Below are 50,209 nucleotides of genomic sequence, written 5' to 3'. Positions count from 1 at the left end.
CTCGGCCAGCGCCCACACGAATTACTTGGTCAACTTTTTAAAGAGCGTTTGAGCTGCTGCTCAATCAAGGTGGCGTATTCTACATCGTTTCGCCGCCTTGTCAACCGTTTATTTTCAGTGATTTGCTTTCTTTCGAAAGCCACCAAATCCAACCGGCTTACTGCTTAATCGAGGCGCGCATTCTACACCGAACCGCCACCTTGTCAACCACTTTATGAAGAATTTGTTAAACCATTTTCTTCAACACTTTCAAGTGGTTACTTCCAGTTCGTTCCGCTTGTCAGCGGCTTGTCCCTCAGAAGTGGTGCGCATTCTACAGCCCTCAGGAATTCTGTCAACGACCTTTCTCGATTTATTTTCAACTCTTCGGTTTCCACCTATCTGACTGCTTAGATTACAACCGAAACGCTCAAAAATCACCCAAAAAACACACAAGGCGACTCTTTCCAATAATAAACCACGGCTAGAGCGAGACCTTAACAGCTTTAGCCGCTTCGCCCGCCGTTTTACGAGCTTCCTCTATAGAGGTACCAAGCGCCAAAGCCACCCCCATTCGCCGGCGACCTTGCAGTTCGGGCTTGCCGAACAGCCGAAGCTGGGTATCAGGCTTTGCCAGCGCGTCATCCAACCCTTCATACACGACGTCAGCAGAATCCCCTTCCGGAAGAATGACGGCAGACGCACTCGGTCCATTCTGTCGAATCCCAGGAATCGGCAGACCAAGAATGGCCCGCGCATGAATGGCAAATTCAGACAGGTCCTGAGAAATGAGCGTTACCAACCCGGTGTCGTGCGGGCGTGGGGATACCTCTGAAAACCAAACGTCATCGCCACGAACAAATAACTCAACACCATAGATGCCGTATCCACCAAGATCTTCAACCACCGCCCTGGCAATTTCCTTTGATCGCTCAAGCGCGCGATCCTGCATAGGTTGTGGCTGCCAGGACTCCCGATAATCGCCATCCTCCTGACAATGACCGATCGGCGCACAGAAAGTCACTCCACTTTTATGTCTGACCGTAAGCAAAGTGATCTCGTAGTCAAAGTCGACGAAACCCTCAACAATCACCCTTCCCTTACCGGCCCTGCCGCCACTCTGGGCGTATTCCCAGGCCCCGTCCACATCAGCTTCTGCCCGGACCATACTCTGGCCCTTACCCGACGAACTCATCACAGGCTTCACCACCACAGGAAAGCCTATCTCACGTACGGCCTGCAGATACTCCTCACGAGTCCCCGCAAACCGATACGGGGAAGTGGGAAGCCCAAGCTCTTCTGCAGCCAGGCGGCGAATCCCTTCCCGGTTCATCGTGAGATTCACGGCACGCGCTGTCGGTATGACCTGATAGCCCTCGTTCTCCAACTCGACCAATTCCTGAGTCGCAATCGCTTCAATTTCAGGAACGATGAGGTTAGGACGCTCCAGCTCTACGACCTTTCTCAACGCCTCAGGGTCCAGCATATCAACAACGTGTGAACGGTGAGCCACCTGCATAGCCGGAGCATCCGCATATCGATCAACCGCAATCACTTCAACCCCAAACCGCTGGAGCTCTATAACCACTTCTTTACCTAACTCTCCGGAGCCACAAAAAAGCACTCGGAATGCGCTGGCTTTAAGAGGGGTCCCCACCCTCACTCGGGTATCAGAATTCTTTGTCATTTTATAAAGCCACCTTCTGTTCCCTGATTGCTACCTGTTTCAAAACGCTTCTGCGCTCTTCATCCGTCATTTGAGTCCAACGGAGAATTTCATCTCCCGTACGATGACAGCCTATGCAGACATCGTTTTCATCCAACGCGCAAACACTTACACAAGGAGAGCGCACCCGGTCCGCCCTCCTCATTCTGACTCCGGCTCACAAGACCTGAACCCCTGACTGTAACGCGCCGCATTCTGTACATAATGGGCCGCACTCATTTCCAGCATCTTCTTCTGACTCTCATTCAGTTGGCGCTTGATTTTGCCCGGAGCTCCGACAACCATCGACCCATCGGGGATTTCCATCCCTTCCGGGATAAGCGTATTCGCCCCAATCAGGCAGTGCTTTCCGATTCTGGCTCCATTCAGCACCACAGCATTGATACCTATCAATGAGTAGTCACCAACTTCACATCCATGAAGCATCGCCTTATGCCCAACAGTCACTCCCCGCCCAATAGTCATCGGGAACCCGGAATCCGTGTGCAATACGGTGCCATCCTGGACATTGGATTCGGGACCAATCGTAATCAGTTCGTTATCACCACGAATCACTACGTTGTACCAGAGACTGCTTTTTTCCAGCAGCCGGACATTGCCGATAACAGTCGCGTTGTGGGCAACAAACTGATCATCACCAATCAACCTGGGGCGTATACCATCCAACTCGTAATACATGTCACTCTCCTTGAGGGGGTTCGAGAAGATCAATACCGGCATCGTACACGGCGTTAAGAAAGTCGACCAGAACCACCGCTGACAACCCCCAAATCTGATATCGCTCCCAACGGTAGCAAGGCACATAGAAGGTATGATTCAGGAAACTCAGTGCATCTGTGCGTTCTCGCCGGTCTTCCAGAAAATAGGCAATCGGGACCCGGAACACGCTTTCGATTTCATCAGGATTAGGCTCGACCGGGTGATCCTCCGGAACCAAACCAACATAAGGTGTGACCAGGATGCCGTAACGGGACATAACCTGACTCAACGGTGCAACCACTTCAACCTGCTCCGGCGGTAACCCTATCTCCTCGTGGGTTTCCCGAAGCGCTGTCGCAATGAGAGAGGTGTCTTCCGGGTCGCGCTTGCCACCCGGGTACGACACCTGCCCCCGGTGAGTTTTCAGATTGGCAGACCTCAGCGTAAAGATCATCTCAGGGTCTGCTTCATTGTCGGTAACCGGCACCAGGATACCGGCTTCCGGATAATCCAGCGCCAACTGCTTTGGGGCATAGCTGGATAATTTTTCAAACAATAGATCGCGCACGGGTTACTCCGATAGCATCCCGACATTGAATGAGACATGGACCGCCGGGATGGTTAAACTGATGACCAACGCTCTCAGTATACGGGGAAAATAATGAAGTATTGCAGCACATGCGGCCATCCGGTCGAACAGCGAATTCCGGAAGGTGATAACCGCCACCGCTACGTCTGTGTCAGCTGCGAAACCATACACTACCAGAACCCCAAAATTGTGGCGGGGACCGTACCCGTCTGGGAAGGCCGGATTCTGCTTTGTCGCCGGGCCATCGAACCCCGCTATGGCTATTGGACGCTGCCTGCAGGATTTATGGAGAACGCCGAAACCACCGTCGAAGCGGCGGCACGCGAAACCCGGGAAGAAGCGCTGGCAGAAGTGAACATCGACGGCCTTTACTCCATCATCGACGTGCCTCACATCAACCAGGTACATATGTTTTACCGGGCCAGCCTGATCGATGGCCAATTTGGCGCCGGAGAGGAATCTCTGGAATCCAGGCTCTTCGCCCCCAAAGAAATCCCCTGGGATGAAATCTCCTTCCCAACCGTGCGCAAGACCCTTGAACTCTTCCTGGCAGACCTGGAAAGCACTCAGTTCGGCGTACATGTCAGCGACATCCGCCACGCTCTGGGTAAACCGACTCGCCAGTGAAGCCCCGTTACCCGATAGCCTCCAACCGAATGACCTCGTAGGCCGGCTCTTCGTAGGGGTGCGCCTGTTTGAGTGCGTGAAGCGCATCCCGAATCAAAGCATCCTGACAGACCAACTCCACCTTATACTCACGCACGACCTCCAATTGCCCCTGCTGCCCCAGAAAGGGAGTACTGCCTGTCAGCGGCCGAAACTGCCCCTGACCTTCGCATTGCCAGGCACAGGAGTCGTAATCCCCTAATTTCCCTGCTCCGACATCAAATAACGCCTGTTTGGTTTGCTCAAGATGACTCTCCGGCACGAAGTAACAGATTTTATACACAACCACCCCTCCCCTTGATCAACCTTTGCTCACCAATGAAGTTTTCAAAGTTACCCACAGATTCTGTGGATAACTCTGGGGAAAGTTCTGGGGAATCGCCCCCCAGCCCCCATCATTACTGGCCTCAACTCAAATTGCCGACATTTTCACCCGCAATTTTATTTTCTTATGTTTCAATGAGTTGCGAACCAAGATCAAAATACAAACGGAATTCTCGCGAGTTGTTCACAGAACAACCAGAGCCACCACAAAAATGTGCATAAAGTTCTTTAGTCAAGTCCGGAATTGCAGTTTTTCAACATTATTTTTGCATCAGAGCTACTGTCAGCCCGCACTGAGACGTTCTTACACACAATAAAAAACCGGCCCCAATGCTCCGCTGTTGTCAACGAAACCTGAAGGCCGGCTTTTCTGGCAGGTCAATAACGCCTCAGCGAATCAACCAAACCACTTTCTGGCATTACGGAACATACGCAGCCACGGACCATCCTCTTGCCAGCCATCCGGCCGCCAGGAATGCTGAACTGCACGGAACACCCTTTCCGGGTGTGGCATCATGATCGTAACCCGGCCATCCCGAGAGGTGATGCCTGTAATCCCAGACTCAGAGCCGTTAGGGTTGTACGGGTAACGGGTTGTCACCTCGCCACGGTTGTCGACGTATCGCAGAGCGATCAACTCACTCTCTGCCAATGCCTTGGCTGAATTGCCCGGGGCAAACTCAATCCGCCCTTCGCCATGAGCCACCGCAATCGGCATACGGGAACCTGCCATGCCTTCGAGGAAGGCAGACGGCGACGGCGCCACCTCAACCATGACAAATCGTGCTTCAAACTGTTCAGACTGATTGCGTACAAAGCGGGGCCAGCCTTCACTGCCAGGAATCAGCTCATGAAGGTTCGACAACATCTGACAACCGTTACACACGCCAAGAGCCAACGTATCCTGACGATTGAAAAATGCTGCAAACTGATCACGAACCCGGTCGTTAAACAGGATCGACTTCGCCCATCCCTCGCCGGCACCCAGCACATCTCCATACGAGAACCCGCCACAAGCCACCAGGCTCTGGAAGGAATCAAGACTGACCCGGCCAGAAAGCAAGTCACTCATGTGAACATCAGTGGCTTCGAACCCGGCACGGTCAAACGCCGCAGCCATCTCTACCTGGCCGTTAACACCCTGCTCCCTGAGCACAGCAACCCTGGGCCGCTTACCCGTATTGACGAAAGGCGCAGCGATATCTTCATTAACGTCGAACGTCAGCTCAGCGCCCAGCCCCGGATCACCCTCATCCAGCAGGCTGTCGAACTCTTCCTGGGCACAATCGGCGTTATCCCTCAGTGATTGAATGCGATAGCTGGTCTCTGCCCACAACCGCTGCAGGTCTGTGCGAGACTCATCAAGTACCGACTCGCCTGCAAACAACAGCCTGACCCGATCTTTATCATTCAGGGTACCAACCACACTCGTATGGTCACCAAGACCGGCTCCAGAGAACTGCTGCAACACAAAATCGGTATCCGCTCGGCGAACCTGGATAACCGCACCGAGCTCTTCATTGAAAAGCTCCCGGGCAAACTGGGTTTCATCTTCAGCCAGGCCATCGAGCCTGATATCGACGCCGGTTCTTCCGGCGAAGCTCATCTCAGCCAGAGTGACGAACAACCCACCATCCGACCGATCATGATAAGCCAGCAGCTTTCCGTCAGCATTCAACCCCTGGATAACGGCAAAAAATGCCTTGATGTCTTCAGGATCGTCCAGATCGGGCGCAACCGCACCAACCTGGCGATACACCTGAGCCAATGCAGACCCGCCCAGGCGGTTCTGGCCTGCCGCCAGGTCCACAAGGATCAGATCCGTTTCGCCAGCATCCGAGCGCAGCTGAGGGGTCTGGGTGCGGGCAACGTCCGTCACTGGCGCAAAGCCACTGACAATCAGCGACAACGGTGCCGTGACACTCTTCTGCTCACCGTTATCTTCTTCCCACGCCGTTTTCATGGACATAGAGTCCTTACCAACGGGGATGGTGATGCCCAAAGCCGGACAAAGCTCCATACCGACAGCCCGCACCGTCTCGTAAAGATTCTCATCTTCACCAGGGTGCCCGGCCGCCGCCATCCAGTTTGCCGACAACCGGATATCCGACAATTTGGCAATCGGCGCAGCTGCCAGGTTGGTAATAGCTTCTCCAACAGCCATGCGGCCAGAGGCTGGCGCATCAATCACAGCGATCGGAGTCCGCTCGCCCATGGCCATGGCCTCGCCCGCCCGCACATCAAACGAGGCAGCCGTGACAGCCACATCACTGACCGGTACCTGCCAGGGCCCGACCATCTGGTCCCGGGCAACAAGACCTGTAATGGTACGGTCGCCAATGGTGATCAGGAAGTTTTTAGAGCCAACAGAAGGCAGGCGCAGAATCCGGCGAACGGCATCGTGCAGGTCGATCTTCGTCGAATCAAAGATCGGCTTGGTGAAAGATGACCGGGTGACGCTGCGATGCATGCGCGGCGGCTTACCGAACAGGACCTCCATGGGAAGGTCGACAGGCTTATCATTAAAGTAGGAATCGCCTAATTCCAGGTGATGATCTTCGATCGCCTCACCAATAACGGCATACGGGCAACGCTCCCGGCGACACAAGGCATCAAACAGATCAAGGTTTTCCGGCGCCACTGCCATGACGTAACGTTCCTGGGATTCGTTACACCAGATTTCCAGAGGAGACATACCGGGCTCATCACTGGGAATATCCCGCAATTCAAACTTGCCTCCCCGACCGCCATCTTTAACCAGCTCAGGCATGGCATTGGACAAACCACCAGCGCCAACATCGTGGATAAAACAGATCGGGTTGTTGTCGCCCATTTGCCAGCAGCGATCAATCACCTCCTGGCAGCGACGTTCCATTTCCGGGTTGTCCCGCTGAACAGACGCGAAGTCAAGGTTTTCGTGACTGGAGCCGGAATCCATGGAGGACGCTGCGCCGCCCCCAAGACCGATCAACATCGAAGGCCCACCCAGCACAATCAGCTTTGCTCCGACCGGAATATTGCCTTTCTCGACATGCTGTTCACGGATGTTACCCAAGCCACCAGCGATCATGATCGGCTTGTGGTAGCCCCGAACTTCTTCACCCGCTACCCCGGATACCTTTTCCTCAAACGTTCTGAAATAGCCCGCCAGATTAGGCCGACCGAATTCGTTGTTGAAAGCCGCACCACCAATAGGACCTTCAATCATGATATCTAGCGCAGACGCAATCCGGTCCGGCTTGCCATAACCGATTTCCCAAGGTTGCTCGTCACCTGGAATATTCAGGTTCGACACGGTAAAGCCTGCAAGCCCGGCCTTTGGTTTAGACCCTCGCCCGGTTGCGCCTTCATCCCGGATTTCACCACCGGAACCGGTTGCCGCGCCCGAGAACGGAGAAATGGCCGTCGGATGGTTGTGGGTCTCCACCTTCATCAGGATATGAACCGGCTCACGGTTGTAACCGTAGACCCCGGTGTCCGGATCCGGGAAGAAGCGGCCCGCCTCGCTGCCGGCAATCACAGAGGCATTGTCTTTATAGGCAGACAACACGCCCTCACTGTTCATTTCGAAGGTATTGCGAATCATCGCAAACAGCGATTTCTCCTGCCCTTCTCCATCAATATCCCAGGAAGCATTGAAAATCTTATGTCGACAGTGCTCAGAGTTTGCCTGCGCAAACATCATCAACTCAACGTCGGTAGGGTCACGTTCTAGGCCAACGAAAGAGCTAACCAGATAATCGATCTCGTCATCGGCCAGCGCCAGGCCCAGCCGGGCATTGGCTTCCACAAGGGCTTCCCGGCCACCAGCAAGCACCGGAACCCGTCCAAGCGAGCGAGGCTCTTCATGACTGAATAGCAGCTCTGCACCGCCCATCTCATGGAACACTTTCTGGGTCATCCGGTCATGAAGCACTGCTGCGATCTGCTCGCGCTGCTCAAGGCCAAGCTTTTTGCCGGCTCTGACGTAATAGGCGATGCCCCGCTCTATTCTTCGGATCTGTCTTAGTCCGCAGTTGCGGGCAATGTCGGTTGCCTTGCTGGACCAGGGAGAAAGCGTGCCTGGCCGCGGAACCACAAGGAACAGAATGCCATCAGGTTCTTCCACCTGAACGCTTGGACCGTAGGTCAGCAGCCGGTCCAGAATGGCCTGTTCCGAATCGGAAAGGTCCGCATCTAGATCCACAAAGTGCATGAACTCGGCATACACATGTTCTACACCCGGCACCATTTCCTGTATACGGGAATGCAGTTTGCGGGAACGAAAAGGCGAGAGCGCTGGCGCGCCGCGAAGCTCAAGCATGATATCAACCTGTATCGCGCGAATCGGGGGACGTCTGAAAGGCCGCCATGATACTTGAAACCGATCGCAGGTTACAGCGCCAGCTGGACTCTTTCGATAATGTAAAATTGACATTCTTTTGCACAGCAATTGGCCACAATAATTGACCATCTGCTGTTCAGCAGGGATCATTGGATTCAGGCATGGATGGCAATGAGCGTTAACCGCAGGATCCCGGGAGCGGTTTCCCAAAGGTTCCTGAGCATTGGGCTTTTAGTGGAGAGAAGGGATTTGTCACGATTTATCAGCACATTCCGAAGCAACAGTGCGCGTCTGACACTGGTACTGGCCGTTGTTCTCGCCACCGGTTGCACAAGGCCTACCACCCTTCAGGAAATCCGGGATGAAGGCGTTCTTCATGTCATCACCCGGGTCGCACCCTCCATCTATTATCAGGACCAGGACCTGGATACCGGCTACGACTACGAACTCGCCAGACTGTTTGCTGACGAGCTGGGCGTTGAACTACGCGTTCGCGTTGCCGAAGACAATTCAGAAATTCTTTCCGTACTTTCCAGAAACTACGCACACATCGGCCTTGCCGGGCTGACGAAGCGTCCAGACCTTGAGGGCGCCTATTATACCCTTCCGATTGGCGTAACCGCACAGTCCGTCATTGTCTATAACAAAGAGGTGCCCGCTCCCGAATCTCTGGACGATCTGGCTTCCGAAACAATGCACATGCTGGCCGACAGCAATCATGAACATCTGATCGCGGATGCCACTGACGATCAGGCACCGCTGATCGAAAAGCACCCTGGCCTGGATGCGGCCGGACTGCTGGCAAGGGTGGAGAGCGGCGAATTCAGCTACGCGGTCATAGCATCCAATGAACTCGACCTCAATCACGTATTTTTCCCAAAGGTGTATGAAGCCTTCGCTCTGAACGAACCGAGCGATCTTGTCTGGCTTTTCCCCGGCGCTCAGGACGACAGCCTGGTCAACGCAGCCTCGGTCTTCATGGAGCGGGTCAGGAACAACGGAACCATGGCTCAGCTTGCCGAACGTTTCTACGGGCATCTGGACCGACTCACTTACGTCGGAGCCCGAACGTTCATGCACCACGTTGAAAACCGGCTGCCGCGATACCAGTCACTGTTCCGGGATTACGCGGAAGCGTCTGGCATGGACTGGCGGCTACTGGCAGCCATCGGTTATCAGGAATCGCACTGGCGCCCTAACGCCGTGTCCCCCACTGGCGTGCGCGGCTTGATGATGCTGACCCGAACCACCGCCAATTACATCGGCATCAATAACCGACTGGATGCCGAGGAGAGTATAGAGGGTGGCGCACGATATTTCCGGATGGTGCATGGCCGTATTCCAGAGCGGATACCTGAGCCAGACCGCACCTGGTTTGCGCTGGCTTCATACAACGTCGGTTTTGGTCACCTTGAGGATGCAAGGCGCCTCGCTGAGTCAGCCGGCAAAAACCCTGACCGATGGATGGACGTAAAGGAATTCCTGCCCTTACTGGCCCAGAAAGAATGGTATTCAAAAACCCGCTTCGGCTATGCCCGCGGCAACGAGCCGGTAGTTTACGTGCAGAACATACGGCGATACTACGACGTTCTCGTCCGAGTGACGGCGCCAGACTCTCCGGCTCCGTCAGAGCCTGAAAGCGAACTAGCCTGGCTTGAAGACAACCCGGAGGCCTCCGTCGGCGAACCACAAACGGATTTCCGGGCAGAGCTACCTCCCGAGTTACAACTGATCCCACCAACACTCTGACGCCTCAAAAAGCGTCCGGGAGCGACACCAGCGCATACTCTGAGTGTGATGCCGAGAATCCACGTCGCGCCAGAAACCTGGCCTGACGGGCTTTTTCCGGCAGATCTCCATCAAGCCTTCCCAACCCGAAGCGCTTTTCGCGGGCCCGGGCGGCTTTTTGACACCATTCATCCTCGGTCACCAAAGAGAGGCATACTGGCACCTCCTTCACTCCGCGCTGCTGCAACTCGGCCAGAATTCTCAGGGGCCCGTACCCTGCCTCTATCCGCTGGCGCGCGTAGATATCAGCGAACCGATCATCATCCAGCCAGCCCTCACGCTCATAGTCATCAAGTACAGACTCAATCACATCCGTCTCAAGATGCCTCTGCCTCAGCTTGAGCGTGAGCTCATAGCGACTGTGTTCCCGGCGTGCCAAAAGCCGAAGGGCCGCAGAACGAGCCAGGTATTCCGGGTCAGCGTGTTTTTGATCTTTTGCCATACAGGCCCTTTCCGCCACGACTTGCAAAACGATAGACTTAGCATCCCGGGACAATCCCCGGCAGTACATACTACCCGGACCAGACTGAGGCCGGGCCGGAAGGCGGACACTCTGCCGTCACCGCAAACTGGTTGCAATCCCAAGGATACCTTTATATGGCTGCATTCATTCAGAAGTTGTTCAGAAACCGAAAAACCGTCTCCCAAGAGCGCCCGAAGGCAGCCAGAAAACAGGAAAATGACCAGCCCTCGGAAGAGGACAAAAAGCAGCTACAACGACAACAACAAGAAAAACTGCTCAACTCCGACCCATCTCAGCCGGCACTCGCCAAGCTGGCCATAGAGGGTATGACATCGGCACTCCGCCTGGAAGCCGCCAGAAAGCTTCAGCAGGAAGACCTGTTGCAAGAAGTTCTTAAACAGGCCAAAGGCCGTGACAAAGGCGTCTATCAAACCGCCAAACAGTCGTTACAGCAGCTAAAAGATCAGCAAGCCAAAGAAAAAGCGGTTAAAAACCGTATCGCAGAGCTGGTCCGCCAGGCACAGGATCAGGCGAAAAGCGAGGACACCAAACTGTTCGAGGCGCGACTGACTTCCGTTCAGGACAGTTGGCAAACCGTTGAGGAGCAGGCCACCCCCGAACAGACACAACAGTTTCTGGAAGCCGTCCACCAAATCCGCGAGCGCCTGAAACAGTTCAAAGAAGACCAAGCGGAAGAGCAACGCCACCTGGAGCAAAAGTGCCAAAGGGACGAAACACTTGAACTTCTGCAACAGACCCTGGCCCAGCTCAAGTCTGCAGACGCCTCGGGGCTCCCTTCAGAATCCGCCCTCGATGCATTGCAGAAAACCCAAGAGAACCGGTGGCTGGAAGCCACTCGGGAAACCCAGGTCGACAAGCAGGAACAAAAGCGGTACGAGCAGAGCATGCTGGCCTTGCGCAATTATCTGGCCGCCGTCAGGCGACTCAATAACGTTCTGCCCCAGATAACAGAACTGAATGGTGGTTCAACAGACGCCCCTCAGCAATTGGTAAACGCGTTACTGGCCGAAGTCGCGTGGCCAAAGGAATTCCCCTTACCCGAACCACTCTCAGGCCTGCAAGCACTGGCCGGCAAACCCAAACCCCAAACGCCCTCATCTGCCGACCATGAGCAACAGAAAATGAGCACTGAGGCACTGGAGTCGACACTCCCCAAGCTGGAGGCCGCTCTGGAAGCTAGGCAGTTCAAGGAATCCCGCCAACTTCTGAAGGTTGCTCAGGGGCAGTTTCAGGCGCTGGACCAGCGCCACCGAAAAGGCTTCCAGGCCCGAATGCAACTGCTGGCTGGCCAGTTCCGGGAGCTCAGCGACTGGCAAGGCTTCGCCACCGCACCGAAACAACAGTCGCTCTGTGAGCAAATGGAGTATCTTGCCGATCAACCCATAGAGCCCGAGGCCAAGGCTGAGCGGATCAAGGAATTGCAGAACGAATGGCGAGAACTCGGTGGTTCATCGGACCGGTCCCTGTGGAATAGGTTCAAGGCCGCCTCAGACCAGGCCTACGAGCCCTGCAAAGCCTACTTCGAGGCAAAATCCGACCTGAAACAGGCGAACCTCCAGAAACGCGCTGCCATCTGCGAAGAGCTTGAGCACTTTCTACAACACGCCGACTGGACAAACATCGACTGGAAAGGAGCAGAACGGATTCATCAGACCGCCCGCCAGGAATGGAAAGCTGCCTGGCCTGTGGACTTCCGCGACAATCGTCAGATGCAGAAACGATTCGATGACCTGCTGAAACAACTTGAGCGGCCTCTGGATGAAGAACGACTCCGGAACGAAACCGCCAAGCAGTCGATCGTCGAACGCGCCCAGTCTCTGATCAACCATGAACCGCTGCAGGAGGCGATGGACCAGGCCAAAGCGCTTCAGACTGAGTGGAAAACGGTAGGTATTACCCGCCATCGCGAAGACCGCAAGCTCTGGCAAGCCTTTCGTAAAGCCTGTGACCAGATTTTTGAACGCAGAGAGGCCCAGCGCTCGGCCCAGCAACAAGCAAGCAATGAGGCCGACGAGGCCGCCCGCGCAGCTCTTGAAAACTATCAAAGCCTGGGCACAGAGGTTGATGAGGCTACCCTTGAAGAGGCGAAAAGTGCATTAAAGCGCCTCGCCGACAGCCCTTTGTCCCGCCCCGTTCGCGAGGAGGTTCAGAGCCTTCGCCAGCATCTGGCGAGCCTTGGCCAGCGCCGGAAACTGACCGCCAGGCTTGAGAGCTGGAAAAGCCTGATTACCAACCGCGTCTCAGGCTCTCTGTCTTCAGAACAGACACCACCGGCCTGGCAGAAACTCGCTGCAGACGCAGAACCGCTTTCCGGGCGAGACCTGGTCATTCGGGCCGAGATTCTCTCGGGCAAAGAGACCCCGGATGCCGACCAGGGGCGCCGAATGGAGATTCAGGTTCAGCGTCTGGCCGAAGGCCTGGGTGGCGGTGACAACAGCACGCCGGAACAAGAACTGGAAAGGCTGATCGCCATCTGGTGTCTGCATCCGGCTATTGATGACGTGCACACGGAACACGCCGAGCGACTCGCTCAGGCACTCGAAACCCACCTGCATCGGTAGCATCAACTCCTCTGATGTTCCCGAACAAACTCCCTGGCCTGTTTTACGGCGGCCAGGGAGTTCGCTTTCATCTCTTTCAGCTCTTCATCAGCCAGGTAAAACATCATGTCAATGGTGTGCCGATAGTACCTCGCCGGCAATCGATTCAACGCAACGCACATGACGTCGGTCAGGAAATCAGCGGTATCTGACGCTTCCCGGGTTGCATCAATCGCATCCTGTACAAGCCTTTCGTAAAAATTGTCAATGGCATCTCTCAGAGACATGACCGCACCTGCCTGAAGTTTCTGCCGCACCTGTTCTAAAGATAGAAGCCGCATCGGCCCATGTCATGGGAACTGAGCAATTTCGCCAATGGGATTGGCAACGCCAGTCATTCCCCGAGGCTACACTGAGCGGCTATGGTTATCACTCCTTGAAAACAGGCCCGGACAACAATCAGAGGAATCCACATGAGCACCGAGGCGTATATTTTCGACGCGGTCCGCACCCCCCGTGGTCGCGGCAAGAAAGACGGATCGTTACACAGCGTCAAACCCATCACCCTGCTGACAACCGTCCTCAACGCCCTTCAACAACGTAACCAGCTTGACACAGCCCAGGTTGATGACATTGTCATGGGGTGTGTAACCGCCGTAGGCGACCAGGGAGCCGATATCGCCAAGACAGCGGCTCTGGCCGCAGACTGGGACGAAAAAGTCGCTGGCGTTACGCTTAACCGGTTCTGCGCATCAGGCCTTGAAGCCGTCAACCTCGCGGCCATGAAGGTCCGCTCGGGCTGGGAAGACCTCGTGGTGGCCGGGGGTGTCGAGGCGATGTCGCGGGTCCCGATGGGGTCAGACGGTGGTGCCTGGGCAACTGACCCCGAAACCAACCTTCACACTGGTTTTATGCCTCAGGGCATCGGTGCGGACCTGATCGCAACTCTGGAAGGCTTCACCCGGGAAGATGTTGATCGCTTTGCGGTCCAGTCCCAGCAGAAAGCAGCAAACGCCTGGGAAAATGGCTACTTCACCAAGTCAGTTGTTCCGGTAACCGACCAGAACGGCGTGGTCATCCTTGATCGTGATGAGCATGTACGGGGCAATACAACCGTGGAGTCTCTGTCTGGCCTGAAGCCTTCCTTTCAGATGATGGGCGAAATGGGATTTGATGGCGTCGCCCGTGAGAAATATCACTACGTGGAGAAGATCAACCACGTGCATCACGCAGGCAATTCCTCTGGAATTGTTGACGGCGCTACCGCCATGCTGATTGGCAGCGAAGCCAAAGGAAAGGAACTGGGGCTGAAGCCCAGGGCTCGTATTGTCGCGACCGCTGTCACCAGCACCGACCCCACCATCATGCTCACGGGGCCCGCACCTGCAGCCCGCAAGGCGCTGGAAAAGGCCGGCATGACCGCCGGACAAATCGACCTGTTTGAAGTGAATGAAGCCTTTGCCTCTGTCGTAATGCGATTCCAGAAAGAGCTCTCTGTCCCGGATGAAAAGGTTAACGTAAACGGTGGTTCCATTGCCATGGGGCACCCTCTGGGCGCGACCGGGGCCATGATACTGGGCACCCTGCTGGATGAGCTGGAGCGCCGACAGTTGCGCTACGGCCTTGCCACCTTGTGTGTCGGTGGCGGCATGGGCATTGCGACGATCATTGAGCGCGTCTGAACCCACTATCAAGCATAAAGGAATCCACCATGAGTGCCATTGTATACGACCTCGGTTCAGATCAGATCCTGACCCTCACTATCGACATGCCCGGCCAGTCTGCCAACACGATGAACAACGAATTCCGTAGCGCCCTGACAGACACGGTCAACCGGGTCAGAGGCGATCTGGACAACATAAAAGGTATTATTATTGCCTCCGCCAAGAAGACCTTCTTTGCCGGCGGAGACCTGAACGAGCTTCACACCGTCACCCGCGAGCAGGCCCAGGCATTCGAGGACATGGTCAACGACCTGAAAGCCGATATGCGCGCCCTGGAAACCTGTGGCAAGCCAGTCGTTGCAGCCCTCAACGGCACCGCTCTGGGGGGCGGCCTCGAACTCGCGTTGGCATGCCATTATCGGATAGCCCTGGACGATGACCGCACGCAACTGGGATTGCCCGAAGTAACCCTGGGGCTGCTACCGGGAGGCGGTGGTACCCAGCGCTTACCCCGAATGATTGGCCTGGAAGCGGCATTCCCATTTCTGATGGAAGGCAAAAAAATCACCCCGAAGACCGCCCTCAAAGCCGGTATCGTCGACGAACTGGCCAGTTCGGCTACCGATATGATGGCCAAGGCGCGAGCCTTTATTGATGCCAACCCTGCCTGTCGGCAACCGTGGGACCAGAAAGGGTTCAAACTTCCCGGCGGGGCGCCTCACCACCCTGCCATGGCCCAGAAACTGGCCATTGCACCTGCCATGCTGAAACAAAAAACCAAAGGCTGTTACCCGGCGCCTGAACGAATCCTGGCAGCCGCCGTGGAAGGCACTCAGGTAGACTTCGACAACGGCAGCCTTATCGAGACCCGTTACTTTGCCGAGCTGGTTACCGGGCAGGTTGCCAAGAACATGACCGGCACCTTCTGGTTCCAGCTCAACGCCATCAAAGCAGGAGGTAGCCGCCCTGGCGGCGTCGACAAAGAAACATTCCGGAAAGTCGGGGTTCTGGGCGCAGGTATGATGGGTGCGGGTATCGCCTACTCCACGGCCAGCCGCGGAGTAAACGTGGTACTCAAAGACGTCTCAATGGAGAATGCCGAAAAAGGCAAACACTACTCCGAACAGTTACTGGCCAAAAAAGTCAGCCGGGGCCGAATGACCGAAGCACAGCGAGACGAAATCCTGGGCCGGATAACCCCCACCGCATCGGCCGAAGACCTCAGTGGCTGCGACCTGATTATCGAGGCGGTCTTCGAGGACAGCGAACTGAAAGCCAGCGTCACCCGGGAAGCTGAGCTCCGCATGGCCGCAAATGGCATCTTTGCCTCCAATACGTCCACCATCCCCATCACGCAACTGGCTGAGGCTTCCGCCAAACCGGACCACTTTATCGGCCTGCATTTCTTCTCCCCTGTCGACAAGATGCAGCTGGTGGAAATTATTGTCGGTGAGAAAACCTCCGATGAGACGCTGGCCCGGGCTTTTGACTACGTACAACAAATCGGAAAGATTCCCATCGTAGTCAATGACAGCCGTGGATTCTTCACATCCCGGGTGTTTGGAACCTTTGTAAACGAGGGCATCAGCATGCTGGCTGAGGGCATTCACCCCGCCAGCATCGAAAACGCGGGGGTGCTGGCCGGCATGCCCGTAGGCCCTCTGGCCATTTCGGACGAAGTCAGCCTGACCCTGATGCAACACATTCGCGCCCAGAGCAAAAAAGACACCGAAGCTATGGGAGGTGCATGGACCCCTCACCCGGCCGAGGCCGTCATCGACGCTATGGTGAATACCCACAATCGTAAAGGTAAAGCCGCTGGTGCCGGTTTCTATGAGTACCCGGATAAAGGCAAGAAATACCTTTGGCCTGAGCTGGAAAGCCGGTTTGTGGATCAGACCAGGGCCCGCAATGTGCAACTACAGGATCTGAAAGACCGTATCCTGTTCATTCAGGCCATTGAGACGATTCGTTGCCTGGAAGAAGGTGTTCTCAGAACGGTCGAAGACGCCAACATCGGCAGCATCTTCGGCATTGGTTACGCCCCCTGGACTGGCGGCGCCATCCAGTTCGTGAATCAATATGGTGTCCGGGCGTTTGCGGAACGGGCCCGGGAACTGGCCCAGCAGTATGGCGAGCGTTTTACCCCGCCCTCCTTACTGATGCAGAAAGCAGAACGCAACGAAACGTTCGCCTGACTCTGTCGGCCGGAGGTTAATACCTCCGGCCCGCCCCCTTTTATATCCCTCCTATCGGCCCCATCTAAACCTTCAGGCCGACACGTATATGGACATATTGTCACGAAGCGATACGCCTACCCTATGGCAACAGGTGTAGCGGTTGCCTACAATAAATTGAACAGTCACGGGTATTTGGGCGGTGCGCTCAAAAGGATTGCCCAGCAGCTTCAGGTATGCATTTATGACTATCGCGGAAAAATCCTTGCAGCGTCGTTCCCTGTCTTCCTTTACCCGGAAAGCAGGCGCCGTTACGGCTCTGACTCTGGGCTTACTCGTCTCAGGCGCTTACGCCAAGATTGACGACTCCGCCAGATACGAGCCCGTTGCCCCCACAATCGATCAGGCCCGGGCCAACATCCTGATCGCGCGGCAACTTCAGTTCACACATTTCCGCAATCTCGGCATCAGCGACCAATTGTCCGGCGATGTGTTTGATGCCTATCTGAACTATCTGGACAGCCAACGCGTTTACCTGACCCAGAAAGACATCGATGCGCTCTCCGGAGTCAGGAAACATCTGGGGTCGGCCCTTAAAACCGGGCAGCTTCAACCCGGTTTCGATATTTACAACCTGGTCCAGCAACGTGTCATTGATCGCCTGAAGTTCGCTCTGGGCGTAATCGACAATGGCCTGGACCAACTGGACTTCAGCGCCGACGACAAGATCCGGGTGGATCGTTCAGAATCCCCCTGGGAGGCAGACGCCGAAGCTCTCGATGAACTGTGGACCAAACGCATTAAAAATGCCGTGCTCGCACAGCGCCTGAACGGCGCCGAAGATGAAGCCATCGAAGAAACCCTTCGCCGGCGTTACGAAGGTCAGCTTAAACGGGCCTACCAGGCGCGCAGTGAAGACGCCTTCCAGGCCTACATGAATGCATTCACTGGAATGTGGGATCCACATACCTCCTATTTCTCGCCTCGCACCTCCGAGAATTTCAACATCAACATGAGTCTCTCCCTGGAAGGGATTGGCGCAGTTCTTCAATCGGACAATGAGTACACCAAAGTGGTTCGCCTGGTGCCTGGTGGCCCGGCGTCAAAACAAGGCCAGCTGCAACCGGCTGACCGTATTGTGTCCGTTACCCAGGAAAACGAGGAGCCCGTCAACGTGATTGGCTGGCGCCTGGATGAAGTTGTTGATCTGATTCGGGGACCACGTAACTCAAGCGTTACCCTGGAAGTCATTCCGGCCAACGCAAGCGACGAAACCATCACACGAGCCATTTCGATCAAAAGAGATGAAGTGAAGCTGGAAGAACAGAGCGCCAGCAAAGATGTGATCGAACTGGAGCGACAGGGGGAAACCTATCGGATTGGTGTGATCAACATTCCGACCTTTTACGCGGATTTTCAGGCCATGCAGGCGGGAGACCCCAACTACAAGAGCACCACCCGCGACGTCCGGAAGCTGATCAGCGAGCTTAAAACCGACGGTGTGGACGGGGTGGTGATGGATCTGAGAAACAACGGCGGGGGCGCCTTGCACGAAGCCAACGATCTGGTCGGTTTGTTTATCGATGAAGGCCCCACGGTGCAAATCCGCAACGCCAACAACGATGTGCAGGTACTTGCGGATGAAGACCCGTCCGTGGTCTACGACGGGCCGCTGGTTGTTCTGGTCAACCGGATGAGTGCCTCGGCATCGGAAATATTTGCCGGCGCGATTCAGGACTACGGTCGCGGCCTGGTGGTTGGCTCGCAGACCTTCGGTAAAGGAACCGTGCAGGCGGTTCGCCCACTGAACCACGGGCAACTGAAAATCACCCAATCCAAGTTTTATCGGGTCTCCGGCGGCTCAACCCAGCACAAAGGGGTGATACCGGACATCGAGATCCCTTCACGGATTGACAAGACCCGAATCGGCGAAGATGCCCTCGACCACGCCTTGCCGTGGGATCAGATCGAATCCGTGCCCCATACCCGCTACTTCGACTTCACTGGCGTGATTGACGAATTGAGGGAACGCCACGCAGATCGGTTCGCGACCAACCCGGAGTTCAAACTGCTCCAACAGGAGATCGAGTTCCTGAACGGACAGCGGGAAATGGATTACGTCAGCCTGAATGTGGATAAGCGCAAGAGCCAGCATAGCCAGATAGAGCAGACGCGACTGACCATCGCCAATGCCCGACGGGCTCTGAAAGGAGAAGAACCGTTTGAAGACCTCGAAGCACTGGAAGACTGGCAGGATCAACAGGCAGCTGACCTGGATAACACCGATGATGAGCTGGACTTTGTCATTCAGGAAGGCGGCCACATCATGGCCGACCTCCTGGAACTTGACCAGCGCACGGCCTCTATCCTGATACCAACGCAGTTTGCAGTGAAAGCCGAGGCGCCCTGAATCGTGGCTCAGCAGGCGCCCCGGGAGACCCGTGACGGCACACAACAGCGGGCTCGTGTCTTCCGGGATATGTTACTGGACGCCCTGCATGCCATGTACTCCATGGATGAGGCCGAAGAACTGGCCTCCCCCGGCCCGAAAGAAAAAACGTCTGACAGTGTTCTGGAACGCATTGCCGGGCTGACCGGCTCAGCCCTCCGGCTGGGTGCAAAAGCAACAGACACATCCCTGCGGGTGGGTCGGGCACTGATTAACTCTCAAGACCAGTTAAGAGCCATGCTCACCGCAGGCCAGTCCCTGAAAGACATCCGGGAAGTGGCCGGGCTCACACTCTCTGAAATGAGCGAGGCTCTCAACCTCAAAGACAAGTCTCTGCTTGAGGCCATCGAAAACGGCACTGCCACGCTGTCGTTTGAGCTCATACTCCGGCTGGCAGCTCTGGTGGCCCGTAACGACCCTATCCCATTCATCATGCGCACGACCCGCAACTACAACCCGGAAGTGTGGCAGATTCTGAATGACTGGGGCGTTGGCAGAATCCCCTTGCAATTCGAACGAGAGCGGGAGTTTATTAACATTTTCCGGCGGCATGATGACGCCCGCAACCTCTCAGACGACGGGTTCCGAAAAGTTCTGGAGTTCACCCGACAGAGCTTTGAAATGTCCCTGCATTTTATTGAGCAACAGGAAAAGGAAGTGGCCGAACTGAAGGCCGGCCTGCAGCAGTCCGAGGCAGAGCCGGACAAACCGGCTCCGAACCGAAAGCTCAGGTAAACAAAGCCCGCATGCCGGTGAGATCAGGGTTACGCACGGCCCCTTTCTCCGTCACAATCGCATCGATCAGGCCGGCAGGGGTAACGTCAAACACCGGGTTAAACACCGGCACACCCACTGGTGCCAAGGGCATTCCCCGCAATTCCAGAAGCTCGCTCCCATCCCGTTCCTCTATCGGAATCTCCTTCCCTGAGGCCAAAGACATATCCACGGTACTGGAGGGCGCTACCACCATAAAACCGACCTTGTGATGACGCGCCAGGACCGCCAGATTATACGTCCCGATTTTATTTGCGACGTCGCCATTTGCCGTTATACGGTCTGCGCCCACAACGATCCATTTTACCTTACCGGCAGCCAGGATGGCCGCCGCCGCGCCATCGACATTCAGCGTGACAGGGATTTCATCCCGGGTCAGCTCCCAGGCCGTCAGCCGACTGCCCTGCAACCATGGCCGGGTCTCATCGGCGTAGACGCGGTCAAGTAGCGATTCTTCATGAAGACGCCGAATCACCCCCAGAGCTGTGCCATACCCACCGGTGGCAAGTGCCCCGGTATTGCAATGGGTCAGTACCGCTATTGGATTATCCGGGCGCATGACATCCAGAGCGTGCCCCGCCATGGCAAGGTTGGCCGCGAGGTCCTCCTCGTGCAAGCGAACCGCCTCAACCGCCAGCCGATCCGCTGCGTCGTTCAGTGAGTGACACGAGTGAAAAACCTGTTCCATGCGCTTCAGCGCCCAGAACAGATTGACCGCCGTTGGCCGGGATGCTGCCAGCACCCGAATCGCTTGCCTGATCTCGGCCTGCCAATCACCGCCTCCGGCATGACGGGCCGCCAATGCGACGCCATAGGCCGCACTGATTCCGATCGCTGGTGCGCCCCGCACCACCATATCGGTAATGCATTGAGCCACCGCAGACGCTCCATCCGCGACAATCCAGTGCTCTTCAGCCGGAAGCCGTCGCTGATCTAGCAATTCCAACCTGTCACCATGCCAACGCATGGCAACGGTCCCAACAGAACGTTTGGACGGTCGATTCGACATAGAAAACTCCGTGCCTAAAGAAAAGCTGCGAGTATAGCCCTATCAAACCAGATTGACCGCCCCGTTTTGAAGAGGCTTGACCAATGTCCGGAAAATAGACCCCGGTGAACGCTGCCGGGGTAGTTCTGCCCCACGCCGCTGGTTATACTTGCCCATTGGATTTTCAGGCACCTGTAGTGCCCTTAACCCTCAAGGCAGGTCAATGACGGCAGACACCATCACCACAGCCGACACCCGGATCAATGCCCGTTGGCTGATCCCGGTTGAACCCTTTGGCGTCGTTCTTGAGCACCAGGCGATCATACTTCAGGGCAGCCGCATTCTGGCCATCGTTCCCCAGACCGAGGCTGACCATCACTACCGCACCCGGGAAACCCTGACGCTGGATCAGCACGTCGTTCTCCCCGGGCTGATCAACCTCCACGGCCACACGGCCATGTCACTGTTCCGGGGGCTGGCAGACGACCTTCCCCTGATGACCTGGCTTAACGACCACATATGGCCAGCGGAGGGCAAATTTGTCAGCGAGCAGTTTGTGACCGACGGCACCCGGCTGGCAATGGCCGAGATGCTTAGAACCGGCACAACTACCTTCTCTGACATGTATTTCTTCCCGGAGATTTCCGCGCAGGCGGCTCACGACACCGGGATGCGTGCCCAGATCTGTTTTCCGCTAATGGATATGCCCACCGTGTGGGGTTCCGGGCCAGAAGAATATCTTAACAAAGGTGCAGAGCTGATCCGGCAATGGCAACAGGACGACTACGTCATGCCGGCCATTGGCCCACATGCCCCTTACACCGTATCAGACGGGCCACTGAGATCAGCGGTAGCGCTCGCCGAAGACACTGGCGCAGCGGTACAGATCCACCTCCATGAAACCGCCTTTGAAGTGGCCGACGCCCTCAAAAACACCGGCAAACGTCCGCTGGCGCGGATGGCAGAGCTGGGGGTGCTGAGCAGCAACACCCAGTGTGTGCATATGACTCAGGTTGACGAATCCGATCTGCTCTTGCTGAAACAGACGGGAGCTCACGTCGTCCATTGCCCGGAATCCAACCTGAAGCTGGCCAGCGGCTTTTGTCCGGTCCAGAAAATACTCGACCACGACATCAACGTCACCATCGGGACCGATGGAGCCGCCAGCAACAACGATCTGGACCTGTTCGGCGAGCTGAAAACCGCTGCGATGGTCGCCAAGGCCGTGGCCAACGATGCCGCGGCACTGTCTGCCCACCGGGCCCTTGAGATGGCAACACTGAGGGGGGCCAAAGCGTTAGGCAGAGATCAGGAGATCGGGTCTTTGGTTGCCGGCAAACTGGCCGACCTGATTGCCGTCGACCTCAGTGACCCCTACCTTCAACCCGTCTATGACCCTGCCTCTCATCTGGTTTACAGCAACCACGGCCGGGCGGTAAGCCACAGCTGGATTCATGGCGTACCACAATTACAGGACGGCATACTTACCCGCATTGATGTACCAGACCTGGTACTGAGGGTAAACGAATGGCGCAAACAGATTCTCAGCTGATTATCCGGAGTACTTCCCATCATGAGCAACCAGAACGTAGACCAGAATGAGATCGCCAAATTCGAGGCGCTCGCCAGCCGCTGGTGGGACCCAACCAGTGAGTTCAAGCCCCTGCACGACATCAATCCCCTCCGGCTGAATTACATTGATGAACGAGTCGCACTGGCCGGCAAGCGAGTGCTTGATGTTGGCTGCGGTGGAGGATTGTTGTCCGAAGGCATGGCATTGCGGGGGGCTCACGTGACCGGGATAGACATGGGTGAGGCCCCGTTGTCGGTCGCAAAACTACATGGGCTGGAATCCGGGGTGAAGGTTGACTACCGGCAGACCACCATTGAGGAACTGGCCCGAGACCCTGAGCACGCAGGCCAGTACGATGTCGTCACCTGCCTGGAAATGCTGGAACATGTTCCAGACCCAGCCTCCGTCATTCGCGCCTGCGCCAGCATGTTGCGGCCTGGCGGCCATATGTTTGTGTCGACCATCAACCGCAACCCGAAGTCCTTCCTGTTTGCAATTGTCGGAGCAGAATACGTACTCAACATGCTGCCCAAGGGTACCCATGAGTGGAAGAAGTTCATTCGCCCGTCAGAAATGTCGGACCATCTTCGCCACGCCGGGCTGGACATTCGTGAACTCACGGGCATGACCTACAACCCCATCACCAAAGCCTACAAGCTGGGCCGCGATGTGGATGTCAATTACCTGATGCATGCCCGAGATGCCCGTGAAAACTGATCGCTCCCCAGACGCAGTGCTGTTTGATCTGGACGGCACTCTGATCGATACCGCACCGGATTTCATCCGATGCCTGAACGCACTCCGCGCTCAACACGGGCTCACTCACCTGCCACCGGAAGAGATCCGGCGTTCCGTATCCAACGGAGCCAGAGCTATGATCCGGGTCGGTTTTGGACTGGAACCAGAACACGAGGGCTATGCAGAAAAACACACGGCCTTCCTCGACCTGTATGAGGCAGGTGTCGCTGTTGAGACAACCCTGTTTAATGGCATGGAGTCGCTCCTCATAAACCTCGAAAACCAGGGGATTCCCTGGGGCATTGTGACCAATAAGCCCGCTCGTTTCGCAGAACCGTTAATCAAGGCTCTGGGGCTGGCTCAACGTTGTGCCATTCTGGTCTGCCCGGACCACGTTACCGAACGAAAACCGCATCCTGAATCGCTCCTCCTTGCCTGCCGGGCGCTTCAGGCAGAGCCGGGCAACGCCATCTATGTGGGGGACCACGAACGGGATATCGAGGCTGGCCGCAATGCCGGAATGCACACCATCGCAGTGCGCTATGGCTACATCGAACAACCGGAGTCGGTTGATCTGTGGCAAGCCGACGTTGTCGTCGATACCGTCAGCGATCTGGCAAAGCTGTTACAATAACGCCCAATCATTTTTCGCCGGCCTGGCGTGTGGCCGGTTCAAACCGGATTTACGGAGACAGGTTATGCAAGATTACCAGGCACCCGCTGATCTTCTGAAAGACCGCATTGTCATGGTAACCGGCGCAGGCAGCGGCATCGGCCGTGCTGCGGCGAGAGCCTATGCCGCCCACGGAGCGACCGTTATTCTGGTTGGCCGGACCGTCTCCCGGCTGGAAGAAGTGTATGACGAGATCGAGGCGGCCGGGCATCCCCAGCCAGCCATCGTCCCCATGAACTTCGAAGGCGCAGCGGTCAAGGATTACGAAGAACTGGCGATGACTCTTGAAGACAACTTCGGTCGTCTTGATGGCCTGCTCCACAACGCGGGCATTCTGGGCTCCCGTAGCCCGGTTGAACTCTATGATCCGGAAACCTGGAGCAAGGTGATGCAGGTGAATGCGACAGCACCGTTCCTGCTCAGTCGTGCCATGATCCCCCTGCTGCGCAAATCCGACGATGCCTCCATGATTTTCACCTCTTCCGGCGTTGGTCGTCAGGCACGGGCTTACTGGGGAGCCTACGCTGTTTCCAAGTTTGCGGTAGAGGGGCTTGCCCAGCTGCTGGCCGACGAGTTGAATGACGAGCGCCACAATATCCGCGTAAACAGCCTGAATCCCGGAGCAACCCGGACCGGCATGCGGGTTCTGGCCTACCCGGCAGAAGCTCCGAAGAATAACCCCGACCCTGAGCAACTGATGCCTGTGTACCTGTACCTGATGGGGCGGGACAGCCAAGGGGTAAATGGCCAGCAGATTGACGCACAACCCAAACGCTGATGGAACTCCTGTTTTATACAACCTCACAATGCCATTTATGCGAACTGGCCGAGGCTCTGCTGGTGAACACTCCCATGCCCGAGCCGATCCCGGTGGATGTGGTGGATATCGCCCAGTCGGAAGCTCTGGTTGAGCGCTATGGCACCCGTATTCCGGTACTACGCCGCAACGATACCGGGGCCGAACTGGACTGGCCATTTACCGGCAACCAGTTACTGACGTTTCTGCAATGAGGATTCTCTGACATGCTGATGATCATCTCTCCAGCCAAGACACTGGACTACGAGAGCCCACTGGCAACGGAAACCCATACCCAGCCGGACTTTCTGGACGATGCCTGCGAACTGATTGACCAGCTCAAAGAGCTGGAGCCCCATCAGATCAGCAACCTCATGAGCATAAGCGATAAGCTTGGCCAACTGAATGCGGAGCGATTTCAGTCCTGGTGCACGCCGTTTACAGCGGACAATGCCCGACAGGCCGTGCTGGCCTTTAAAGGTGATGTGTACACAGGGCTGAATGCAGAGAGCTTCAGCGAAGAGGATTTCGCCTTCGCCCAGAACCACCTGCGCATTCTTTCGGGCCTCTACGGCCTGCTCAAACCGCTAGACCTGATGCAACCTTACCGCCTGGAAATGGGAACCCGATTCGGGAATACCCGTGGCAAAGATCTCTATGCCTTCTGGGGAACCAGGATTACAGAGGCCCTGAATCACAGGCTCGCCAACGACGACAAGGTGCTGGTCAACCTGGCTTCGAACGAATACTTCAAAAGTGTCCAGAAGAAACAACTCGACGCGCGCCTGATTACTCCGCAGTTCAAAGACTGGAAAAACGGACAGTACAAGATAATCAGTTTCTATGCCAAGAAGGCACGTGGGCTGATGTGCCGTTATGCGATCCAGAATCGGATCACACAGGCCGACGATCTCAAGGGCTTCAACCTGGACGGCTACTACTTCAGTGAAGACCAATCTGATAGCAACAACTGGATTTTCCTGCGGGACGAGCACTGATTCGACCGCCCCCTCAAAAGCATCCATTTAAACCGTCAGACCTTTGTTGATATCGGAGTTATCATGAACGAAGCTGTATTTTCCCAGATCGCCATGATGGTACTTCTGACAGGCCTTATTGGCTGGATGGGGTTCATCGTATGGGATCTTGCCAAAAAATCTCAGGCAGGCAAATTTGGCACCATTGCACTCTTCACCGTTCTTGGCGCCGGCGTTCTCGGCTTTATCATTAAGACCGTTCTGGTAGAAGTGATGCAAATCTGACGAGTCTCTGGTCACTTTACGGCTACCGCCCGGTAGCCGTATCATCCCTGCCCTTTTCCCTGATTCGACAAGTCCCGATCTGACCAAGGATTCGCCCCAATGTGGTTCCGTAACGCACGCATTTTCCGTTTCACCAAACCCTTCGACATTTCTGCCGACGTTCTGGAAGAGAAACTCCAGGCCGATGCTTTTAAGCCCTGCGGCCCCCAGGAAACTCAGCGCCAGGGCTGGGTGCCTCCGCTTGGCAAGCACGGAGATCAGTTGGTACACAGCGCGAACGGCTATCACCTGATTGCCCTGAGAAAAGAAGAGAAAATCCTGCCCGGCCCCGTGATCAAGGAAATGGTCGAGGAACGGGCTGAAGCCATTGAACTGGAACAGGGCCGAAAGGTTCGACGCAAGGAAAAAGACGAACTCAAAGAACAGGTGATGCTGGAAATGCTGCCTCAGGCCTTTTCACGAAATCGCCGTTGCTTTGCCTATCTTGCCCCACAGGATGGCGTTCTTGTGGTCGACGCAGGCTCAGCTAAGCAAGCCGAAGACCTTGCCTCCACGCTGCGTAAAAGCCTGGGCTCTCTTCCCGTTCGGCCACCTGCGGTTGAACAATCCCCTGCTTTTACCTTCACCGGCTGGCTGAACGAAAGCATTGACCACCCTGCGAGCATCACTCTGGGAAGCGAATGCGAGCTGAAAGATCCGTCAGAAGATGGCGGAGTGGTTCGGTGCAAAGGCCTTGACCTGAAAGCAGATGAAATCCTCAACCACCTGCAGGCAGGCATGCAGGTGACCAAGCTGGCCCTGACCTGGGATGACAATGTCTCGTTTGTGCTGGATGAAGAGTTGGGAATTCGCCGCCTCAAGTTCGGCGAAACCCTTCAGGAACAGCTGGATGACGTTGATGTGGACGACGCCTTGGCCAAGTTCGATGCAGCGTTCACCATCATGACCCTGGAACTGTCACGACTGATCCCGGGCCTGCTGGAAGCCTTGGGCGGAGAAGACCGCTCCGCGATCGTCGAGGAATAGTCAGAGCCACGGATCAAGGGGGGGGCTTACAGGTGCCCCCCTTTCCCCAGGCGCTCTATCTGCCAGTCTTTCTGAGGCTCATTCAGGACCAGCCGCAAGTCCATCACTTCCTCCTCTTGGTTGTACTTGATGTCGAAACCCAGGTGTTCCGCCAGTTGCAGCATTGGCCGGTTATCTGGCAATACATTGCCCACCATTTCCATGGTTCCGCGAGCGCGGCAGTAATCAATCATTTTCTGCATCAGGGCCACACCCAGGCCCTCACCCTTCATCCGGTCATCCACCATAACCGCGAACTCGCAACGCAGATTATCGGCGTCGGTCCAGGTTCGAACCGTACCCAACGTCTCATCGCCCTCGCCATCTTCCCGTGGCGCATTGGCGATGAACACCATCTCCCGGTCGTAATCAATCTGGACCATCTGAGCCACGTCTTCCCGGGAAAAGTGTTTACGGTACTGGAAAAAGCGATAGCGAATAGACTCCGGAGACTGGTATTCATGGAAACGCCGGTGGGCGGGCTCGTCCTCTGCCAGCACCGGCCGAATGATCACCCGTCGCCCCGATCTGGGCAGCACCAGCCATTCTTCCAGCTCCCTTGGGTAGGGCTGAATGATCGGTTTGATCGGATGGTCATCCAGATCTATGGCAATGTTAACCGCCACCGCCCCCTGCTCACTAAACAGGAGCGGCGATATTTCAAGGCCCTTGATCTCAGGAATATCGATAACAATCTGGGACAGGGTCACCAGAGTCTCTGAGACCGCCCGGATATCCTCCTCCGGTTTAAGGCTGTGTTCCTTGAGCAGCTTGTACATGTAGGTACGCCGCAACAACTCACGTGCCAGAACCATATTCAGCGGCGGCAAGGCAATCTGGCGGTCCGTCATAATGTTGATCTGGGCACCTGCGGCGCCGCACACCACCAGCGGCCCAAAAACCTCGTCCCGGGTAATACCGACACTGAACTCAATGCCGCCCACATGCTGATAGGAGCGCTGGACGGCAAAGCCAAGAAACCCGCTTCTGGGGAAATGCTCACGGTATTCTTCCATCAGAAAGCGGCAACTGTCGATGATTGCCTGCTCGCTGTTGAGCTTCTTGACGGTGCCCTTATAGCGGCGTTGGGTAGGGCTAAGGTTCAGGAACGGGTAACACACCTGCTCGTGAATCACGGTGATATCAATAGGGCGCCGCTCAACGGCAAAGACTTCCAGCACCTCTTCAACATCGTCACAGTAAACCGTATCGATGGTGTTGATGCCGTAATCGCAGATAACCCGCCGGGCTTCCCGGTTGGAGAGATGCCGGCGACCATCCCGAAGCGCCCGCGCGACCAGCTTCCGGGTGTTGGCCCGGTCAGCGAAATGGTCGGTAAACGATTCCGGGGTTTCCGTCAGCAATCGCTGTATACGCTGATGCCGTACATGCTGCATGAACGCCATCACCGCTTTTTCCGGGTTGAAGAACGAGGGTAACCCGGCCCGGTAAAACTCCTCGCGAGAGTCCATCACCGTGCTCTGGCCGAGCCAACAGGTAAAGATGTTCAGGCGCGTCCCCTTGGACGCCTGAACCACCGCGTCGGCAATCTGTAAGCTGTCTTCCACCAATGTGGGGGCGTACATAACCAGAACATTGGCCACGTTCGGGTCTTTTGCCAGAATCTTGATGGCTTTACCGTACAGTTCCGGCGTCGCATCATAGTTCAGGTCAATCGGGTTCCGACGCGTCCAGTAGGGAGGCAGCAACTCCGCCAAGGCCTTAACGGTCTCATCTGAAAAATCCGCCAACTCTCCACCCAGGTCTGACAACCGGTCAACCGCCAGCACACCCGGGCCTACCCCGTTGGCCATAATCGCTAGGGACTCTCGCCGAAGCGGCCGCATCCTGGTCAGCGTTTCCAGCGCATCAAACATCTGCCCCAAACCATCGACCCGAAGCACACCTGACCGCTGAAGCATCGCATCGTAAATCGGGTCACTGCGCTTGATACCCGCCGGCAGCTCGTGAGTGAACCACTCTGATTCTGGTACGCGACCGGATTTTACCGCTATCACCGGCTTGGTTCGTGAAGCTACCCGGACCGCTGACATAAACCGGCGAGGGTTGGGAATGTTCTCAATGTGCAGCAGAATCGCTCGGGTCTGGGTATCCTGAGCCAGGTAGTCGATCAGATCATCGTGATCAATGTCCATGCCGTCTCCCAGGGTCAGGAAATAGGAAAACCCCACGCCCCTGGCAAACGCCCAGTCCAACACAGAACTGGCAATCGTTCCCGACTGCCCGACAAATGCCACCCGGCCCGGAATTGCGCCCATATGGGCATAGGTAGCGTTCAGGTGGCGGGCAGGCACCATAAGACCGATGGTGTTTGGCCCCAGCACCCGTATACCGGTCTCCCGCGCAGCATCCCGGACGGAATACATCAATGGCTGGCCGGTTTTACTGTGTGTCCGCGACATTCCCCCGGTCATCACAATGGCGGTACGCACGCCGCATTCACCGAGTTTCCGAATCATCTTCGGAACCGTATACGGGGGCGTACAGATAATCGCCAGATCCGGGCTGAAATCGAGCAGGGACACCTTGCGCACACACGGCACCCCATGAACGTTTTCGTAATCACTCCGGTTCACCACCGCCATGCGCCCTGGGTAGCCACCACCCAGCAGGTTCCGAAGTACCATGCCCCCCAGGTTATCGGCCCGCTCTGAGGCGCCGATGACAACGATGGATTCAGGGTTAAACAGGCTTTCCAGATAGCGGGTACTCAACGCGGGCTCTCCCAGTAGTCTGCGCGGCAGGAATATACATTCGACAATAAAACGGTTTGCTTATCAGTGTATACCTTATCTTAGGCGGCGATGACATGATGTAAATCGACTTCGTGTTTATTAGACGAAAGAAATACGACAGCCTTCGGTTATCCCTGATAACATGGGAGAATAATAAGCATATTCAGGTTCAGGCATCATCCATGACCACGGCATTTTTTTCCCACGACGATTGCATGAAGCACAACATGGGCCCGGAACATCCGGAAAGCCCGGAACGCCTCTCCAGCATTCTCGCCTACCTGGCCGACACCAACCTGCAGCAGGAACTGGACTGGGTCAGGCCTGAGGAAATCACCCGTGATCAACTCCTGACAGTACACCCGGAAAGTTACCTGCAACAGCTCGACCTGATGCAACCAACCCGCGGGCGGGTCTTCACCGACCCCGATACCGCCATGATGCCAGATACCCTGAGAGCCGCCAGGCTCGCTGCAGGCGGCAATGTTCAGGCCGTTGATATGGTCATGAGCAGCCAGGTGACCAATGCATTTGTGTGCGCCCGGCCGCCAGGCCATCATGCAGAACGCACTAAATCGATGGGATTCTGTTTTTATAACAACATTGCACTGGCCGCAATGAGGGCCCTCACCTTTCACCATCTGGAACGTGTGGCCATTGTGGATTTCGACGTTCACCAGGGCAATGGCACCGTAGATATCGTCAGCGGGGACGAGCGCATCCTGATGTGTTCCAGCTTTCAACACCCGTTTTACCCACATTCGCACGTACACCGGCAAGCCGACAACATCGTCAACGTACCGCTGGCCGCTGACTGTTCCGCAGTCGAATACCGAAAAACGGTTGAAGACGCATGGGTGAAGAAACTGCAGGATTTCCGCCCACAACTGGTGCTGATCTCTGCTGGCTTTGATGGCCACCGTCTAGACCCGATGGCCGAAATGAATCTGGAAAACGACGATTACCGCTGGCTGACCGAAATGCTGGTCAGCATCGCTCACGATCATTCGAATGACCGCATCATCTCAACGCTCGAAGGCGGGTATCACCTCAGGGCTCTGGCTGAGGGCGTAGCAACCCACCTGGACGTATTGAACGCCGTCTATTGATACCGGTTTAACTACCCCGAGAACTCTGCTCCCATACCATTGGCCTGCAACAGCTCCGGCCTCTCTCCCTGGCGCTGAAGACGTATGGTGGTCCGGCGGTTATCGGCCGGGCGACGTGACACCGGGTACTGATCACCATGAGCCCGTACAGTCAGCATGTTCTCTGCGATACCCCGGGACTTGAGGTACTCGGCCACTGCATTAGCTCGTTCTTCCGATAACGCCCGGTTATCGATCCGACTCCCGATCCGGTCAGAATGACCATCCACGAAAATCCTCTCCACGGTCGCATCAGCCATAACGTACATGACAATGTTATCGAGCAACTGCCGGTCCGCCTGTGACAAGCTGGTACTGGCGCTGGCAAACGGTATCCTGCTGCGCTGTATCTGGTCGTAGTTCACCGGCAACAGGTTTGTCACGCAGGCCCGATATCCCGAGTATGGGCCGGAGAAATTAATATTGGAGATCTGAACCCGAACCGGCCGACTGCCATACATCGCAGCCCGGGTGACCGTTGGCTGCAGGCCCCGGGACAAACCCTGAGCGATCAGAGACGCCTCGCGGTTGCCAAGGTTCACCGAACGGACTTCGCCGGACACCTGAACGGCCCCAATGGGGCTTGGTGCGACCCCCGGGCGCCAGGGCGGCGCTTCCACCACCAGGTGGCCACGCCCCGGTTTCATAAGCCCAAATTCGGATTCCAGATAGAAGCGAAGGCTTTCGCCGGCCCGCTGGCTCAGCACGGCCCGGCCATATCCCGGCACTTCATGAACCAGTGAACACTCGAAAACAGACTCCGAAAGGTACCATTGGCTGTTCTCGATGCCAGCGCCGTAACTGTCTGACAGAGCAGGCATCGCCGGCAAAAACACAAGGCTTGTTGTCGCCAGTGTTTTCAACAAGCTACCCGGCCTGAAGAGTCGAAAAGGAGAAACCATAGGGATGCCCCGTGGAGCGTTTAAACCAGTGAACTGGTTAGTTAACGGCGACCAGGCGGCAAACTTGAGGCCGATTCCTAACCTCACGGTTAAAAACATCTGCTTTTTGCTTCTGATATAATCCGCAAAATTTTATTCTGGCTTGCGGATACCCTCTCATGACCCGACAGATAACGATCACACGCCCGGACGACTGGCACCTTCATGTGCGCGACGGCGATATCCTCAACGATGTAGTGCCCGCCACCGCGGCTTGCTTCGGTCGCGCGATCATCATGCCAAACCTGGTTCCCCCGGTCACAGATGCCAGGGCGGCCATGTCGTATCGCGAGAGAATTCTGGCAGCCTCTCCGGAAACGGCCTTTCAACCGTTGATGACGCTTTATCTGACAGAAAGCACCACCCCGGAAACCGTTCGTGAGGCAAAGGCGGCGGGCGTCGTCGCCGCAAAACTTTACCCCGCTGGCGCCACCACCAACTCCGCGTCTGGCGTCACCGATATCCGGAACATCTACCCTGTTCTGGAGACCATGGCCGAGTGCGGCATGTTGTTGCTGGTACACGGTGAGGTAACCGACAGTGAGATCGATATTTTTGACCGGGAAAAGGTCTTCCTTGAGCGGGTGCTTGCCCCCACACTGGCTGCTTTCCCGTCATTAAAAGTGGTCCTGGAACACATCACCACTGCCGACTCGGCGGAATTTGTCCAGAATCACGAAGGCAACAATCTGGCCGCCACTCTCACACCACAGCATCTGATGTATAACCGCAATCACATGCTGGTCGGAGGCATTCGCCCCCACCTGTACTGCCTGCCCATCCTGAAACGCAATAAGCATCAGGAAGCACTCAGGGCCGCCGTCGCCAGTGGCGACTCCCGGTTCTTCCTGGGCACGGATTCTGCCCCTCATGCGAAGGACAAAAAGGAAGCGGCCTGCGGCTGTGCAGGTTGCTATTCCGCCTATGGCGCCATCGGCTTGTATGCCGATATCTTTGAGGAGTTGGGGATTCTCGACAAGCTCGAAGCCTTCGCCAGTTTCAACGGTGCGGACTTCTACGGCCTGCCTCGTAACAGCGACACGATTACCCTGGTGCGCGAGCCCTGGACCATGCCGGAAGAACTGCCTCTGGCCAGTGGCAACATCGTTCCACTGAAGGCCGGCGAAACCATTAACTGGCGCCTGGCGTAACCTTATTCATTCACCACCACGAACATTGGAGTTCGAGTGTCAGACGAAAATAAACTGCCCCACCCCATGTCCCAGCGCTTCCGTGGTTTTCTGCCCGTGGTGGTCGATGTGGAAACTGCCGGCTTTAATCCCGAGCGTGATGCTCTCCTGGAGATTGCAGCCGTTCTTTTGACGATGGATGAGGATGGCTGGCTGCGCCGCGGCGAGACCCACGTTCAACAGATCGACCCCTTTGAAGGTGCCAACCTGGAGCAATCCGCCCTGGATTTTACCGGTATCGACCCATGGAACCCGGAACGGGAAGCCGTGCCAGAGCGGGAAGGTCTGAGCGAGATTTTTTCCCCCATTCGCAAGGCAGTGAAGGAGCACGACTGCAAACGAGCCGTTCTGGTGGGCCATAACGCTACGTTTGATCACAACTTCGTGTTTGCGGCCGCGCTGAGGGCCGATATCAAGCGCAACCCCTTCCATCCTTTCTCGACCTTCGACACCGCAACGTTGGCCGGTCTTGCATACGGCCACACCGTACTGGCCCAGGCCTGCAAACTGGCAGGGATTCCCTTTAGCAACAAGGAAGCGCACTCGGCCGCCTACGATGCAGAAAAAACAGCGGACCTGTTCTGTGGCATCGTCAATCGCTGGCAGGAGCTGGGTGGTTTTCCGCCCCCCCCCATTGAAGTTATCGGTGAACCCCAGGGCTGAAAATATGAATCGGCCATAAAAAAACCCGCTCTCGCGGGTTTTTTTATGTTTGCCCCATCGGCTTACCAGTAGATTCCCCGCATGATCGCGGCAAAAGCTACTTGTTCCGTCGAGACTTTCGGCTTTTCACCCGATTGACTGCCAGCGGCCGCCGGGGAATCCGGGAACATCCGATAACCTGTGTTCATGATGATTTCCCCCATCTTCGGTGCTAACGCATGCAGAACCTGGGCAAAAATTCCAAGCCGGGTAGCGATACGCTTGGGCCTGTACACAATGGCATCAGCCACCATCTGAGCGGCTTCATCCGGGGTGAGCGTTGGCACGGAATCGTAGATCTTCGTCGGTGCTATCATCGGCGTTTTCACCAACGGCATATTGATGGTCGTGAAAGTCACATTACGATCGGACCATTCAGCAGCTGCACAGCGGCTGAACGCATCCAACGCCGACTTGGACGCCACGTACGCAGAGAAACGCGGCGCGTTCGTCAGCACTCCAATCGAAGAAATATTGATCACATGCCCACGACGCCGCTCCAGCATGGCTGGGGCAAACCCCATAATCAGACGAACTGAGCCGAAATAGTTCAACTGCATGGTACGCTCAAAATCGTGGAACCGGTCGAACGACAGCGACAAAGACCGGCGAATCGAACGACCCGCATTATTAACCAAAACATCAACATGGCCGTGATTATCCAGCACGGTCTTTACAAAACGGTCGCAATCCTCCATATCGGAAAAATCGCACTGATAAGCGTGAATGTTACCGCCTTTGGCTTCCAGGGCTGCTGCCACTTCATCCAGCGTTTCCCTCGTCCGTGCCCCAATCACCAGAATGGCTCCCGCCTCCGCCAGCTTCTCCGCCGTCGCCAGACCAATGCCGGAGGTCGCTCCGGTCACCACACAGACCTTTCCTTCAACGGTGCCCCTGAGGGTACGATCCTTGAACAGGTCCGGGTCCAGATTTCGTTCCCAGTAATCCCAGATCACTGGCGCATACGATGGCAGGCGCGGCACCTCAATATCCGTTCCCTTCAGCACACGCTCCAGCTCCCGGGTATCAAAGCGGGTCGGATAATTGATAAATGACATCACCGAAGGAGGAATACCCATATCGTCCAGCACGGCGCTGGTAATACGCTTCACCGGCGGCAGATTTTTGATGCTTTGACGAATAAACGGAGGAATGAACCCGAACATACGCGAATCAATTCGCATCCCCATTCGGGGCGCATGGCCGGCTTCGCAGAAGATGTTGAGTATTTCGCCCACTTTGTAAGGGTCAGAGTCCACCAGATGGAAGCAGTTACCGTCTTCACCTTCCAGATGGGCAATGTGGTCCAGAGCATTCACCACAAAGTCCACCGGCACAATGTTCAGTCGCCCACCTTCAATCCCAATGGTTGGTACCCACTGGGGCAAGGCATGGCGGATTTTCTGAATCATTTTGAAAAAATAATAAGGCCCGTCCACCTTATCCATTTCCCCGGTCTGAGAATGACCAATCACCATACCGGGACGGTAGATCCGGAAGGGAATCCTGCACTCTTCACGGACAACCTTCTCAGACTCATGCTTGGTCCGAAGATAGGGGTGATCGAGCTTCTCGGCTTCCTCGAACATATCCTCCCGGAAAATCCCCTTGAACAACCCCGCCGCTGCAATGGATGACACGTGGTGAAAGTGTTTTGCTTCCATGGCTTCGGCTGCCTGAACCGCCGCCCGGGTGCCCTCAATGTTGGTCGCCGCCTGAGACTCTTCATCCGCCCCCATGTCATAGACAGCGGCAAGGTGGAAGACGTGATCGATGGTTCCTTTCAATGACTTCAGCGTCTTGGCATCAAGACCGAGATTTTTGCTGGTGAGGTCTCCGATAACCGCCTTAACCCGGGTGTCGTCAACCCCCCAGCGTTCACGAAGCTGCTCCAGTTTGCCCAGGGAGGGTTCCCGAACCAGCACATACACTGTGCCGCCCCGTGCCAACAGTTTCTCCACAAAAAAACGACCAATAAAGCCTGTGCCGCCGGTCAGGAAGTAGTTCATAGGTACTCCGTTCTGCCTTTTGTATTGTTGTCTTTTACCGACACAACTAAGACTAAAGTCTTAGCCGGTTCCATCGGTCGGCAATTCTACGTAATTGCACTCTTCATGTATTGAAGTTTTTTAGAGCTTTTACTCTTCAACCCTTTGTTTTAATTTGAGTATTTACTCTACAAGCGTCAACGCTACGTCATGCACCATGTCCGGTTTATTGACACAATGAGTTTGAGATTAGCACAAGAAATCCCTGCTACCGTATTCCCCGGGTTAATTGCAGGCAGGCAATGCAAGCTGTTCCCACCAATGACATAATCGGGAACTTCCGGCGCATAACGGCGTCTCACATCCGTCCAGAGATCAAGGTTTCACAGAACCCCATGCAGAAAGACAATCCAAATACCGAACGTTACATTGCCATCGCCCGAGCCTGCCTGAAGGCAATCAACGATACCGCGTCAGACAATGGTTCAAGAGAAGAAAAAATACAGGCCGTCTATCAGGCCATTGATCAGGCCTTCCAGGCTGAATTCGCCCAGTATCGTCAGTCCGTTGCCATCATGGCGACCGTGCTGGAACGGATAGCCTCCGGCCAACTCGATGCCGATCAGGCGGCCACACTCGCGCGCCAGACCATCGAGCAACAACCTGACAGTGCAAATAACAACCTTATGCACTGACACTGACTTTTCCGACCTCCAAGCCACTTCAGGAATCCAGAGGACCTATGACTTCGATACATCGGTTACCTGTTCGATGGGACAGCCTGCCACTACGCACGTTGTTTCTCGTTGTTTCAATTCTGCTGGCGCCAGTGGCAGCGGCAACACTGTCACCCACCCAGAGCCCGAACGATCCGAATCAGTACCGATTTCTTGAACTCGACAATGGCCTCCGGGTAATACTGGCATCCGATCCGGACGCCGATAAAGCTGCAGCTTCCCTGAACGTGGCGGTCGGTAGTGGAAATGATCCGAAAGAGCGGGAGGGGCTGGCCCATTTCCTCGAACACATGCTGTTTCTCGGAACAGAAAAGTATCCGGAAGCCGGTGAATACCAGCAGTTCATCCGCAGCCACGGCGGCAGCCACAATGCGTTTACGGCATTTGAAGACACCAACTATTTCTTCGACGTTGAAGCGGCGTTTCTGGAACCAGCCCTGGATCGCTTTGCACAGCAGTTCTCCCACCCGTTGTTCACTCCGGAACTGGTTGATCGTGAGCGTAATGCTGTACATTCAGAATACAGCTCCAAGCTCAAAGAGGATGCTCGCCGCCTGCTCTCCGTACGTAAGGCCGCCGGCAACCCGGACCACGCCTTCAGTCAGTTTGCTGTCGGAAATCTTGAGACGCTCGAAAATACACAAGACAACCCTCTGCGCCCTGACCTGATTCAATTCTGGCAAGCCAATTACTCGGCAAATGTCATGACTCTGGCCGTCTACGGCCCACAATCTCTCAACGATCTCGAAACCATGGTAACGCAGCGTTTCAGCGCTATTGAGAACCGTGATCTTGAGCCCAAACGCCACCCGTACCCCCTGTATGATGCCAGCCGGCTGCCAGAGAAGGTGACGGCGGAGACTCTCAAAGACCACCGCAGCATGACTCTGTCTTTCCCGATTCCCTCCCAGCAACCCCATTACAAGACCAAGCCGGCGGCTTACGTTGCCAACCTGCTTGGCCACGAGGGCTCTGGCAGCCTGTTTGATGTGCTGAAACGGGCGGGGCTGGTTGAAAGCCTTTCTGCAGGCTCGGGGATGGACACTGGTGAGCACGCCACTCTCGATATCAGTATGTCACTGACCCGCGAGGGACTGAAGCGACAAGACGAAATCATCGCCCTTGCCTTTGAGTACATTGACCAGATTCGCAACGAAGGCATCCGCGAACAACGCTTCAATGAAATGCAACAACTGGCCATGATGGACTTCCGGTTTCGGGAGCGCGGCGAACCCCAAAGCGAAGCCATGCGCCTCTCCAGACTTCTGAAGGATTATCCGGCGGAGGACATTCTGAGTGCGCCCTGGCTGATGGAGCGTTACGCACCAGAACAGTACCGAGCCATTCTCGACCGTTTAACGCCCAACAACCTGAAGGTCTGGGTGGCAGCCCCTTCGCTGGAAGCCGAGAACGCAGAGCACACGCAGTGGTATGAAACACCCTGGCAACGCCGTGCGATTAACGCTGAAAGCGTGCCCTCACCCGAACTGTCGCAGCAACTCGCGCTCCCGGGCCCGAACCCGTTTGTTCCGGAAAACCTGGACTTAGTACCGGGCAACTCCATGGCGCATCCCGAACGCATCGCCAATCTGGACGGGCTGGACATCTGGTATGCCAGAGACACTCGCTTTGAGACCCCAAAAGCAAACCTGTTCATCAGCCTCAGAACCCCCATGGCCCGTGACAGCGCCCGCCACTCGGTACTGACCCGATTACTCGTGGATGCCATCAATACCAACCTGAACGCCTGGGCATACTCCGCCAGACTGGCGGGCCTGGACTACAGCGTGTATCCCCACCTACGGGGTGTCACCCTGCGTGTCGGCGGCTACAGCGACAAACTGCACAAGCTGGCCAACCGGATTCTGATGGAGTTCGCAGCTCCAACCATCACCGAGCAACGATTCCGGATTGCCCGCCAGAACCTGATCGACGCGCTTGAGAACCAAGCCAAAGAGCGACCGGTCCAGCAAACCTCAGCATTTGTGCAGACGGCACTGCTGGAGGGTGCGTTTCCGGTTGAAGATCGCCTGTCCTCTGCGCGCGAGATAACGCTTGAAGAACTGCAACGCTTCGCCCGGGACTTTCTGTCAGAGACCGACCCGGTCATGCTGGCTCATGGCAACCTGACCGAAGCCAGCACGCTGAATATGGCCCGACAGGTTCAGGCTCTGGTGCTGAATGAGCGCAAGCGTACCCAGGTTAATCGGGCACGCATCCGCCAGGTCCCCGAGAACCTGACCCGGGTAAATCTTGAGGTTGATCATCCAGATACGGGCTACACCCTCTACCTTCAGGGCAAAGATACGTCCTACGCCGAGCGGGCCCGCTATCGACTGCTGGCGCAAATCATCAGCAGCCCTTTCTATGAGGAGATCCGGACCACCCGGCAGCTTGGCTATATCGTCTACGCCACGGCGTTTGAAATTCTGGAAACCCCGGCACTGGGGCTTGTAGTTCAGTCTCCGTCCGCCGATACAGCAACAATCGACGCCGCCGTACAGGAGTTCACACAAGCCTTCAAACAACGGCTGGCAAACCTGGATGAGCCTCAACTGAACCGCGAAAAACAGGCAGTGATCAGCCAGTTACTGGAAAGGGACCGGCAACTGGGTGAGGTCTCCAGCCGCTACTGGCGGGAAATCGACCGGGAAAACACCGCCTTTAACAGCCGTGAAACACTGGCAGAAGCCATACGAAAGGTTTCTTTAGCAGACCTGCAGGCCACGTTAAGGGAATCACTGATCGATCGCCAGCAGGCGCTGATGGTCAGCACCGGCAGCGCCGACGTGAATGAGGACACAATGCTGCAACAATTGAGGAAACAGCCCCCCGTGCCGCACTGACACATTCGGTCACGATCTTTGCCGGGCCGATTTTTATCGCTCCGGCGAAGATCACAACGCCCGGGCCTTCCCTTGGCCGGCCAGAACAAGCCCCATTGAATGATTGATGAATTGCAGCCTTGAGCCTGCTGGCTCAGGCCGTTATCATACCGCCTCTTCTGAAATGCCCCCGTAGCTCATCTGGATAGAGCGTCCCCCTCCTAAGGGGAAGGTAACAGGTTCGAGTCCTGTCGGGGGTACCATTCTTTCTTCTACTCTTATCCAGCTCTTACACACCGCCTTTGGCGACGAGTCATCTGTCTCGCATAATTTCGTTCCTCGGAATTCCCAACCACCCCCGATCTCAACACGATCAAAACTCTCAATCAGTGCCTGATCGCCTTCACATTGGCGGACTCGGTAAGACTATTGTCGTGAAATGCAAATCACTAATCTGGCGTTCTGGGCGATTATGGAACGATAAGTTCAATAAGAATTCGAGGAAACGCCCATGTCTTTGCCTATCGGAAACCACGGTGAGAAGCCGTCGCTCCCCCATCGTGTTTTCATTACCGGTGCCAATGGATTTATTGGCAGGACGCTGTTTGATCGTTACAAAGATCTTGGTTGCGAGGTCCGGGGCATGGATCTCCAGGCCGATCCCGAACGAGACGTGATCGCAGGAGACCTCACCAAACCCCAGCAGTGGCAAGCCCACGCAGAAGGCTGTGACCTGTTCATCAACACAGCGTCCCTAGTATCACTCTCGGCAGACTGGGAAGCCTATACAACCGTGTCTCTGGTGGGCGTGCGCAATGCTCTGGATGCAGCGATTCAGGGCGGTGCAAAACGCTTCGTCCATTACTCATCGATTGCAGCAATGGGGCACAATTACGAGCCCGGAGCCGATGAAACCGCGCCCGTCGTGATCGGCGAACACTATCGCTATGGGGTTGCCAAAGGCGCTTCCGAGCATGCTGTTCTTGCAGCCCATGCTGCTGGTGAGATCGACTGCACTATTATTCGTCCGGGTGATGTCTACGGGCCTGGCTCCCGCCCCTGGCTACTGGAGCCCCTGAAAATGGCTCGTGCAGGCCAACTTCTTCTTCCGAATCAGGGTCAGGGTATTTTCACTCCGGTTTACATCGACGACCTGGTGGATGGCACCCTACTCGCCGCCGGATTGCCAGCAGGAAGCGGGCGGATCTTTATTCTCTGGGGTGACGAACCCATCACCTGCCGGGATTTTTTCCGTAACCACTGGCAGTGGGCTGGCAAAAAAGGCAATCCGCCCAGTATTCCACTCGCCGCCGCACTCAAGCTCACCCACTCCATCTGGTGGCTCAACCGGAAGTTCAAACGCAATAACGAAGTCAGCCCAGACACCATGCTGATGTTCGCGCGCAAGGGTGGCTTTTCTATCGAGAACGCTCGAAAACACCTGGGTTTCGAGCCAAAAGTGAAACTGAAAGAAGGTTTGCGCCGTTCAGAAGCCTGGCTTCGCGAGATCGGTGAAATTGCCTGATTACACAACGGCCAAATTCAACAGGAGAAGCCATTATGCGTAGCGCTATTGTCGAAAATAACCAAATGAAGATTGTGGATCTGCCAGAACCGAAGCCACGGGAGAATGAACTGCTGATCAAAACGCTGGTGTGCGGCATCTGCGGGTCCGACCTGCATTGCCGGCATCATACCCACGAGCTGGCCAACAGCTCACGAGACGTGGTTGGCAGCACAATCATTGATGCCGACAAGCCCATTCTGATGGGCCACGAATTTGTCGGAGAGGTTTTGGAAACGAAAGAAGGCTCCCCATTTAAAGCTGGCGATCAGGTTGTCTCCCTGCCGTTCCTGATGAGGGACGATGGCCTGGCGATGATTGGCTTCAGTTCAGCTGACGTCCCAGGAGGCTTCTCTGAACAAATGCTGGTGGACAGCCGCCTTACCAAGAAAGTCCCCAATGGTCTGAGCCCGGAGATGGCCTCACTGACGGAACCCATGGCCGTTGCTCTGCACGCCGTAAACCGCGGCGAGCCGACGAGAAACCATGTTCCGCTGGTTATTGGCTGCGGGCCAATTGGCCTGGCCATCATTGCCGTCCTGAAAATGATGAAGATCGGCCCCATTGTGGCCTCGGACTTTTCCAAAGCCCGTCGTGACCTTGCCCGTAAAATGGGTGCGGATGTGGTTGTTAATCCAGCCGAGCACTCACCCTACGACAGCTGGAAGGCCGCGGCTCAAACCGCTAATCCCGAGGAAGCAGGCCCCATTTCACCACTCTTCGGCGGAGCGGACCTGCGCCCGTCCCTGATTTTTGAGTGTGTCGGTGTACCAGGGCTGATCCAGAACGTGTGTGCCGGGGCTCCCTATGGTGCCCGGGTGGTGGTGGTGGGCCTGTGTATGGAGAAAGACGCCATGATGCCTTCCTATCCCGTTATGAAAGAGATCGACATACGTTTTGTCAGCTTCTATAGCGGTGAAGAATTCGGTGCGACCCTGAACTACCTCGCCAACGGTGAGCTTGAGGCAGGCCCCCTGATTTCAGGTAGCGTAGACCTGAACGGAATCGAAGCCGCTTTCGACTGTCTGGGGAAACCGGAAAACGATGTCAAAATTCTGGTAAAACCGTCTGCATAAAATACGGATACGCGCAAAGCCGCTGGTTTCAGCGGCTTCTTCATCTACGTCCATAATTCCTGATGGTACCAGGCAATCTTCATTCTGCCAGGCTCAGCATCTGGTGAACCGTCTATTCTGTATCGATAACCTCTTCAAAAAAACAACATGCAAGGAGATCACCTCATGAGGCTCTGCAAATCAACTCAGCGATTGGCCGGTGCCACTCGAGCACCGGCGCGCTGGGCAATTTTTTGCTTACTGGCCATCGTCCTCACGGCCTGTGCGTCGTCAGGGACCGAAGTAAAACGGATTGAATCGGTTCCGGGGGTGGAAAAGTCCTATCAGGATTTGTTGGTCTTTGCGGTTACGAAGAACTCCGACGCACGCGGCATCATAGAGCAACAGCTTACGGATGAACTCGTTAAAGAAGGTTTCGGGGGCCAGCGGATTTCAGGAGAGAATGGCGACCTTCCCTGGGAGGACCCCGGGAGTCTTGGCAACCTGATTTTCGCGTCGGCGGAGGCCGCCGGATCTGATGGGGTACTGGTGATATCCCTTGAACGCAAGGAAAGAGAAACCAGCTATATACCGGAACAGGTTATCTACCAGCCGGAAGTCACATCCCTCGGCCCTCTGGCTTCTACAACCTACATGAGAACGGTCGTCATACCCGGCCATACCGATGAGTCTCTGACCTACGTGATTCGATCGACGCTCTACGATACAGGCACACGGGCACCTGTCTGGCGACTCTATTCTGCCACGGTAGACCCTGGTTCATTACGAGCCGGCGCAAGGAATTTTTCAAAAGTACTGGTCAAGGCTCTGAATAAAACGCTACCCCAAGCAACCCCCTGACAACCAGGGCATTACTAAAGGCAACAGGGCAGCCTTACTCCCCGGGACAAAGTCTCTCCGGGGGTAAGGTGCCCTGCTCCTGACCACCTTACTTCAGGTTACGAACCCGAGCGTTATGGTCCGGCTGAGGCGGCGTAATGTAGTTCGCTGGCTCCAGCCCACGCTCACGGATCAGATTATCCAGCATGCACATGATGTCACTGGCATCCATGATGCCCAGGTAGTTTCCATCATTGTCGAAGTTGATGTTGGCGCCCTGCACAACCATCAGCGTCTCGGTCGGTTTGGTATTGGTTTCCGGCGTCATGAACTGGTGAATCGACCCGCCTGGCTCGTAAAGGTAGCAGCCATCGGTCTGAGGGTCGTTGGGGTATTCCACGTACTCCCAATGGCCGGAAATCGTGAACAAGTGAACCGTACCGGTGTGGTAATGGCGCGGCAGGACTACTCCCGGGTGGAACCACACCTTCAGCACCCATACCCCATTGTGCGGATCGAGAAACAGCGGCTGAACATCAATACCCGGTACACCCGGCATGGCATCCTCGTACACGGGCTGGTTCTTGGAACTGATGTATAACAGTTCGTGATGATCGAACACCTGATTTGGAGTAGTCATAAGCAACCTCTCTTAATTGGTTTTGTTTTAACGTAGGCGTCGCAATGCCTTTTTCCATAGTCGCCCTCCCTCCGCCTCTTCGCATGACTAAACACGCCTTAAGATTGACCGATCGCGCCAATTATCTGAGTAACCGGGTAGGTGCTTTACCTTCCAATCCATCACTTGACTTTCTACGCCACACCCAACCAGACTTATGGTTCCAAACAACTCCAATAACACATCAGAAAAAACATTATGGTTAAAACGGACCTCACCAGAGCGTCGGCACTCGCGCGTCTGGACGAATTCTGTGAAAAATACGGGCTGGACCACCGCGAGATGCTCGCAGAAGCCAGGCTTCCGACCGACATACTGGAGCACCCCGAGAGCTTGATTTCATACTCCCGCCTGGCCTCTCTCCTTGAAATTTGCGCTGAGAGGGCCTCACATCCACTGTTCGGGCTGGAGTACGGGGCCTTTCAGGGAACCGCCGTTTTCGGGCGCCTGCTTTATCTGCTGAAAAATGCAAAAACCGTTGGCGACTCCATCAACGAACTGATGCACTTTTACTACCTGCACAGCCATGGTGGAAAAGTTGCGGTCACGATTGAAGGGGAGTGTGTTGTCCTGAGTTACGAACCCATGCTCAAGGAAGGCACCCCCACTCGTCAGGCCGCTGAGCTTGCCGTGGGCGTTGGAAAAACATTCATGAAAATGCTGCTCGGTAACAACTGGCACCCCTACGGCGTGCATTTTCGCAGCGCCGCCGGCGCCTCACCCCAGGCATACAGCCGCATTCTCGGCATCACCCCGCAATTCGACAGTACAACTAACGGATGGATCTTTGACGCTCAGGTACTCAACACGCCACTGGCCGATGCCGATCAGCAGCTGCACTCACTGATGCGAGAGCACCTGGAGAAAGTCGACGAACTCTCACCGGAGCAACTCCCCTCCTACGTGCAACACCTGATGAAAAACTTCCTCCCCAACGGAAGGGTAACCATCGACCTGATTGCCGACTACATGATGCTGAGTGCCCGCTCCCTCCAGCGTTACCTGACGGAGGAAGGCACCTCGTTCCAGAAGCTGCTGGACCAGACCCGTCAGGAAATGGCCGAGCGCTATCTCAAAGAGTCCAACCTGAGCCTGACCCAACTCTCCGGAATCCTTGGATACTCAGACCTCGCCGCGTTTTCCCGGGCCTTTCAGCGGTGGTATGGCATCAGCCCAAGTGACTGGCGCAAAGAACACGGCATCCTGGCCATGCCCCGGTTACTGTCACAACGGCGGCGAAGACCAAGCTGGCTCCGGTAAAGGGAAACCTTCGTGAAATAAAAAAGCCCGAACCAGGAGTCCGGGCAAAGATCGTGCACAACAACTAAGGGTAAAACTCAGATACCAGTATTAATCCCGGTAATTCGGGTCCAGGCACATCAACACACCGGTGAATTCCTCCAGAGCCTGAACCGGAATCGGGTTATTCGTCATGCAGGCCCATCCCTTTTCAGAGAACGTGACATCCCTGGTGTAGGTACCCCGCAGAGGCGCCGGGTAAGCGATGAATTCTTCCGCCACCGGATCAAAGCGGTAGATGTGGTCCGTCATGGTTTCGTTGATCCACACATCACCGGTTTTGGGAGCGATGTTCAGTGAGTATGGTCCCGGGCGAGCATCCGGTGCGAACTCCGGCATATCGTAAACCTTAACCTGCATGGTCTTGGTGTCGATGCGCGCCAGTTGACCATGACCATAACCGGTCTGCCATAGAATTCCATCTTCAGCAAAACGCAGACGCCGGGGACCAAACACCGGAGACTCAATTTCAGTCACCTCCAGCGTTTTCGCATCGATGCGCCCAATACGATTGCCCCACAACCGGCTGTACCAGATCGAGCCATCATGGCTGCTCACCGCTACACCGTAGGTCAGCACCGCCGGTGTGATAGCAACGGGGCGCGGCTCTGGCAACTGAATCAGGGTAATGTCACCCGTGGTCGGGTCCAGTCGGCCAATCTGCTCGGTCCCAACCACACTGAACCAGAGAATGCCGTCATTATCGACCCGGATGGTGTGCGGATAGGGCGCATTTCCCGGAAGCGGGATTTTCTGTTCCCAGCGGTTGGTTTCCGGGTTAAACACACCAATAGAAGCCGAGTACGAGTTGGTCACATAAAGTTTGCCATCCTGCCCCTCTGCCAGAGAATGTGGACCGTGACGGACATTAACCTTGTTCATCGCCGGCGGGACACCCAGAACGGTAAAGATGCCTCCCAAAGGCATATCCTGTTCCGGATGAGGAACAAACTCCGTCTCACCAGAATTCAGGTCTGTAACAAACATGCCGTCGGAAAACTGGTCTACGGTGTAAACCAGACCGTTCCCGGAGTGCACGTAAGCATCGTGTGGCACGCCAGAGCCTGGCAACTGGAACTCGTATACCTTGGTGTTCACCAGGGCCTGGTTATAAGGAAACTCGGGGCGCATCTCTGTGGGCTCGCCGTTGAAACCTTCGGCAAAGATCTCAGCCCGGCGCTCATCCTTTTCGGTAATACCCACGGCCCCCATATAAGCATGCATGCGGCGCACACTCTGCTGCCATGAATCCGCCGGGCGAACCGTGCGGGTAAAAGGATTGCCGAGTTGGTGGCAAGACAGACACTCTAACTGAAACTTGTCACGGGTAAAGGGCTGTTCTTCCTCCGTATCAAACGGCAACTCGTTAAAATGGTAGGACGCCGCCAGACTCTCGGAAATCTCACGATCCGTGTTCAGCGTCTCCATTGAAAGATTTTTTCTGAGCCAGGCATCGGCTCCGTCCAGAACCACCTGCTCTTCATAGTCCGCGAAATAATGGGCGCGAAACCTTAGCCTCAGCTCACCGTCAAGAGCCGTTTCCAGAACGTAACGGCCTTTGGCATCACTGTAGACAGACTCGGAAACCCCGCGCTGAATATCGCTCAGGCGGACAAGCGCGCCAGCAATGGGGTCACCTTTGGAATCGCTCAGCTCACCGCTGATCACAGCAGCCGAGATGGGAAAGGCCGACGTCATTGCGGCGGATAACACGACGACTTTCAGGCCGGTCGCACAGCTCTTGGCGCTCATAACAGTCTCACTCATTGTTGTTTTAACCTGGTCCGGCAGCACCGGAGACGGCGACCATGTTATGCCCTAACCCAGACCGAAAACTTAACCTAAAACGAACAATGATTGTTAAATCGCGCCAACAGAACAGACTCCAAAGTGATTACAGCACCTCCCCCTTCTGCAGCAACCAGCCCGGGCAACTTCAGGCCCTGACCATTGCCCTGGGATTCGAGAAACAAGGAAGACGGAGGCCAACGCCTGTTCTCACGGTATCCCGGTCAATTATTCGCGCCCGACGACGCGCTGCACTGGACGGGTCGCTACCAGAACTGGAACGCCATGTGCGCCGACTGTCACTCCACGGCGCTTTAGAAAACGGAGGTATGAGTGGCCGGCAGGTCGCCGTTCAGGCCACCGGCCCCCGATCGATGGCCGATAAGACATCGTTTACCTGAAACATCTTGGCGTTCACCACCGGGACCCCGAAGCTCTTCAGGCGGGCGGTGTGCAGTTCCAGATACGTTCTGGCAGACACATCGTCTTCAAACAGATAAATTCCCCCGGCCTCGCAGGTTTCGGGGTTCTCGGTCCAGATCTTCCAGATAAGCCCTGGTTCCCGGGCGATGGATTCCGCCAGCTCTTTCATGGCTTCCACCATTTCCTGACCAAAGGGTCCATTAAAGGGAAAATCGACCTGCAACAGCGTTTTCATCTCAGATGCCTCTCAAACAGTTTGCTTTTATCGTTCCGTAACCATTTCCACAGCCAGCTTATCTCTTCGGCAAGAACCAGAGCGCCGTCCGGAATATCCATCGAACAAGCAAAAGAACCGGCAGAATCACCAGAAACCAGCCCGGCACTTGCACCGCCCACGGAGGCACCCCCAATACCCGGGCAACCCCTGCAAATACGTCGTTCAGCAGAACCGGATGCCTGACCACAACGTACGCAAGCGCAGCCACAGCCGGCCATTTCGCATTGCTCACCATCACCGATGCCATGCGTCCAGCCCGCATCAAACGTGATGAATAGGCGGCTGAACGCACCGGGACGGCAGAGGCCCGGGTAGAGGCGGCCGCCGCCCGCCCCGCTTTGAGGAACTTGACGGCACTGCCAATGATAACCGCATCAAGCGCCGCCCACCCCACGTCCCCAGCGCGAATTGGCTGGTCCGTGCGGTAGCGGGATTCGAGCGTTCGGATGCCGCTGGTAAAAAACTGGACGAAGCCTTCGGTTAACCGGTCGGTCCAGATCCATTTGATACTCCCGTCCGGCGCCACCACAAACTGGCCAGTAAAATCCTGCCCTTCTTTATTGGCAAAATTCACGGCGTACCAGGCTCGGGCTTCTGCTGTCAGCGGCGCTCCGGTGCCCGCAACGCGATTGACCATCTCAATCGAACCTACAGGCTGTTGATAGAAATGCATCACCGGAGGAATCAGATATTCACCATGAGCCCGAAGGGCCTCCTGAAACTCGGGTTCTTCCCCAAACAATGCCAGGAGAAAGCGCGTGTGGTCCGGAAAGACCGCCAGCGCGGCCTGAGTCTTCAGCATCAGCAAACGGTCATCCCGATAATCCAGGAGTATGGCAAGAACCGGTGCGGGTTCGCGCAATACCTCCGCGTTCCGACCAAACACCTCCCCGGCATGCAGACGAACCAAACGCTCTTCAATCGGCTGTACGTCAATCCGCCACGTGATCAGCAACGCAATCAATAACGCAGACACGACCACCCGGAAGAGGTTCCGGCGAGGCTCCATGCTGAGCAAAGCAGTGTCAGACATTCGAGGCTCCTGTCACCAAAATGCCAGTCTACACGGAACAGCCCGGACGCGGTTGCACGATGATCCGACTCAGGGTTGATACCTGTCAATATTCATTACATAAACAGAGCGGGTCTCGTTATATGCGTTGCAAAAAACGGATATCATAATCGTATAAACTGGATCATTCCCAACGGGTGTCATGGATATATTCGAGCAAAAACGACGCATTATCTCGATCGCCATCGTCGCAGTTGTCCTCACTGGCAGCATTATCGCCGTGGCAGTATCAACGCCCCTGATCAGGCAGATTCATCAGCAGGCTACAGAATCAGCAAGCCGGGTTGCAGACACCAAAGCTCAAAGCATCAAAGCCATCTTCGATCACCATCGGGGGCTAGCCCTGCAAACAGCCAGCCGCTCAGAATTAGCCCGGATGATGGCGGAATACCGGGATGGCCACTTATCCGCAGAATCTCTCAAACGTCTTACTCGCCCCCGGCTTGAAGACTCCGCACGCCACATAGACAACCTTGCGGCCATCATCCGCTTTGATGCCTCCGGCCGGGAACTCATCCGGGTCGGCCCCTTGGCGAACAGGCTGCCGGCCAATCTGGCCCGTCCTTCCGGGCTGGATATCCAGAACTATGCACTGGAACCGGGCAACCCCGCGGGCACACCGCTCCTTCAGACCATGGCAAGCATTCAGAATGACAACGAACCCGTGGGGTACGACGTACTCCTGTTTGAACTGGCATCCCTCAAACCTGCCTTCGAGACAGGGCCCGATTCGAACCTTTGCCTGCTTGATGCCCAGCGCACACGCAGGCTCAGCCTTACGGACGACCTGGCACGGTTTCAACTAACACCGCCCGATGGCTGCCTGGCGGAGAAAGAGAGGATCATGGCAACCAGCGAGTTGGACCATTTCCGCTCGTCCCTGTCGGATGGGACCCGTGTACTGGCCTTTGTCCGGCCCGTTGAAGGATACCCCTGGGAGTTGCACATGCACTCCCGGGTGTCCAGGGTATTCGGCGACCTTATCAAAGACATTGTGATCAGTGTGGGGCTGATCATGCTTCTGTCGGCCATTGCAGGCACCTGGGTCTGGCGTTCCCTGCGCCCGCTCGTACACGCTCTCGTTGACCAGGCCTCCCTGATAGCACGCTCCTCTGAAGAGCTCCGGTTGGCACAGCAGGTTTTCAACCATACTCACGAAGCCATTGCCATCTGCGATACGCGCCTGAGAATCATCCGGGTCAATCCCGCCTTCGGGGATATAACCGGCATCGAGCCAAAGCAGCTTATGGGTAAAAAACTGTTGGAGTTCATTGACCCTGCGCATTGCCAGGAAATCACCCACGAAGCCATCCACCGCCATCTCGTGGCAGAGAATGCCTGGCAGGGCGAAGTCTGGCTGACCGCACCAGGCAGCTCCCCTTCCCCGAACTTGTTAACCGTATCTCCGGTACGCAACGCCAGGGGGCAGTTTCAGCAACTGATTCTGACGTTCAGCGATATCACCGCACGGGTTCAGGCAGAAAAACAGATGTTCCGTCTGGCACACTTTGACAAGCTCACCGGGCTCCCCAACCGATCAGCTCTGGAAACCCACCTTGAACAGGCCATCGAGCAAGCACGCCGGCAACATCATCACTTCGCGCTGATGTTTCTGGACCTCGACAAATTCAAACCCGTGAACGACAC

At 55.9% G+C, this 50,209-nt stretch carries 41 protein-coding genes and 1 tRNA gene (1 of these 42 running past the window's edge); 26 read left to right on the top strand and 16 right to left on the bottom strand.

What is annotated here, in order from left to right; translation table 11 throughout:
• Positions 1-463: 463 nt before the first annotated feature.
• Genes purT through K325_RS0117920 form a run of 4 tightly spaced genes read right to left on the bottom strand, consistent with a single transcriptional unit; the run spans position 464 to position 2,972 of the window.
• Complete coding sequence (gene purT / locus K325_RS0117930; RefSeq protein WP_029655639.1) at positions 464-1,666, bottom strand: formate-dependent phosphoribosylglycinamide formyltransferase; 1,203 nt, start codon at positions 1,664-1,666, stop codon at positions 464-466.
• 1 nt (position 1,667) lies between these two features.
• Positions 1,668-1,850 carry a DUF1289 domain-containing protein gene (locus K325_RS18160; protein WP_036193806.1) on the bottom strand — a complete coding sequence of 61 codons (183 nt, stop codon included), beginning with the start codon at positions 1,848-1,850 and terminating at the stop codon, positions 1,668-1,670.
• The gene (locus K325_RS0117925) at positions 1,847-2,383 is read right to left on the bottom strand and encodes a gamma carbonic anhydrase family protein (protein WP_029655638.1); all 537 of its coding nucleotides are present in this window, start codon (positions 2,381-2,383) and stop codon (positions 1,847-1,849) included. The genes K325_RS18160 and K325_RS0117925 overlap by 4 nt, the downstream gene beginning before the upstream one ends.
• Position 2,384: 1 nt before the next feature.
• Positions 2,385-2,972, bottom strand: coding sequence for a CoA pyrophosphatase (locus tag K325_RS0117920; RefSeq protein WP_029655637.1), 588 nt, complete (start codon positions 2,970-2,972; stop codon positions 2,385-2,387).
• Between the two features lie 93 nt (positions 2,973-3,065).
• On the opposite strand from K325_RS0117920, the gene K325_RS0117915 reads away from it, so the two are divergent.
• Complete coding sequence (locus tag K325_RS0117915; RefSeq protein ID WP_029655636.1) at positions 3,066-3,620, top strand: NUDIX hydrolase; 555 nt, start codon at positions 3,066-3,068, stop codon at positions 3,618-3,620.
• A 7-nt stretch (positions 3,621-3,627) separates the two neighbouring features.
• Here the strand turns inward: K325_RS0117915 and K325_RS0117910 are convergent, their stop codons facing one another.
• Positions 3,628-3,942, bottom strand: coding sequence for a YqfO family protein (locus K325_RS0117910; protein WP_029655635.1), 315 nt, complete (start codon positions 3,940-3,942; stop codon positions 3,628-3,630).
• A gap of 438 nt (positions 3,943-4,380) precedes the next feature.
• Entirely contained in the window at positions 4,381-8,286 is a 3,906-nt protein-coding gene (gene purL / locus K325_RS0117905) for a phosphoribosylformylglycinamidine synthase (protein WP_029655634.1), read from the bottom strand.
• 270 nt (positions 8,287-8,556) lie between these two features.
• On the opposite strand from purL, the gene mltF reads away from it, so the two are divergent.
• The gene (gene mltF / locus K325_RS0117900; protein ID WP_029655633.1) at positions 8,557-10,056 is read left to right on the top strand and encodes a membrane-bound lytic murein transglycosylase MltF; all 1,500 of its coding nucleotides are present in this window, start codon (positions 8,557-8,559) and stop codon (positions 10,054-10,056) included.
• A gap of 4 nt (positions 10,057-10,060) precedes the next feature.
• Here mltF and K325_RS0117895 read toward each other — a convergent pair whose 3' ends face one another.
• Positions 10,061-10,537 (bottom strand): regulatory protein RecX, encoded by a 477-nt coding sequence (locus tag K325_RS0117895; RefSeq protein WP_029655632.1) that lies wholly within the window; start codon positions 10,535-10,537, stop codon positions 10,061-10,063.
• Between the two features lie 155 nt (positions 10,538-10,692).
• Between K325_RS0117895 and K325_RS0117890 the strand changes: the two genes are divergently transcribed.
• Positions 10,693-13,140 (top strand): DUF349 domain-containing protein, encoded by a 2,448-nt coding sequence (locus K325_RS0117890; RefSeq protein WP_029655631.1) that lies wholly within the window; start codon positions 10,693-10,695, stop codon positions 13,138-13,140.
• Between the two features lie 2 nt (positions 13,141-13,142).
• Here K325_RS0117890 and K325_RS0117885 read toward each other — a convergent pair whose 3' ends face one another.
• Complete coding sequence (locus tag K325_RS0117885; protein ID WP_029655630.1) at positions 13,143-13,406, bottom strand: late competence development ComFB family protein; 264 nt, start codon at positions 13,404-13,406, stop codon at positions 13,143-13,145.
• A 186-nt stretch (positions 13,407-13,592) separates the two neighbouring features.
• Between K325_RS0117885 and K325_RS0117880 the strand changes: the two genes are divergently transcribed.
• The 4 genes from K325_RS0117880 (at position 13,593) to K325_RS0117865 (ending at position 20,144) form a co-directional block, all read left to right on the top strand.
• Entirely contained in the window at positions 13,593-14,801 is a 1,209-nt protein-coding gene (locus K325_RS0117880; RefSeq protein WP_029655629.1) for an acetyl-CoA C-acetyltransferase, read from the top strand.
• Positions 14,802-14,830: 29 nt separating this feature from the next.
• Positions 14,831-16,981, top strand: coding sequence for a 3-hydroxyacyl-CoA dehydrogenase NAD-binding domain-containing protein (locus K325_RS0117875; protein WP_029655628.1), 2,151 nt, complete (start codon positions 14,831-14,833; stop codon positions 16,979-16,981).
• 223 nt (positions 16,982-17,204) lie between these two features.
• Complete coding sequence (locus tag K325_RS0117870) at positions 17,205-19,370, top strand: carboxy terminal-processing peptidase (protein ID WP_029655627.1); 2,166 nt, start codon at positions 17,205-17,207, stop codon at positions 19,368-19,370.
• 3 nt (positions 19,371-19,373) lie between these two features.
• On the top strand, positions 19,374-20,144 hold the full coding sequence (locus tag K325_RS0117865; RefSeq protein ID WP_029655626.1) for a helix-turn-helix domain-containing protein: 771 nt from the start codon (positions 19,374-19,376) through the stop codon (positions 20,142-20,144).
• Here K325_RS0117865 and mtnA read toward each other — a convergent pair.
• Complete coding sequence (gene mtnA, locus K325_RS0117860) at positions 20,137-21,192, bottom strand: S-methyl-5-thioribose-1-phosphate isomerase (RefSeq protein ID WP_029655625.1); 1,056 nt, start codon at positions 21,190-21,192, stop codon at positions 20,137-20,139. The two genes, K325_RS0117865 and mtnA, sit on opposite strands and share 8 nt — an antisense overlap.
• Positions 21,193-21,394: 202 nt before the next feature.
• Between mtnA and K325_RS0117855 the strand changes: the two genes are divergently transcribed.
• From K325_RS0117855 to rdgC, 8 genes are all read left to right on the top strand, one after another.
• A complete protein-coding gene (locus K325_RS0117855; RefSeq protein ID WP_029655624.1) occupies positions 21,395-22,723 on the top strand; it encodes a TRZ/ATZ family hydrolase in 1,329 nt (442 codons plus the stop codon).
• Positions 22,724-22,744: 21 nt separating this feature from the next.
• A complete protein-coding gene (ubiG, locus tag K325_RS0117850; protein WP_029655623.1) occupies positions 22,745-23,461 on the top strand; it encodes a bifunctional 2-polyprenyl-6-hydroxyphenol methylase/3-demethylubiquinol 3-O-methyltransferase UbiG in 717 nt (238 codons plus the stop codon).
• The gene (gene gph / locus K325_RS0117845; protein WP_211218175.1) at positions 23,451-24,116 is read left to right on the top strand and encodes a phosphoglycolate phosphatase; all 666 of its coding nucleotides are present in this window, start codon (positions 23,451-23,453) and stop codon (positions 24,114-24,116) included. Before ubiG ends, gph begins: the two co-directional genes overlap by 11 nt.
• A gap of 64 nt (positions 24,117-24,180) precedes the next feature.
• Positions 24,181-24,933 (top strand): YciK family oxidoreductase, encoded by a 753-nt coding sequence (locus K325_RS0117840; RefSeq protein ID WP_029655621.1) that lies wholly within the window; start codon positions 24,181-24,183, stop codon positions 24,931-24,933.
• On the top strand, positions 24,933-25,166 hold the full coding sequence (locus tag K325_RS0117835) for a glutaredoxin family protein (RefSeq protein ID WP_029655620.1): 234 nt from the start codon (positions 24,933-24,935) through the stop codon (positions 25,164-25,166). Before K325_RS0117840 ends, K325_RS0117835 begins: the two co-directional genes overlap by 1 nt.
• Before the next feature lie 12 nt (positions 25,167-25,178).
• Positions 25,179-25,949, top strand: a complete 771-nt coding sequence (gene yaaA, locus K325_RS0117830; RefSeq protein WP_029655619.1) for a peroxide stress protein YaaA — start codon at positions 25,179-25,181, stop codon at positions 25,947-25,949.
• 63 nt (positions 25,950-26,012) lie between these two features.
• On the top strand, positions 26,013-26,213 hold the full coding sequence (locus K325_RS0117825; RefSeq protein ID WP_029655618.1) for a DUF2788 domain-containing protein: 201 nt from the start codon (positions 26,013-26,015) through the stop codon (positions 26,211-26,213).
• A 99-nt stretch (positions 26,214-26,312) separates the two neighbouring features.
• The gene (gene rdgC / locus K325_RS0117820) at positions 26,313-27,239 is read left to right on the top strand and encodes a recombination-associated protein RdgC (RefSeq protein WP_029655617.1); all 927 of its coding nucleotides are present in this window, start codon (positions 26,313-26,315) and stop codon (positions 27,237-27,239) included.
• Positions 27,240-27,265: 26 nt separating this feature from the next.
• On the opposite strand, the gene K325_RS0117815 is transcribed toward rdgC, so the two are convergent.
• Entirely contained in the window at positions 27,266-30,013 is a 2,748-nt protein-coding gene (locus K325_RS0117815) for a bifunctional acetate--CoA ligase family protein/GNAT family N-acetyltransferase (RefSeq protein ID WP_029655616.1), read from the bottom strand.
• Positions 30,014-30,216: 203 nt separating this feature from the next.
• On the opposite strand from K325_RS0117815, the gene K325_RS0117810 reads away from it, so the two are divergent.
• Positions 30,217-31,143 (top strand): histone deacetylase family protein, encoded by a 927-nt coding sequence (locus K325_RS0117810; RefSeq protein ID WP_029655615.1) that lies wholly within the window; start codon positions 30,217-30,219, stop codon positions 31,141-31,143.
• 11 nt (positions 31,144-31,154) lie between these two features.
• On the opposite strand, the gene K325_RS0117805 is transcribed toward K325_RS0117810, so the two are convergent.
• Entirely contained in the window at positions 31,155-32,084 is a 930-nt protein-coding gene (locus K325_RS0117805; RefSeq protein WP_029655614.1) for a flagellar protein MotY, read from the bottom strand.
• Positions 32,085-32,242: 158 nt separating this feature from the next.
• On the opposite strand from K325_RS0117805, the gene pyrC reads away from it, so the two are divergent.
• Together pyrC and rnt are read left to right on the top strand one after the other, a co-directional pair.
• The gene (pyrC, locus tag K325_RS0117800; protein ID WP_029655613.1) at positions 32,243-33,274 is read left to right on the top strand and encodes a dihydroorotase; all 1,032 of its coding nucleotides are present in this window, start codon (positions 32,243-32,245) and stop codon (positions 33,272-33,274) included.
• Between the two features lie 36 nt (positions 33,275-33,310).
• Entirely contained in the window at positions 33,311-33,976 is a 666-nt protein-coding gene (gene rnt, locus K325_RS0117795; RefSeq protein ID WP_206557407.1) for a ribonuclease T, read from the top strand.
• 62 nt (positions 33,977-34,038) lie between these two features.
• Here the strand turns inward: rnt and K325_RS0117790 are convergent, their stop codons facing one another.
• A complete protein-coding gene (locus tag K325_RS0117790; RefSeq protein ID WP_029655611.1) occupies positions 34,039-36,024 on the bottom strand; it encodes an SDR family oxidoreductase in 1,986 nt (661 codons plus the stop codon).
• A gap of 281 nt (positions 36,025-36,305) precedes the next feature.
• Here K325_RS0117790 and K325_RS0117785 point away from each other — a divergent pair, with 281 nt between their 5' ends.
• From K325_RS0117785 to K325_RS0117760, 6 genes are all read left to right on the top strand, one after another.
• Positions 36,306-36,698 (top strand): hypothetical protein, encoded by a 393-nt coding sequence (locus K325_RS0117785; protein WP_228128491.1) that lies wholly within the window; start codon positions 36,306-36,308, stop codon positions 36,696-36,698.
• A 47-nt stretch (positions 36,699-36,745) separates the two neighbouring features.
• Positions 36,746-39,586 (top strand): insulinase family protein, encoded by a 2,841-nt coding sequence (locus tag K325_RS0117780; protein WP_029655609.1) that lies wholly within the window; start codon positions 36,746-36,748, stop codon positions 39,584-39,586.
• A gap of 165 nt (positions 39,587-39,751) precedes the next feature.
• Positions 39,752-39,828, top strand: a tRNA-Arg gene (locus tag K325_RS0117775).
• 248 nt (positions 39,829-40,076) lie between these two features.
• Entirely contained in the window at positions 40,077-41,090 is a 1,014-nt protein-coding gene (locus K325_RS0117770) for an NAD-dependent epimerase/dehydratase family protein (protein ID WP_029655608.1), read from the top strand.
• Between the two features lie 35 nt (positions 41,091-41,125).
• On the top strand, positions 41,126-42,205 hold the full coding sequence (locus K325_RS0117765) for a zinc-binding dehydrogenase (RefSeq protein ID WP_029655607.1): 1,080 nt from the start codon (positions 41,126-41,128) through the stop codon (positions 42,203-42,205).
• 165 nt (positions 42,206-42,370) lie between these two features.
• Positions 42,371-43,045 carry a hypothetical protein gene (locus K325_RS0117760; protein WP_029655606.1) on the top strand — a complete coding sequence of 225 codons (675 nt, stop codon included), beginning with the start codon at positions 42,371-42,373 and terminating at the stop codon, positions 43,043-43,045.
• A gap of 88 nt (positions 43,046-43,133) precedes the next feature.
• Here K325_RS0117760 and K325_RS0117755 read toward each other — a convergent pair whose 3' ends face one another.
• Complete coding sequence (locus K325_RS0117755; RefSeq protein WP_029655605.1) at positions 43,134-43,664, bottom strand: 2,4'-dihydroxyacetophenone dioxygenase family protein; 531 nt, start codon at positions 43,662-43,664, stop codon at positions 43,134-43,136.
• Positions 43,665-43,901: 237 nt separating this feature from the next.
• On the opposite strand from K325_RS0117755, the gene K325_RS0117750 reads away from it, so the two are divergent.
• On the top strand, positions 43,902-44,963 hold the full coding sequence (locus K325_RS0117750) for an AraC family transcriptional regulator (protein WP_036193803.1): 1,062 nt from the start codon (positions 43,902-43,904) through the stop codon (positions 44,961-44,963).
• Positions 44,964-45,053: 90 nt separating this feature from the next.
• Here the strand turns inward: K325_RS0117750 and K325_RS0117745 are convergent, their stop codons facing one another.
• The 3 genes from K325_RS0117745 to K325_RS0117735 form a co-directional block, all read right to left on the bottom strand.
• Positions 45,054-46,769, bottom strand: coding sequence for a carboxypeptidase regulatory-like domain-containing protein (locus K325_RS0117745; protein ID WP_084694288.1), 1,716 nt, complete (start codon positions 46,767-46,769; stop codon positions 45,054-45,056).
• 373 nt (positions 46,770-47,142) lie between these two features.
• Positions 47,143-47,448 carry a monooxygenase gene (locus K325_RS0117740; RefSeq protein ID WP_029655602.1) on the bottom strand — a complete coding sequence of 102 codons (306 nt, stop codon included), beginning with the start codon at positions 47,446-47,448 and terminating at the stop codon, positions 47,143-47,145.
• Positions 47,449-47,506: 58 nt separating this feature from the next.
• Entirely contained in the window at positions 47,507-48,523 is a 1,017-nt protein-coding gene (locus K325_RS0117735) for a hypothetical protein (RefSeq protein WP_029655601.1), read from the bottom strand.
• A gap of 181 nt (positions 48,524-48,704) precedes the next feature.
• Between K325_RS0117735 and K325_RS0117730 the strand changes: the two genes are divergently transcribed.
• A protein-coding gene (locus tag K325_RS0117730; RefSeq protein ID WP_029655600.1) for a diguanylate cyclase domain-containing protein crosses the window boundary here: on the top strand, positions 48,705-50,209 show its 5' portion. 343 nt of this gene lie beyond the right edge of the window; only the first 1,505 of its 1,848 coding nucleotides appear in the window; the start codon lies at positions 48,705-48,707; the stop codon falls past the right edge of the window.

The organism is Marinobacter daepoensis DSM 16072 (assembly GCF_000421165.1).
GTDB lineage: Bacteria > Pseudomonadota > Gammaproteobacteria > Pseudomonadales > Oleiphilaceae > Marinobacter > Marinobacter daepoensis.
The sequence above is the reverse complement of the archived record's forward strand: the minus strand, read 5'-3'. Positions and strand labels throughout refer to the sequence as shown.

Excerpts from the sequence above, each read along its gene's own strand:
- yaaA (WP_029655619.1), top strand. The coding sequence starts at position 25,179 with ATGCTGATGATCATCTCTCCAGCCAAGACACTGGACTACGAGAGCCCA.
- K325_RS0117875 (WP_029655628.1), top strand. The coding sequence starts at position 14,831 with ATGAGTGCCATTGTATACGACCTCGGTTCAGATCAGATCCTGACCCTC.
- K325_RS0117870 (WP_029655627.1), top strand. The coding sequence starts at position 17,205 with ATGACTATCGCGGAAAAATCCTTGCAGCGTCGTTCCCTGTCTTCCTTT.
- purL (WP_029655634.1), bottom strand. The coding sequence starts at position 8,286 with ATGCTTGAGCTTCGCGGCGCGCCAGCGCTCTCGCCTTTTCGTTCCCGC.
- K325_RS0117750 (WP_036193803.1), top strand. The coding sequence starts at position 43,902 with ATGGTTAAAACGGACCTCACCAGAGCGTCGGCACTCGCGCGTCTGGAC.
- K325_RS0117840 (WP_029655621.1), top strand. The coding sequence starts at position 24,181 with ATGCAAGATTACCAGGCACCCGCTGATCTTCTGAAAGACCGCATTGTC.
- K325_RS18160 (WP_036193806.1), bottom strand. The coding sequence starts at position 1,850 with ATGAGGAGGGCGGACCGGGTGCGCTCTCCTTGTGTAAGTGTTTGCGCG.
- K325_RS0117925 (WP_029655638.1), bottom strand. The coding sequence starts at position 2,383 with ATGTATTACGAGTTGGATGGTATACGCCCCAGGTTGATTGGTGATGAT.
- K325_RS0117790 (WP_029655611.1), bottom strand. The coding sequence starts at position 36,024 with ATGAACTACTTCCTGACCGGCGGCACAGGCTTTATTGGTCGTTTTTTT.
- K325_RS0117755 (WP_029655605.1), bottom strand. The coding sequence starts at position 43,664 with ATGACTACTCCAAATCAGGTGTTCGATCATCACGAACTGTTATACATC.
- K325_RS0117805 (WP_029655614.1), bottom strand. The coding sequence starts at position 32,084 with ATGGTTTCTCCTTTTCGACTCTTCAGGCCGGGTAGCTTGTTGAAAACA.
- K325_RS0117765 (WP_029655607.1), top strand. The coding sequence starts at position 41,126 with ATGCGTAGCGCTATTGTCGAAAATAACCAAATGAAGATTGTGGATCTG.
- K325_RS0117885 (WP_029655630.1), bottom strand. The coding sequence starts at position 13,406 with ATGTCTCTGAGAGATGCCATTGACAATTTTTACGAAAGGCTTGTACAG.
- K325_RS0117855 (WP_029655624.1), top strand. The coding sequence starts at position 21,395 with ATGACGGCAGACACCATCACCACAGCCGACACCCGGATCAATGCCCGT.
- ubiG (WP_029655623.1), top strand. The coding sequence starts at position 22,745 with ATGAGCAACCAGAACGTAGACCAGAATGAGATCGCCAAATTCGAGGCG.
- K325_RS0117835 (WP_029655620.1), top strand. The coding sequence starts at position 24,933 with ATGGAACTCCTGTTTTATACAACCTCACAATGCCATTTATGCGAACTG.
- K325_RS0117895 (WP_029655632.1), bottom strand. The coding sequence starts at position 10,537 with ATGGCAAAAGATCAAAAACACGCTGACCCGGAATACCTGGCTCGTTCT.
- K325_RS0117880 (WP_029655629.1), top strand. The coding sequence starts at position 13,593 with ATGAGCACCGAGGCGTATATTTTCGACGCGGTCCGCACCCCCCGTGGT.
- K325_RS0117785 (WP_228128491.1), top strand. The coding sequence starts at position 36,306 with ATGCAAGCTGTTCCCACCAATGACATAATCGGGAACTTCCGGCGCATA.
- K325_RS0117735 (WP_029655601.1), bottom strand. The coding sequence starts at position 48,523 with ATGTCTGACACTGCTTTGCTCAGCATGGAGCCTCGCCGGAACCTCTTC.
- K325_RS0117810 (WP_029655615.1), top strand. The coding sequence starts at position 30,217 with ATGACCACGGCATTTTTTTCCCACGACGATTGCATGAAGCACAACATG.
- rdgC (WP_029655617.1), top strand. The coding sequence starts at position 26,313 with ATGTGGTTCCGTAACGCACGCATTTTCCGTTTCACCAAACCCTTCGAC.
- K325_RS0117760 (WP_029655606.1), top strand. The coding sequence starts at position 42,371 with ATGAGGCTCTGCAAATCAACTCAGCGATTGGCCGGTGCCACTCGAGCA.
- K325_RS0117770 (WP_029655608.1), top strand. The coding sequence starts at position 40,077 with ATGTCTTTGCCTATCGGAAACCACGGTGAGAAGCCGTCGCTCCCCCAT.
- K325_RS0117825 (WP_029655618.1), top strand. The coding sequence starts at position 26,013 with ATGAACGAAGCTGTATTTTCCCAGATCGCCATGATGGTACTTCTGACA.
- purT (WP_029655639.1), bottom strand. The coding sequence starts at position 1,666 with ATGACAAAGAATTCTGATACCCGAGTGAGGGTGGGGACCCCTCTTAAA.
- K325_RS0117745 (WP_084694288.1), bottom strand. The coding sequence starts at position 46,769 with ATGAGTGAGACTGTTATGAGCGCCAAGAGCTGTGCGACCGGCCTGAAA.
- mtnA (WP_029655625.1), bottom strand. The coding sequence starts at position 21,192 with ATGTCGAATCGACCGTCCAAACGTTCTGTTGGGACCGTTGCCATGCGT.
- K325_RS0117890 (WP_029655631.1), top strand. The coding sequence starts at position 10,693 with ATGGCTGCATTCATTCAGAAGTTGTTCAGAAACCGAAAAACCGTCTCC.
- K325_RS0117780 (WP_029655609.1), top strand. The coding sequence starts at position 36,746 with ATGACTTCGATACATCGGTTACCTGTTCGATGGGACAGCCTGCCACTA.
- K325_RS0117915 (WP_029655636.1), top strand. The coding sequence starts at position 3,066 with ATGAAGTATTGCAGCACATGCGGCCATCCGGTCGAACAGCGAATTCCG.
- K325_RS0117740 (WP_029655602.1), bottom strand. The coding sequence starts at position 47,448 with ATGAAAACGCTGTTGCAGGTCGATTTTCCCTTTAATGGACCCTTTGGT.
- pyrC (WP_029655613.1), top strand. The coding sequence starts at position 32,243 with ATGACCCGACAGATAACGATCACACGCCCGGACGACTGGCACCTTCAT.